This is a genomic window from Empedobacter brevis NBRC 14943 = ATCC 43319 (assembly GCF_000382425.1).
In the GTDB taxonomy this organism is placed as follows: Bacteria; Bacteroidota; Bacteroidia; order Flavobacteriales; family Weeksellaceae; genus Empedobacter; species Empedobacter brevis.
Map to the genome: position 1 here is coordinate 230,687 of NZ_KB908292.1, position 57,671 is coordinate 288,357.

The window sequence follows — 57,671 nt, forward strand, 5'->3', positions numbered from 1 at the left end:
AAAAGATTAGATTCAGTGGTTGCAAATGCTGATATCGTTATCACAACTACCGGTAACTTCGGAATTGTACGTGCAGAGCATTTTGAGAAAATGAAAGACAAAGTAGTCGTGTGTAACATTGGGCACTTCGATAATGAAATCGATATGGCTTGGTTAAACTCAACTTACGGTTCAACTAAAACTGAAATCAAACCACAAGTTGATATGTACAATATCAATGGAAATGATATCATCATTTTAGCTGAAGGACGTTTAGTAAACTTAGGTTGTGCAACAGGACACCCTTCTTTCGTCATGTCAAATTCTTTCTCTAACCAAACTTTGGCTCAAATTGAATTATGGACGAATTCATCTGCTTACGAAAACAAAGTATATACTTTACCTAAGCATTTAGATGAAAAAGTAGCAGAATTACATTTGGCTAAATTAGGAGTAGAATTAGAAGTTTTATCTCAAGAACAAGCAGAATACATTGGTGTAACGGTTGAAGGACCTTTTAAACCAGAATATTATAGATATTAATTAATTTTAATTCAGAATTTTATTTGAAGAAATAACACACTTAACTATATGCCCTCGCCCTGAACAAGCGGGGGCTTTTTATTTTCATCATTTTAATGTTTTCTATATTATCATCTAAAATAACCTATCTTTAAAAGATTATAGAATAATATTAATTACGGATTATGATTAAAAAATGTCTACAAATCGGATTCCTTCTAATTGCATCCCCTCTTCTTTTGGCACAAGTAGAAAAACCATCTGAAATTTTTTGGAAAAACCTGGAAAAACATTGTGGCAAAGCGTACGAAGGAAAACTAGCCGAACATATTACAAGAGACGACTTTACGGGTAAAAAATTAACCATGCATGTAAAAAGCTGTTCTTCAAATGAAATCAAAATTCCATTTAATGTCGGAGACAATTATTCACGTACATGGATTTTGACCAAAAAAGATGGAATTATCACCTTAAAACATGATCACAGACACGAAAACGGAACTTCAGAAACGATTACTTTTTATGGCGGAACAAATACCAATTTCGGTTTTAAAGATTTTCAAATGTTTCCTGCTGATCAGGAAACAGCAAATTTAATCGATTATGCTTCAACTAATATTTGGTGGATTACATTAGACGATACAACTTTTAGTTATAATTTACAAAAGGCAGGCTCGAAAACACCATTCCATGTCTATTTTGATCTAACAAAAGAAATCACAATTCCACCTGCTCCATGGGGTTGGGGAACACCGCGATAAAAAGAGCTGAGCTCTTTTTATCTTTTGATTAGAATATCTACATTGATTGCCGGCGTAGCACCAAGTGGTGTTTTTTGCCATTGTGCCGATTTTTCTCTTCTGTATAAACATTTTGCCAACAAAGAACTGCTAAAATAAACTGGTCTTTCGATTTCTTCATAAAAATAAACAATAAAAAAATAAAACTTTGATTTTCAGCAATAAAACAGAAATGTTAAGGTGATGTAAAGGTCAAAAATTCGGGTAAAAAGAAAAATAAAGTGACATTTGTTTATCATCAAAATAACACAATATGAAACGATTTTATTTTCTCAACTATTGTTTACTTTTTCTATTTTTTGGGTTAAGTAAACTCTCGGCGCAATGTCCGGAAGGTCAGGCAGGTTTAGTACAATTAAAAAATCAGGAAGAGCTCGATGCTTTTCTCACAAATTACCCCAACTGTACAGAACTTAATCGAGACCTCAGAATTGGAAATGTCCAAAGCGGATCTAATATTACCGATGTATCCGGTTTAAAAAACTTGAAAAAAGTTCAACGTCTACATATCGAATATAATCAAAACTTACAAACACTTGCAGGTTTAGAACAATTGCAAACAGCGCAAAGAGTTACTATCCAGCTTAACAACAACCTGACCAGTATAGAAGGTTTAAGTGGCTTAACAAACGTTGAAGAAAGTCTGTCTATCTCGAATAATGAAAACTTACAACATTTGAAAGGTCTCGAGAAAATCAAGAATATTGGCGGATTGATTCTTATCAATAATCCAATACAAAATCTAGAAGGTCTTAATCAGTTAGAAAGTCTTAAAGATGGTTTGAGTATTTTAAACAATCCATTGCTTAGCGACCTCTCTGCACTATCAAAATTAACAAAAGCTGGTGGACTTTATATCAGAAACAACCGTGCTCTTCCCAGTTTGTCAGGACTCGAACAGTTAAGTGAAATTACTCTTGATGTTTTACAAATTAGCAATAATTACAATTTAAAAAATATTGATGCTCTAAGCGGTTTAAAATCGGTTAAAAACATACAGATTGAAAAAAATGCGCAATTAAGTAATTTACTCGGATTGAATAATTTAAACATTACTCAATTAGAAGATTTGAAAATTACGTACAATCCTCTTTTAACCTATTGTAATTCTACAAGTATTTGTACTTATATTTCCCAAGGAGGTTTCAGTGAAATCAAAGAAAATAGCATTGGTTGTTCCTCTACACAGGAAATCAGTTCTTTTTGTAGTACCGATAACAATTGCCCGGAAGCAGGAGACATTCAATTAAAAACACAGGCTGAAGTTGATGCTTTTCTAATGCAATACCCAAACTGCGCTATTTTGCATGGCAACCTAAAAATAGGAACTTTAAATGAAAATTCTGACATTCACGACCTTTCTAAATTTCAAAATTTAAGTGCCATTGTAGGAGGTTTATCCATTTATAATAGCCAATTGGAAAATTTAAAGGGGTTTCATACATTGACACAAATTGCCGGAGATTTGATTATTGAAAACAATAGTAAATTAACTGATCTCTCTGCCTTTTATAATCTGTTCTCCATTAATTCGTCACAACTTATTATCCGAAATAACGACATGCTGGAAGCGCTTTGGGGATTAGATAATCTAAATCCCAAGAAAATCTCTAACCTGATTGTAAGTTCTTCCCAAAATCTATCCATGTGCAATGTACCAAGTATCTGCAAATATGTTTCTGCCTTCGGAAGTCAATATGAGCTTTCGGGAAATGCCACAGGATGTAATTCTTTTGATGAAGAAATGTTTGCCTGTAGAGACTGGGGAATGTTACCGGAATGTCCGGAACCGATAGAAGATCTTACCACCGGTAAATATAGTGTAAATTTCAACTCGCAGGAAGAAATTAATCATTTTAAAATTCAATTCCCGGATTGTACCCAAATCAATGATCTTGTCCGAATAGAAGGAATTAACTCTAATATTACCGATCTTACGTCATTTGAGAAAATAACCGCATTAAAAGGATTAAAGATTTCGAATACCAATATCAGCTCCTTATATGGTTTTCATCATTTACAAAGCGCCACGGATTATTTAGATATCGGTGGAAATAAAAGTTTAGTTAATTTGAATGAACTTTCCCAACTAAAAAAAGCATTCTTTGTAGACATTACGCGAAACGATTTGTTGGAAAACCTTAACGGATTGAATCAACTCTCATTTGTTAATAAGCTTAATATAGCAAATAATCTAAAACTTAAAAATTTAAACGGTTTAGACCAGTTAACCGCTTTATCAGATGGTTTTGACGATCCTCAATTCGCACAGTCTGATTTGTCAATTGGTTACAATGCTCAACTCATTAATTTAGAAGGTTTGAAACTGAAAAAAGTCAACGGAAGCATAAGCATAATGAATAATGAAAGTTTGCAGAACCTTAATGGATTGCAATCTTTGACTCAGTTCAATGGGGATCTTCGCATCCAAGAAAACCCGAAGTTGACAAGCATTGAAGCACTTGGTAATGTGACCAGCGCTATAGATGAAGAGCATTATTCGTTAAGTTTTGGTGGTTTACAAATTGCAAGCAATCCTTTACTAGCGAATCTGAACGGTCTTCACAATATAAAAGCAACAGGATGGGTCAGTATTTCAGGAAACCATTCTTTAACCGACCTGAAAGGTTTGGGTAATATCACAAAACTATCGGAGTTAAGCATTTACAGTAATGATAAAATAGAAAACTTAAACGGACTATCGCCCAACCTATCTACTTTAGGAGTTTTAAACATCTTTAACAATCCTCAACTTGTAACGCTTGATGGTTTAAATAATTTAGCCGCACTTAGCCGTTTCGGATATATTCATCTAGAGAATAACCCTCTACTAAATGATTTGACTGCATTGAGCAACCTAAGAAAAATGGCGGATGATATGAGCTATCTCAAGTTAAGAAATAACCAATCTCTTACTAGTCTTAAAGGATTAGAAAACATTGATGCAAAAACCTTATATAGTATTGAGCTGACCAATTCCCCCAATCTCTCACAATGTAATGTAAAAAGCATTTGCGACTTTTTGACCAACAGCGGAGAAAATCTTATTTTCAATAATGCTACAGGATGTAATTCTCCTCAGGAAATTTTAACCGCCTGTAATCTTTCGATAGATGATGTAAAATTTTCGGATGATTTGATTATTTATCCCAATCCTGTTAAAACTCAATTCAACATTCAACTTAAAACGAATGAAAAAATCAGGCAACTTAAAATTTACAACATGGCCGGACAAGAGGTTTACGATAATCGTTTTCATCAACAAAATCATAATATCTCCCATCTATCAAAAGGTCTCTACATCGTTATTATAAAAACAGATACCAAGAGTTATCAGCAAAAATTAATTAAAGAATAATTTTTTTCATAAATTTAATAGCGTGAAGAATAACAGTCTCCTTCATTTAAGGAGACTGTTATTTTTTCTTTCAACCTTATTATAATGAACTCAAAAATATTGTTTTATTATATTGTCATAAGTGTTTTTACAGCTACTCTCTCTCTGTTTGCACAAACACAAAATTCCGAGCTTCCGGAATACAAAAGTCATATTAAAAATCTTCTGGCAAAAGACAGTATACAGGCAGCAAACACGCTCATTAATAAAAATATTTCTTTAGATCCTGCTTTCTCTTATGAAAGTTTGACCAACAATCTTACGAAAGCTAAATCCAAACAAGATGCTTCACTCCTAGCCAATACCTATTTTACTTTGGGGAATTTTTGGCACACAATGGGGAACAAATCAAAAGCTTTTGAAAACTACCTGGAAGCTGAAAATTATAGCAAAAAAAGTCATCATCTCCGCCTATTAGGAAGTGCCTTACGCAACAGAGCAACATTGACGGCAAATCTGGACGAAAGAATAAAATTACTGGAGGAAAGTATTAAAATTTTCGATCAGACAAAAGATAAACTCAATTCCAGTATTTCTCACATGGCGATGGGACTTGCCTACAGTTCAAAGCTCGACTGGAATACCCCAAGCAAAGAAAGAGATCCGAAACAAGTAAAATATTATAAGGAAAAGGCATTTGAACACTACAAAATTGTTGAAAAAAATAATCAAGAAATGAACGATCCGGAGATTTATGCCTCTTTACAGACCTCTTATGGTGAGTGGTTTTTGTACGAAGGCGAATTAAATCAGGCAGAAGCTTCTTTCACCAATGTTGTTCGTCATATTCCTCGTTCATTAATAAAAGGAAAAGTAAATGCCTTGATCCAGTTATCTTACATTCATCAGGAAAAAAACGAAATTCAATATGCGTTAAATAATCTAAAAGAAGCTGATAGTATTTCAGCCCAAAATGGTTTCAACGACCATTTAGCGACTATTTATGAACAATATGCTTCTCTTTATGAACAAAACGGAGACCTAAAAAATACACTTTTATATACCAAAAAATACACTCAGAAACTGATCGAACTCAATACGACCAACAACGAAGACAAAATACATATCGTAGAACTTGAGCATCATTTATCTGAAAATGAACTGAAAATAGAGCGTTATAAAACGCAAAGCAAATACAACAAAATCTTAATGATTCTAGCATTGATCTGTTTGATTTCTTTGCTTGTTTTTGCGTATTTAATGGTAAAAAATCATCGTCGAAAAATAGAAAGCCTGGAAAAATCAAATATTATTAAAGAAATCCAGATGAAGAATCAACAACTGGAAGACGACTTGCTAAAAGAGAAAGTGAGCTATGTTCAAAATCATTTGAGCACAGTTGCCAACCTATCGAATAAAATTCTTCATTTTCTGGATGAGCTTAAAACCCAAGTAAAGGAGTTAAGTCATAACTCTGCTTATCTTAAAAATATCAACGATTTAAAGGTTGCATTTTCAAATATTCTAAACGACAAAAGCTACTTAACAGAACTTAATGCAATTTCATCTGAGCTCAACCAGGATTTTTTTGTTTATCTCCGAAAAAACTATCCTTCGGTCACAAAAAAAGACGAACAGTTATTCGCATTCATTATTCTTAAAATGAGCTCTAAAGAAATTGGAGAAGTATTAAATATATCAACAGAAAGTGTTTACATCAAACGGCATCGGTTAAGAAAGAAGTTGAACTTAGATATAAATGATTCCATGATTCAATTTTACGAAAAAATCATTGCGCAACTTTAAAATCAATCGATTTTACATCATTCATTTCAATTTGTTTAACCTCTTTTCTTCCTATCTCTCAATAATTTATTCAGCTATTTAATTTCGAATTGTTTTTTTACTTAAATTTAATAGAGATAACAAATTGAATGAAAATTAAGCTTTGCATCTCATTGGTTTTATTTCTAACTTTTTTACAAATTCACGCTCAGAAAACAGGGCTTATATTAGCTGAAAATGTAAATAAAGAGACTATTTCATTTGAATTTATCAAGAATTTAGTCGTCATCCCCCTAACATTGAATGGCCATCAAATGAATTTCATTATCGATTCAGGTTTAAAAGAAACGATTTTATTCAGTCAATTTGATCAAACAATTAACAAAGAAAATCTGCGTCAAGTAACTTTAAGAGGTTTAGGAAAAGATGTCGCAAATACAAAAGGTTATTATTCTTCTGACAATGTAATGATTATCGGGAAGAATTATGCTTCTAAAAATATGAAGATTGTAGTCATTCAGGACGAAAACTTTAATCTTTTTTCCCGGTTAGGAATTGATGTTCATGGCATTATTGGCGCTGAATTTTTCAAAAATTATCCTATACGTATTGATTATTTCAAGCATAAAATAACCATTTACAACTCTATTCATTCTGTCAAAAAATTAGCAAAATACCACGTCAATGAATTAGAAATCAACTCAGAAAATAAACCTTTTACCATCATAGACTTCACTCATGATAAAACCTACGCTCATCAAAAAATGTTAATTGACATCGGAAATAGTGATGGTTTGTGGTTGTTTAAAAATCAAATTGGAAATTTACCTGCTTTACAGCATTCTTTTTCTGACGAATTAGGAAAAGGATTTAATGGCACTATAAACGGAGAACGCGGAACAATTTTTTCTGTTAATCTGGGAAAATATACGTTTCAACAACCTTTGATTGCCATTCCAAATTTTGAATCAATTCAGTTCATTAATGTCAAAAATGATCGGAAAGGTTCTTTAGGAAATGAAATTTTGAGACGTTTTACCATTGTATTGGATTATCCGAATAATAAATTTTATTACAAACCCAATCGAAATTTTAAAGATGCTTTCCATTACAATCGAAGCGGACTTACAATCATTCATGATCAGTTTGAATGGAAAAAAGAAGGAGTTGGTTTGGCATTTGACCGCAAGGAACTGAATGAATACAATACAGCACCTTCTAAAAAGATAAATTACCAATATGTCTTGAAACCCGTTTATAAAATAGAAACTGTACGAAAAAAATCAAATGCTGAAATCGCAGGTGTAAAACCAAATGACAGATTACTAAAATTGAATGGTAAACAAGTGGATAAAATGAGTTTAAATGAGATTGAAATTTTTATGCGCAACAACGAATTTCAGCAAATTTCGATAAAAGTCTTACGAAACAATCAGGAGCTTGAATTCAAGTTCATATTAGATATTCCGTATAAAGATTAGTCTTCTAATTGATCCAGTATTTGTTTTATTTGTTTCAATTTCGACCCATAGTATTTGACATACATATAATAAAGGATCACTCCTATTATTACAATAGTACCAATTACCAAAGCAATCATCCAAAGTATAAAATTTGGATTTGTTTTGATTGTTTCAGATATATGAATGATCTGATTAAAAAATTTCTCTGAGTTTCCAAAAGAGAATAAGATAAAGTATAATCCGATTCCACTTGGTGTTGCGACGATTGTTGTCACAAGATAAGTATCCAAAGCATATTTTAATTCATAATATACTTTTAATAACATTTCTTTACTAGAGTTTAACTCGAAATCTTTAGATATTTTATAAAAATGATAAAACCTCACATAATTAATAATCGAACCTAATACAAGGTAAAAACTAAAAAAATAATAGAAAAAAACACTGATTCCGTTTATTTTATACAAACTAATGTATGGCATTACGAGAATAAAAATTATCGAAAAAACAACCACCCATAATTCAACTTTTATCTTTTTACGTAAATCTTCGAGAATATTACTCGCAGATTTTAATTGATCAAAATCTTTTTTGATTTTCACTCCTTCCGAAGATTGATTGTCCCATTGTTTTTGTAATTCATCAAAATTCATAACCGTATTTTTTTATGATGTTTTGGATTTTCTCTTTTGTTCTATTCAATTTCACACGTGCATTCACTTCTGTTATTCCCAAATTAGAAGCTATTTCCTTATGGCTTTGCCCTTCCAGAAATAAAAAAATCAATGCTTTTTCTACTTTGTTCAGTTCATGAACCGCTTTATAAAACAATTCCAGTTGGTTTTCTTTTTCTCCTGAATCTACTTCATCCACCTGATCAAGATTCTCAATAAACGTATGACGCTCTTCTTTTTTCTTTTCTTTTTTAAAATAAGTCAAAGCCGTGTTTAACGAAACACGATACATCCAGGTCGAAAATTGAGAATTTCCTTCAAAACGTTCAAAAGATTTCCACAATTGCAAAACAATCTCCTGTATCAAATCATTTTGATTTTCAGAATTGTCCATATACATCCTGGCGACTTTATGTAAAATCCCCTTATGCTGGTTAATTCGTTCTAAAAATTCTTGTTGATTTTTCACGTTTAGAAAAGGTTAATCTAAAACAGGTGTCACTTTATAACCTTTTGATTTCAATAAATTAATCAAACCTTTTTCTCCTGCTAAATGCGCCGATCCTACAGCAAGTAGAGTCGGTTTGTTTCGAATAATTTCCGGAATAGATGCACTCCATTTTTCGTTACGCTCCACCATCAGAACATCATATAACCCCGGAGTAGAAGCCGAATATTCTTTCATTATTTTATCCAATTGATCGATATCTTCCTTTTGATAAGCAGCAAACATTGTATCAAAAATCTCTTTTGTTTTTTCAGAATCCATTTCTCTCAACACCTTTACCATTTCCTTTGAATCAATAAAACGATCCAAGTAATCATATTGATCTTTTACCGTCGATAATCCGCCCATAGGTTTGTTTAATGTTTTATATGAAGCAATAATTTCTTCTTCAAAGCTTGTGACCTGACATGGAAAAGAGCTTTGCATCAGCATTGCCATAATCATCATTGGTTTTATTTTATCAAAAACTGCTAAATTGGCACCAAACTTTGTTTTTAATTGATTGTCTAAATAAACTGAATCATCTTTCGAAAGTTGAGAACTTATTGTTTTATCTCCCATCATATTTGCCTGCATTTGCGACATAAAATTAGGATTGCCCATATCAATCTCAAAAACAGCCTGACTAGTCTGCTCCATTGCTTTTGTTAACTTCGGTTTCATTGCAAACTTATCCTTACAAATCATATGTACCGTTCCAAATAAATACGACGGTTGCTTCAAATCTTTCCCTTCTATTTTCCATAAAAGCGAATTTTGACCAAAAGTAAAAGTGATGGCAAATATAAATGTAAAGGTGATTATTTTCCTCATGGTGTTAATTTTTTAAAGTTAGTCTCGTACATGACGATTCGCTACACATTATTTTACTTTTTTCAATGCGACCTGTTCATCATTGATGAAAAGAATACAATCCAATCTAAAAAATTCCTGTAAAATATTTACTTTGATTAGGAGTTTCTCATTTTTCGAATTATTCAAATGCCCTGTCAAAATTGGTGCAGAGAAATAGTTAATCTGATAATCTTGTAATTTATCATTAACAAATAATCGTTCTCCCGAAAACCAATTATTTTCAATTCGAATGACATTATTCTCAAAAGTTGCTTCCCAAATAGATTTCATCGTTCAATTATTTTAGTGTTTACTAGTTAGTAGACATAAAATAAAAACGTTACAAAAGTTGTCAAAAAAATCGAATCAGTGTATTAAAGCAAGTAAAATAGCAGATATATACAAGCCAAAGCCAAAAATAATATGTGTGAGCAAACTTCTTAAACGCAATACATTCGGATTAGGAAGTTTTGAAGAAGCAAAGCCAAAACCAAAAGCAGGCTGCATTATGAAAAAAGGCGCAATCGTTGTAAGAATCCCAATGATGAATGCAGGTAAGAGCGTCGGATGATTTAACCATTGTACGCCAAAAATCAAGACCAATAAAAATGAAAATACAATTCCAATTGAATAATGAGCAACCCAGCCTAAAAGTACTTCATTTTTTACAGGTTTCGAATCAACTATTTTATCATGAGAAAATTTTCCTTTAAAAAAATAACCAATCCATCTTCCTACAAATCTATAATCTAACGATTTTATGTGAAAACATCTCAACATAAATGCCCAAATATCCATCATTAGCGTAGCTCCTATTCCAACTAAAACAGTTTTAATGATTATTTCCATATTCTCTTTTTTTATAAAGATAAATCATTTTTCTTCTAATGCGATAAAGTCGCATTAAATTAATAAAAAAATCACCGAATATTTCTATTGTTCTAAAAACAATATCCTTGAATTAAAAATCCATTTCCAGCCAGATAGGCAAACTAAATTCTTCTAATAAATGTGCCAATTGATATTTCTGATAATCGTCTTTAGTTATCCATACCATTTCTTCTATCTCAGAAGCAATTCTAAGGGTTTTATAAGCCTTTAATTTTACATGAAAGACATTTGCATGTACTTTAGTATTTTTTTCGTTCACAGCAACAGAAGTATGTTGTCCTAAAAACGAAACGTCATGCAATAAAATATCAATATTAATTTCTTCTAAAAATTCGCGTCGAAGTGTTGTTAACAATTCTTCATCTTGCTCTCGTTTTCCACCAACCATCTGAAAAAACTTCGAATTCTTTTTTCGAACAGCTAACATTCTACCTGTTTCGTCTGTCACCAAAGCATTGACAAGAAAAATTTGATCCATTATTATCATTTTATTATGCACTATACAAATTTAAAATGAGAAAAGTTTAGCGCAAAAAAAAGCTTCACATAAAATGTGAAGCTACATAAGTTGGCGATCCGGACGGGACTCGAACCCGCGACCACTTGCGTGACAGGCAAGTATTCTAACCAACTGAACTACCGGATCAGAAAATTATAAATTAAATATATTTTTTACGATTTTATAAAAAATTGCGATCCGGACGGGACTCGAACCCGCGACCACTTGCGTGACAGGCAAGTATTCTAACCAACTGAACTACCGGATCAAAATCTGTATCGATTTCGGATTGCAAATATAGGTGGATTTCTGATAAATCCTAAACTTTTTGCAAAAAAAATCTCGGAAATTTTCCTTCCGAGATTCTTTTATTTCAAAATCAACGATTTAATTTATTATAAAATCGCGTTTAATTTTTCTACTAATTGTTCTTTTGGAACAACTCCAACAACTTTATCTACAACTTCTCCGTCTTTGAAAAACAAAATTGTAGGAATATTACGAATCCCATATTTTGCCGCTATTTCCTGGTTGGTATCTACGTCAACTTTACCAATAACTGCTTTTCCTTGGTATTCTGTAGCAAGCTCTTCCACAACTGGACCAACCATTCTACAAGGACCACACCAAACTGCCCAAAAATCAACCATTGCAGGTTTTCCTGACTCTATAATATCCGATGCAAATGATGCGTCTGTTACTTCTAATGCCATAATCTTATTTTTTTTATCTAATCTTAAGTTTACAAATCTACATAAAATTTTATTGCTGAAAAATTTCGATCATATTATCTCTCAATTATAAGATAGATGAAACGCATAATTAATTCAGTTTGAAAGAGATTTCTTGTAATTCATCCAATTCTTTTAACAAATCTCGGCAAATATTAATTTTGATTTTATTGGCCGGTAAATCCAAATTATTCAAATAATCTTTTGAATCAATCAATTGTATTTTCAACTGTTTATCGCCTTGATATTTGAACATAATATCGGACAATTTACTCAATGTTTCTTCCGAAAATTTTGGTACTTCAATTTTTACCGTCATTTTTTCGGCTTGCTTTTCAACAATTTCATTTAACAGTAAAATATTTGTAATATTCTTGTATACACGCCCTTGCGTAACATTTCCTTCTTTGTCTTTGAACTCCTTTTTCGAGATATTCAATTTCAGATTCAAGAACATGTTTTCCTGCATATAATGTCTATATTTCAAATAATCCCCTCCAAAAACCATGATATCCATCGAATCTGTGTAATCGCTAAATGTAAAAATACCAAACTCATTTCCATTTTTTGCAATCCGGTGTTGAATATTTGACATCATTCCGCAAATCGACACTTCTTTGTTTACAAAGTTATCTTCGTTCACATTAATATCTGAAATACTACAATTTGAAGCCATTTTCATCTCATGTTTAAAATCATCTAACGGATGCGAAGAAATATAAATTCCAACGACTTCTTTCTCCTTCGAAAGACGTTGCAACATATTCCATTTTTCACAATCCGGCAGCATCGGAACTACATCTTCTACAACAGAATCCCCTCCAAAATCTCCAAATAAAGAAGTCTGAGATGAATTTTTCTGCTCTTGGTAACTTGCTCCGTATTTGATTAACTTCTCTAAATTAGTTGTTGTATTTTCGATGAAAAAATAACGTCCTCGATGGAATTCAAATGAATCAAAACCTCCCGCCAGAACTAAATTTTCAATCGTTTTCTTGTTCACGGTTCTTAGTTCAACACGTTTCACAAAATCATAAATATCTTTGAACGGACCATTTTCTTCTCGTTCCGTAATGATTGAATTTACAGCTGCCTGTCCAACTCCTTTCACCGCTCCCATTCCAAAACGAATTTCATAATTTTCATTTACGTTAAATTTTGTAATCGATTCGTTGATATCTGGTCCAAGAACGGCTAACCCCATTCGTTTACATTCTTCCATAAAGAATGTCACTTGCTTGATGTCGTTCATATTATTCGACAGCACTGCTGCCATATATTCAGCTGGATAATGCGCTTTTAAATATGCTGTTTGATAAGCTACCCATGCATAACACGTCGAGTGAGATTTATTGAAGGCATACGAAGCAAACGCCTCCCAGTCTGTCCAAATTTTTTCTAAAACTTTTGGATCATGTCCTTTTTCTGCCGCTTGTTCTACAAATTTTGGTTTCATTTTATCCAAAACCGCTTTTTGCTTTTTCCCCATCGCTTTACGCAAAACGTCGGCATCACCTTTTGAAAAACCTGCCAATTTTTGGGAAAGTAGCATTACTTGCTCCTGATAAACCGTAATTCCATAGGTTTCTGACAAATATTCTTCCATTGCCTCCAAATCGTATGTAATAGGTTCCTCTCCATTTTTACGACGGACGAAAGACGGAATATATTCAATTGGTCCCGGGCGGTAAAGTGCATTCATCGCAATTAAATCGGCAAAAACTGTCGGGCGTAAATCCTTCATGTATTTTTGCATTCCAGGTGATTCGTATTGAAAAACCCCAACCGTCTCCCCTCTCTGGAAAAGCTCGTACGTTTTTTCGTCATCTATCGGAATTTCGTCCGGATCAATCACAATTCCTGTTCTTGCTTTTACCAATTTGATAGTATCTTTAATCAAAGTTAACGTCTTCAATCCCAAGAAATCCATCTTCAATAATCCGGCGCTCTCAGCAACCGAGTTATCAAACTGTGTTACATATAAATCTGAATCTTTTGCCGTTGTGACAGGTACGAAATTGGTGATATCATCTGGTGTGATAATTACTCCACAGGCATGAATCCCTGTATTCCGAACTGAGCCTTCTAATATTTTTGCCTGCTGAATTGTTTCCGCTGCCAAATCATCTCCATTTGATAGACGTTTCAACTCATTAACTGCTTCTAATTCTTCAGGTCTTAAAGCACCTTTTAAAGCACTGTCATCTAAATTAAAGATTTTAGACAACTTCATATTTGGAATCAACCCTGCAACACGATTGGCATCAAATAAAGGCAAATCTAACACACGAGCAGTATCTTTTATTGAAGATTTCGCCGCCATCGTACCATAAGTAATGATTTGTGCTACCTGATTTGCGCCATATTTATCAATCACATAATCCATAACCAACGAACGTCCTTCATCATCAAAATCAATATCAATATCGGGCATGGAAACACGGTCCGGATTTAGAAAACGCTCAAAAAGTAAATCGTATTGAATAGGATCTAAATTGGTAATCCATAAACAATAAGCTACAGCAGAACCAGCTGCTGATCCACGGCCAGGACCTACAGAAACACCCATATTACGGGCTGCAGCAATGAAATCTTGTACAATCAGGAAGTAACCGGGGTAGCCTGTTTTTTCGATGGTTGCCAATTCAAAATCGATGCGCTCTTTAATTTCATCCGTTAATTCAACATACCGTTTTTTAGCACCTTCATAAGTTAAATGTTTCAAGTAAGCATTTTCACCTCTTTTTCCTCCATCAATATCATCTTCAGCGTGATGAAATTCTTCCGGAATATCAAATTTTGGAAGTAATACATCTCGATAAAGCGTATATTCATCAATCTTGTCTATAATTTCTTGAATATTAATAATTGCTTCCGGAACATCTTGAAACAATTGTTTCATTTCCGCTTCAGACTTAAAATAATATTCCTGATTTGGTAAACCGAATCGGAATCCGCGACCACGACCTATTGGAGTCGATTGTTTTTCTGCATCACGGACACACAACAAAATATCGTGCGCATTCGAATCGTCTTGATTGATGTAATACGTATTATTTGTCGCTACAACTTTTACATTGTGTTTCTTCGCAAAAGCCAATAAAGTTTGATTAACGCGATCTTCATCTTCTTGGCCATGTCGCATTAATTCAATGTAAAAATCATCGCCGAACTGCTCTTTCCACCAAAGCAGAGCTTCTTCAGCTTGTTTTTCACCAAGATTTAAAATCTTATTTGGAACTTCACCTTGTAAATTTCCTGATAAGACAATTAAATCGTCTTTATATTTTTCGATAATCGTTTTATCAATTCGAGGGACATAGTAAAAACCATCTGTATAAGCCTTCGATGCCATTTTCGCTAAATGATGATAACCATTTTTATTCTTTGCCAAAATGACAATTTGATACCCATTGTCTTTTTTCGATTTATCTAAATGATTTTCGCAGACAAAGAATTCAGAACCAATAATCGGCTTAATTTCAATTTCTGTTGGTTCTTTTCCTTCAGCAATTAATTCTTCATTTTTTGCTTTTGCCGCGTTATTATGATTCTGTACTTCTGCATTAAAATGAAATGCACACATCATATTTCCATGATCTGTAATGGCTACAGCAGGCATTTTATTTTTAGAGGCAGCTGAAACCAAATCTCTTACAGAAATGGTTGATTGTAAAATAGAAAACTGTGTATGATTGTGTAAATGTGCAAATTTTGCTTTTTCAAATTGTTCTAAAACTTCTTCCGAAATTTCAATCACCTCATCATTTCCTTCTTCTTTCGCTTTTGCCTTTGCTATAGCCTCAGAAGCTTTTTTTAGATTAATGTGGTTAAGTCCAACCGGCTGAATATTGGTTTGATTGATTTCATTGAATCGAACAAAATAATCATCTTCCACTTCTAATTCAGCTTTTGTAAAAATTCCTTTCCGAATCAATTCGAAAAAACAACGTGTCGTTGCTTCCACGTCGGCTGTCGCATTATGCGCTTCACCAAACGGAACACCAAATAAATACTGATGCAACTCTGTTAAAGTAGGCAATTTGTAACGACCACCACGACCACCGGGTAGTTTTAACAATTCTGCCGTCACTTCGGTGCAGGTATCCAAAACAGGTTTTTCTGCCAAATTATTCGTATAATTCATTCGATAAAATTCGGCTCCCATAATGTTGATATCGAAACCTAAATTTTGTCCAACAATAAATTTAGCTTTTCCTAAAACTTCATTGAATTTATCTAAAACTTCTTTCAGCGGAACACCTTTTTCGGTTGCTAAATCTGTCGAAATTCCATGAATACGTTCAGAATCGTATGGAATATCAAAACCATCGGGACGAACCAAATAATCCTGATGTTCAACAATTTGCCCCATTTCATCGTGTAATTGCCAAGCAATTTGTATACATCGCGGCCAATTGTCGGAATCAGAAATAGGCGCGTTCCAATCTTTCGGAAGACCAGTTGTCTCTGTATCGTATATTAAGTACATTGAGTTTTCGTTTGAAGCTGTAAATTTACAAAATCTTAACTGAAGATTTTCTTAAGATACGTTAAGAAGTTTTTTAATATATTTGAGTAAATCTAAGTAAATATCTATGCGTAACTATATACTAATTTTTCTTTTTCACTTATCTTTTTACTCTTTTTCACAAAATTATATATATAAAGGTCAAGAAAGATATTTAGCAACCCCTAGTTGGACTTATTCTGTTAATAATGAGTTTAGAAGTTATATAGATCTTCAAGTTGCAAAAAAAAATCATGGAGGCTATTTGATGATATCTTATTACGAAAGTAATTTCTATGGATTCCCTAATTTTGATATTTATTTATATTTAGAAGATGGTTCTGTAATTAAATGCCTTAATAGAAATATTAATGATTATGTCGATAAAAAAATTTTTAAGATGTTTCAATTGACATCTACTGAAATCGATAAATTAAAAATATCCAGAATTAAAACAGTAAGATTTGGAAACAAAACAGCTGAAAATTACGATTATGTTAAATCTCTAATTTCTAATACAAATTATTCAGAAACAGAAAAAGATATATATAAACTTTTCGAAAACTAAAAAAGATGAACTTAATTCAGTTCATCTTTTTCTAAAATTTCTTCTGTTTCAAAACTCATTTTAAGTTTGATGAGTTCATCTTTTATGTTTTCTAACCGCTTTACAACATCTATTTCATCTGTTGTATTAGCGATTCCTTTTTTACCTATCGCCTGCTTAGCTCCCTCTAATGTATATCCTTTTATTTTGACCAAATAGTAGATGTTCTTAAAACAATCTATATCATTTTTGGTAAATAATCGATTTCCTTTTTTATTCTTTTTGGGTTGAATAATTTCAAATTCTTTTTCCCAAAAACGAATCAATGATGCATTTACATCAAAAGCTTTGGCGACTTCGCCAATCGAGTAATATAGTTTATCAGGAAGGTCTGCGTTCATTATCAGCGTTTAATCCAAAGATAATGACAATTTTTTAGAATTTTGATAGATTTTAATGAAATCGTCCGGATCGACATCATCATAGAAATACATAATCGGATCTACCGGTTCTCCGTTCTTATGAATTTCATAATGTAAATGCGCTCCTGTTGATAATCCTGTTGATCCGACATACCCGATTACATCTCCTCTTTTTACTTTTTGTCCATTGCGAACTTTGGCACGGGACATATGTGCATATAAGCTTTCGTATCCATTTCCGTGTTTTAAAACCACCATATTTCCATAACCGGAATTAAATTCTGACACTTTAACTGTTCCGTCTCCGGTTGCATAAATAGGCGTTCCTGTACTTGCTGCAAAATCCAATCCTTTGTGCATTTTGTTTACCTTCAGAATTGGATGAAAACGAGAACCATAACCGGATGCTAATCGACTTACATATTTATCAGCAACAGGTTTTAAAACCGGCATTGATGATAAATGAGCATCTTTAACTCCTGCAGAACGAAAGACTTCGTCTAAAGACTTTGATTCAGTTTCAATTTTAGCAATTAACTTTTCAATATCTTCTGCCGTATAATTGTCAATCTCCTGGTTGACAGAATCAATATTTTCGTTTACGCGCATATCATAAATTGTACGGTAAATATTGCGGTCTTTCTCTTCAATTTCTGTTAAAGCATCTTCAACTTCTTTGAATTTTTTATGTAACTCTTGGTTCTCATTCTCCATTCTTTCCAACTCTGCTAATAATTTGCTTTCGTTGTTTTTGAATTTTCCTGCTTTTGAAGCATACTCAGAATCATTGAAATGATATCCAATCATTCCTGCTGAGATTGTCGATAAACATAAAAATAATAAAACATACAATGCTGTTTTAGGTGTTTTCTGGACTCTTTTCTTCATCCAACTCATCAAAAATTTTGCAGAATTATACTTATAGTTTTTATTTTCCATTACTTAACCAACCTTTTATTATCTTTGTAAAACGTTTGCAAAGTAACAAATATTGTATGAGCAAACATGTTAATCAAATGATAAAAATAATTTAATTAAATGAAATCCAAAGATATAAGAAAAGAATTTCTGCATTTTTTTGAAACAAAAGGACACTTAATTGTAGACTCAGCACCTATTGTTTTAAAAGATGACCCGACATTAATGTTCAATAATTCGGGGATGGCACAATTCAAAGAATTCTTTTTAGGAAATGGTACTCCAAAAAGTAATCGTATCGCGGATACACAAAAATGTCTTCGTGTTTCTGGTAAGCATAATGATTTGGATGATGTAGGAAAAGATACTTACCACCACACGATGTTCGAAATGTTAGGAAACTGGTCTTTTGGCGATTATTTCAAAAAAGAAGCAATTGCCTGGGCGTGGGAACTACTAACAGAAAAATACGGAATCTCTAAAGATCAAATTTATGTAACGGTTTTTGAAGGTGATAAAGGTGACGGAACATCATTAGATGAAGAAGCGTTAGAACTTTGGAAACAACATATTGCAGAAGACAGAATTCTTTACGGAAATAAAAAAGATAATTTCTGGGAAATGGGTGATATAGGACCATGTGGACCATGTTCTGAAATTCACGTAGATATTCGTCCGGAGGCCGATCGTTTAGCTGTTGATGGTAAAACATTGGTTAATATGGATCATCCACAAGTTATCGAAATTTGGAACTTGGTATTTATGCAATACCAACGTAAAGCTGATGGTTCTTTAGAATCTCTACCAGCTCGCCACATCGATACAGGAATGGGATTTGAGCGTTTAGCAATGGTTTTACAAGGAAAATCATCTAATTATGATACAGATGTTTTTCAACCAACAATTCAAAAATTAGAAGAAATTTCTGGTGTAAAATATGGCGCAGCAGAAAAAACAGATATCGCGATTCGTGTTGTAGTTGACCATTTACGTGCAGTTTCTTTTGCAATTGCAGACGGACAATTACCATCAAACACAGGAGCAGGATATGTAATTCGTCGTATTTTACGTCGCGCAATTTCTTACGGATATCGTTTCTTAGGTCTTAAAGAACCTTTTATCTATAAATTATATCCAATCTTAAAAGCTGAAATGGGCGATTTCTTCCCGGAATTAGTGAAACAAGAAACAATTGTAACTGGCGTTATTCGTGAAGAAGAAGCTTCTTTCTTACGTACAATTGAACAAGGATTAAATCGATTAAATCAAATCATCGAGCAGTTAGGAGATTCTAAAATGGTTCCCGGTGATGTTGTATTCGAACTGTACGATACTTTCGGGTTCCCGGCAGATTTATCTCGCATCGTTGCAGAAGATCACGGTTTCACAATTGATGAAGCTGGTTTTGAAGCTGAAATGGCGAAACAAAAAGAACGTTCGAAAAAAGCAACTGCTTTGGTAACGGATGACTGGGTTATTTTAGATGACAAAGGAAACGAAACGTCTATCGCTTATGATCACACAGAAGCTGAAGTTAACATTACGCGTTACAGAAAAGTAAAAAATAAAAAAGGAGAATTTTTCCAATTAGTATTCAACCAAACCCCATTCTATGCAGAATCTGGAGGACAAATTGGTGATACAGGATCTATTTCTACTTTGAATGAAACAATAGAAGTTGTTGATACGAAAAAAGAAAACAACTTAGTAATTCATTTTGTTGAAACTTTACCAGAAAATGTAAACGCTATATTCAATGCTAAAGTTGATACAGAAAAACGTAACGAGACAACGAAAAATCACTCTGCAACACACTTAATGCACGAAGCTTTACGCGAAGTTTTAGGACCTCACGTAGAACAAAAAGGTTCGTATGTTGGGGATGATTATTTACGTTTTGACTTTTCTCATTTCTCTAAAATGACAGATGAAGAATTGGCAATTGTTGAGCAAAAAGTAAATGATAAAATTGCCGAAGCTTTACCTTTAATCGAAAAAAGAGATTGTGAGATGAACGAAGCTATAGCTGAAGGTGCAATGGCACTTTTCGGTGAAAAATATGGTGACAAAGTTCGTGTCATTCGTTTTGGATCTTCTGTTGAATTATGTGGTGGTACACATGTAAAAAATACAGCTGATATTCGTTTATTCAGAATTTTATCTGAATCTTCTACTGCTGCAGGAATCCGCCGTATCGAAGCAATTACTTCAAACAAAGCGATTGAAGCCTATAAAGATGCAGAGAAAAACTACAATGACGTTTTAGCTGCTCTTAAAACGAAAAATGATGCGGTAAAAGCTGTTCAACATTTATTGGATGAAAATGCTGAATTGAAGAAACAATTAGAATCATTCGTTGCTCAACAGGCTGCTGCAGAAAAAGCAACATGGAAAGCAGCAATCAAAGAAGTTAACGGGATTAATTTCTTAGCTGTAAAAACGAATTTAGATACCAATGCCGCAAAACAAAATGCAATCGATTTGACAAAAGAAATCGAGAATGCGTTTATCGTTGTAGGAACAAATGATGCTGTAAAACCATCGATTACAATTTCTATCGCGAAAAACTTAGTGGATGAAAAAGGTTACAACGCCGGGCAGATTGTGAAAGAGATCGCCAAACATATCAACGGTGGCGGAGGAGGGCAACCTTTCTTAGCTACTGCAGGTGGTAAAGAGGTTTCCGGATTAGACACAGCGCTTAAACAAGCAGAAGATTTTGTAAAATAATCTTTTCAGAAAATAAACTCAAAAAGCGTCTTGAATTCAAGGCGCTTTTTTTATTTTTATCTCACTGTATTGAATTAACACATTAACTAGATTTAATTTTGAAAGACATCAAATTATTGATTGCCATAAGTATCGTTGCCATTGTTTGGGGAACGACTTTTCTTGGAATTCGAGTAGCTGTCGAAACAATTCCGGGATGGTTTGTCGCAGGAATTCGCCAATTTATTGCTGGCATTATCATGTTTATTTTACTTCTTTATAAAAAAGAATTAAAATGGATCGGCTGGAAAAATTTGTCTTATCAGCTTATTTTTTCTTCTTTAATGCTAATTGCCGCAAACGGTTTAACAACAGTTGCTGAAGAAAATTTATCAAGTAGTCTGGCTGCCTTAATTAGCGCTACTTCTCCTATTCTCGTTTTTTTAGGAAGTATTTTTATTGGTCTTCAAAAATTTAGTTTCAAAGGGTTAATTGGTGTCTTGATGTGTTTTTGTGGAGTTTTATTTATTTTTTGGGATGGATTACAAGAATTAGCAAATCCCGAATTTAGAACAGGAATTCTTCTTCTTTTTTGCGCCATAACAGGTTGGGCTACCGGAACAATTTTTACTAAAAAAATGAATATTCAATCCAAAAATATTTCTCTCAATCTTTTTTATCAATTTATATTCGCCGGAATTATTCAAATTATTTTTGCTTTCATCTTTAGTGACAATTATAACTTTGGAAATTGGAGTACAAAAAGTATTTCAGCGATGCTTTATTTAGCTGTTTTTGGTTCTGTTATTACCTTTTTCTCCTTTCATTATGCTTTAACCAAGATCTCTCCGATACAAGTTTCAATTTTATCCTATTTCAATACAATTATCGCGATTGTCTTAGGTTGGTTAATATTAGATGAAGAAATTTCGAAAAAATTCATAGTAGCAACCATTCTTATTATTTGTGGCGTTTTTATTACAAATTATAAACCGGAAATATTTAAGAAAAAGTAAACTTATCCGTTGTATGAAACTTAATGGTTATTCTTAATAATTATTTTTATTATCATACTCTTTTAAAATATCATAAAAGTCCTCCTTCGAAATTCCATTCTTAGAGTTTAATTTTATATCGATTATAAAATCCATCTTATTTCTCTTCTGATTTGATATTGTATCAGCTATATGATTGATAGAAAATTGTGACACCTGTATTTTATAAATTTTACTACCAACAGAATCAACAAAAAAATTTTGATTATCTAAATTATTGTAGTCATAATATTCTATGGTTACATCATAATTATTGGTAGTTTTTACATACGGCTTTTCAAAATAACTAATACAAAAGGGAATTATAGTTGCTAATATATTCCAAATTATATGTGAAAAAATAGCAGAAATAAAATTGAATTTAACTCTTAAGAAAGTATACAGATACCCCCCTATAATTTGGCTTCCTACCAAAATAGGAGATAATAATATTAATTTTAAATCAATATTTCCGTAATTCGAAAGGTGTACTATTCCAAAAATAAAAGGAATTAGATAAACTATATATGGAAATATTTTATTCCAAATAGATCTTTTAATAAAAAGGGAATAAAACGTATTAAATCTTAATGGCAACCTAAAAATTAATTCCTCAATAACAGGTATTATAAAAGCCGTTATTATTATTGTATGAATAAAGGTATTATCTTTGTATTCAATTTTTGAAAAATCTTCTGGTAAAAATTTTTGCTCACTTATATAATATAAAAATGGAAATATTATTATAAAAATTACTAACTCTAACACTATCGTTAGTCCAATAAATTTAGTATTTTTTAACAATGTCCCTCCTAAATATTTACTATCCTTTGGTGTTTTGTAGAAATAAAATAATTCTCTTATATATTCTTTCATCTATCACTTGTATAAACTTCTATCATTTTTAATTTTAGAAGGTTTTTAATTTTAAGATTCGCTAATTCTGTTATATTCGCAATGTTATCGTATCTCGATTTATTCAAGTCGTATAAATTTATCACTCCTGATTGGTATGCAATGAAAGACATATCATAGACTTCTTTAGAATTAAGCACTTTTTCTTCAGAAATTTTCATTAATTCTATACCATTATTATACATAAGTATTTCATTCATGATTAACTTATAAAGATTATTTTCTTCATTTAGTAATACATTTTTTTGTTTTTCTTCATTTAAATTGGCTTGTAGTATAGAAGATTTCATTGAATACTCATTCAAAATAGGGATAGATATTCCAATTCCAATTCTATTCGTAAAATTATTTTTCCATTGGGTCAATAATGGGTCGTTTTTTATTAAAGTCTCTAAAGATCCTATATAATTACTTCCTATAGAATAAAACCCAAAAATTTTAGGTTTAAGCCTATTCTTAAGAAGTTTTGTTTCATACTGTATAGAAAAAAGATTATTTTTTTCAGCTAATAATGAGGGATAATCTGAGATCGTTTCTTTTATAGTTTCTTCTGTATATAAAATGTTACCAAACATAACATTTGATAAATCTTCTGAAAGTTCTATATTATGTATTTTGTAATCTTTCTGCAAAAAATTGATCAAATTAAAAATTGATAATTCTAAATTCATTCTTTTTTCGGCCAAATCAAAAATAGCTGAATTATATTCTTGTTTTACTTGATTTAATTCAAATTTCGTTATTACTCCTACCTTATACTTTTTTTGTGTTATATTAAATAAATCAATAATATTTTTAACATTATTATCTGAAATTTTCAGAATTTCATTATTTAACAAAGCTTCAAAATATAATTCGTTCAAACTAATAATAATCTTATTCTCTATATCTAATGATTTATAAATAGATGCATTATTGTCAAGTCTACTTTTCTCTTTTTTTATTTTAAGAGAATTATAATTATAAAGCAATACATTTGTCTCTAAACCAAACTCATTTTTATATTCAGAATACAATCTATTAAAATGTTCCTTGTGATTGTGATTCTCTGTGCCTGCTTCGTGAGAATTAACATCTGAATGGAAATATATTTCATCTAAATCATGATTATGTGAATATAAATTGTAATAATTATTAAAATAAGCATTTATATTTGGTATCCAATTTTTTTCAGCTTCTCTAATTTTTTCTTCTGACACTTTTATATCTATTCTAGAGTTTTTAATAATATAATTGTCGTTTTTTACTATATCAATACAATCTTGTAATGAAAGCCTAATTTTATTCTCTTGAGCACTTACATCAATTATTAATAGTAAAAAAAAAGAAAGTACTAATTTAAAATTTGTTTTTGCCACAATGAATAATATTTACCTTTAGCTTCAATTAGTTTATTATGATCCCCCTCTTCCATTAAACTCCCTTTTTCAATAACAATTATTTTATCAGAGTTCATAACTGTACTTAGTCTATGTGCAATTACTATTAAAGTTTTATTCTTATTTTTAAAATTTTGTAATGCTTTTTGTATAAAAATTTCTGATTCAGAATCTAATGAAGATGTGGCTTCATCTAATATTAAAACTTCTGGATCTTTATACAGAGCTCTTGCTATAGCAATTCTCTGTTTTTGTCCTCCTGATAAAAGAGCTCCATCCTCTCCTAAGTGTGTCTGAAACCCATTAGGTAGCTCCTCTATAAAATTTAATATACCAATGGATTTACTTATAGAAATAATTTTTTCCATATCAGGAAAATCTTCCCCTAATGCTATATTTTCAATTACGTTTCCTGAAAATAGGTTGATTTTTTGAGGAACAGTAGCAACAATTTTTCTTAAAGAATAATTTGAGATATAATTCAGATCATAATCTCCTATTAAAATTTTCCCCCCTTTTAATGGATATAAGTTTTGCAACAAATTAGAAATGGTACTTTTCCCTGATCCACTTTCTCCTACAATAGCAGTAATCTTACCTTTTTCAAAAGAGCATGAGAAATTTTCAAAAATTTCTTTTCTTGTTCCATACGAAAAGAAAATATTATCAATTTTTATATTTCCTATCCTATCAACAGTAATATCAAATTTTTCTGTTGCCTCTTCTCTTTCCAAATCCATAATCTCAAATAATCTATCAGAAGCTATTAATGCACTCTGAATTATTTTATTTGAATTAACTACTGAACTCATTGGTCCTGTCAAGAAGCCTATTAGAGTATAAAAAGACAACAACTCTCCTGCTGTAATTTCATTATTTATAACAAAAAAAGAACCAGACCATATAATTATTATAGTGAAAAATTTAGATACAAAATCTGTTGAATTGGTACTAAACAACGAATTTTTAACAGATTTATAAATAGTTGAAAGTAAATTAGAAAAAAGATTATCTGTTTTATTTTTTTGATAATTTTCTATGCCAAATTGTTTGATAGTTTTTATTGAATTTAAAGATTCTACCAACTGACTTTGTAAATCAGCTGCATTTTCCATCAACTCTCTTTCAACTTTTTTATTTAATTTATTCATTACTAAATAAATTATAAAATATAGTGGCAAAGTAATTAACATTATTAAGGCTAATTTCCAATGATAAGTAAACATCAAAGCAAAAGAAAATATAATAGTAAAAAAATTCACAAACAATTCAATAGATACGTCATTTATAAACGTTCTTATCTTTACTGCATCATTAATTCTTGATGTTATTTCTCCTATTTTCATTGTGTCAAAGAAACGCTGTGGTAGATCTAATAAATGTTTATAATAACCGAGTATTAAATGCTTATCAATCTTTTGCCCTGTTTCAAATATGTATATATCTTGTAAATACCCCATTAATATTTGAAAAAATAAAACGATTAGCATTCCTACTGATAATAGGTTTAATAATCTAGTATTCCCATCTATAAGTACATAATCTGTTATTTTTTGTATATATATAGAAGTTGATAAACCTAAGATAGTTATAACTATTGCTCCTAATAAACATTGAGTTAATATAGATTTATGTGGTTTTATTAAATTCCAAAACCTACTATAATTACTTTTCTTTTCATTTCTTTCTTCAAAATATTCATTCTTTTCCAATAAAATTAAAACTCCAGTCCATATTTTATTAAAATCTGAAAAGCTATCTTGAACTATTTCTCCATATTCAGGGTCCATGTAGATAACTTTATTTTTTTTTATTTCATATATGACTACATAATGGTGTAATACTTCATCCTTTATTACATGTGCTATTGCTGGTAATGGCACATGTAGTAAATTCTTTTCTTCAGTTTTTACTCCTTTTGCCTTAAACCCCATTTTTTCTAAACCTACAACTAGCCCTAAAGCATTTGTTCCTCTAGTATCAGTGTGGCATAGCTGTCTAATTTTAGCTATTGGTAAAAAAAGATTATAATATGCTCCTATTGAAGCTAAACACGCAGCACCACAATCTTTGAAATCATGCTGTTGTATTAAAATTTCTTTCTTCATTTTCCTAAATTCGGATTGAACCAGTCATCTACATTATCAAATAACAGTTGCCAAATAGTTCTATCTAACAAATAAAAACGAACATTTACAGTCATTCCCTTTTCAATATTAGCTTTATATCCATTCTTTAACTTTAAGAATTTTTTATCCATAGAGCAAAATACTATAAAGTATGGCTCATTAGTTTTTTCATCATACGTTATATTTTTTTGAATCTCTATTACTTTGCCTGATAACAATCCCCATTGATTATAATTATATGTGTCTACTTGTACTTTTATAGACTGTCCTTTCTTTATAAACCCTATATCTTTAGGAGAAACTCGCGCTTCTATTACCAAAGTACTTTCAGGAGATATAATTCCTACCTGTGTTCCTGTTGTAATATAATTTCCTACCTGTATTCCCGAATAGTTTATTAATCTACCATCATCAGGACTTTTAATGATGTAATTGTCAAGTTTTTTATTTGTTGTATTTACTTCTTTTCTATTCTCTCTAATTATTCTTTCTAACTCCCTTTTTTCAATTTGCCATGTAGCAATCTGCTCTTGTTTTATATTTCCTATTTGTCTCTTTAAGTTTTCAACTTTAAATGAATTTTTATCATATTCTGCTTGAGTATAAATACCAGCATCAAATAACTTTTTAACTCTTTCAAAATCTCTTGTTGCTAAATTAAGTTCCGATTCTATTTGTGCAATCTTCTCTCTATAAGCGCTAACTTGTTTTTGATAAACACCTGTATTCAAATCATTTAACACACCTTTAGATAAACTTATTAAATCCTTCAACTGAGAACTAAAGTCTGTATATTGAGTATTTTGAAATTGATTATATTCTTCTAATTGATCTGTATTAATTTCAATTATTGTATCACCTTTTTTAAAAAATTGATTATTTCTAATAACATTAGATTTAATTATTTTCCCTTCAACCATAGAAATAATAGGATTATTATTTTTTAAATCATTTACTATCCCATAAGATGTTGCAGATATGGGGACCTTAATAAACGGTAATGAACAAAAAACCAAAAGAAATAATACAACTATAGACGTATAAACATGTAAACCTCTCATTCTATTTTTTTCTTCTCTTTTCTTACTAGTAATAATATACCTATAAGTAACAGCGATAATAGTAAACGCGGTATAGATATAGGGAACTCAAATGAAAAAACTCTTAATGGCTCATAATTTTCTCCTAAATAAAAAAAAATATGAGGTAATATTAATACTAGTATTATATATATGTGTGTTTGTCTCATTTTAAAAAATAAAAGTAGGATAGAATCCTACTTTATTATAAATAGCTATATTATAAGGTTTTTAATCCCATAATTCATTCCAAGCATCTGTAATTTCATCAATTAGTAATGCATCTTTAATAGCTTTTCCTATTTTCTTACCAGTAGCTTTACATTTAGCACAACCTCCATCTATGTTTTGTAACTCCAATAATGTTAAATTTTTCATAGTTTGTCTATTTTTATTAATTACTAACCAAAAAGTCCATCATAAAGACCTTCCGCAAAATCTTTTACGTGATTCCAAGCTTTTTTCACTGCTTTTCCTGCACTTTTACAAGTTGCACAACCTCCGTTTACTTCTTGTAACTCTAATAATGTTAAATTTTTCATAGTTTTAATTCTTAATTATCCTTCATTCCACCCATCAATAAAATCATCAACATGAGATTTGGCTGCTCTCCATAGTTTTTTAGCTCCTTTAACTATTGCTCCTATTCTACCTCCTCCTTCAATCTCTCTTAACTCACTAATGTTAAGCTCTTTAAAATTTTCTAAATTCATAGTAATTATTTTTGATTTTTATTACGGTTACTAAATAACTGTTTTTTTCAATGAATAAATATTCCATTTCGAATAAAATATTTCTTAACGAAGAATAACACTATTATAGTTTATTGCATTGTAAATATTTTTATACTTTTGTGAAAAAACTACCTAAATTTTATGAATACAAATGATTTTGGCTTAAAAATAAAAGCCTTAAGAGACTCTACTAATACTTCTCAAGAAGATTTAGCATACGCTTTAAATATTTCGCAAAGTAAATTGTCTAAAATTGAAAGTGGAAAAGTAAAAAAAATAGATTTTATTTTAATGAATGAAATATGCAACTACTTTTCTGTTAACATTGAAGATATGATTTATAAAAGACCAAAAGAAATTATTTGGAATATAAGTAAATACATTAGTATAATATCATATTTTGATTATATCAATATTCTTTAAACTTAATTCCTATTAAAAAATAATCTCTAAAGAAATTCTTGTTTAGAGTATTACAGTGTATTTTGTTTTCAGGACACCCTGGAAAAATATTTGTTGTCTTGGAACTTAATACAATTATCGCGATTGTCTTAGGTTGGTTAATATTAGATGAAGAAATTTCGAAAAAATTCATAGTAGCAACCATTCTTATTATTTGTGGCGTTTTTATTACAAATTATAAACCGGAAATGTTTAAGAAAAGAATTATCTAAAATTTTTATAACGCACAAATTTTCATATTTTTAACAAAATTTAACAAACCTAAAATTATGATTGACTGGTATAAAAAAGCAGTTTTTAAAAACTATGCAAACTTTTCAGGAAGAGCAAGAAGAAGCGAATTTTGGTATTTCATTTTATGTAATTTTACAATTACTTTTTTATTATATGCTCTATTATTTGCACTTTTAGCAATTTCGGGAAATATTGAAGAAGAAAGAAATAGAAGTATAATGGCTTTATTTAGTGTATTAGCTTGGGGAATTATTCCTCTTTATTCTTTAGCCGTTTTTATACCTAATTTAGCCGTTTTTGTTAGACGTTTACACGATACAGGTAAAAGTGGTTGGACTTTGTTAGTTTATTTTATTCCTCTTGTCGGACTAATACTTCTTATTGTTTGGTTAGCTTCTGATAGTCAACCTGGCTCAAATAACTGGGGACCAAATCCAAAAGATTTAAATGATTCAATCAACCAAATTGGCTCAACAAACATTTAAAATAGATTTTAATCAATTGTCTATAAAAACAAAAAACTCGCAAATTGCGAGTTTTTTGTTAATCTTTTATTCCGTTAAAAATATACTGTAAAATTGGATTAATTTCCGGATTTTCAAGGTGTTTCTTGAAAATTTTCGTGTAATATTTTGGTTTATTAATCATTTTACGTTCCACCAATTCGTCTATTGTATCAATGTATTCAACAGATGTTTTTCCAATCAATAAATTATCTAATGATCTCCCTTGATCAACATAATTTAAAATTGTTTTCAACCCTTTTAAATAAAGTGCATCTTTTGTAAAACCTCCTCCGCGGTAGACACGAGTTGTTAGATAAAAAGCGTCTTCAGGTTGCATTTTATATTCTTCCATTAAAATCATAAATGTTTCGTTGAATGATTTTCCGCTCGTTAACATATGTACAGCTATTACGCGCAATCCAAGCTCTCTTAATCGGCTATGATTAATAGAATCTGAATAATATTCACTTAAAATTGCCAGACCTTCCTGTGTTAACGTATTAACAGGTAAACCAATGCTAAATATTTTCAATGGTTGATCCAACGAGTTCATTGTTGTCACCATGTGTACACCAATTTCGTGCTCAATTAAACCAGTTGTAAAGCGTTTATCAAATTTAACACCTCGTTTAATCACTACTTTTTTCTTACTGTTGATTACAAGTGCTTTTGAAGCAATATCATCAGAAACTTCTATATCAAATTTAAACCCGTAATCACTTGTTGCATTTCTAAAAAGATTCACGACTTCTTCTTCTGTATAATTTCCTTGTTTATCCATTCTAAACTCTGGGCAATACAAAATGAAATTTGCATTTTCGATGTCTTTTTTCGAAGGTTCCCCAAAGTAACGCAACGAATTGTATAAAAATTTATCGGTACCAAGATTGGCTAACAAATCTACTTTGTCAAAATATGAATTTATCGTATCGACATACATATTTTGAATACTGATATCGTTTATCTTTTCAACCTTAATATTGGACAATTTTCTTTTAAACTCGAATGGATCAATGTTCAAAGGATTGTATTTAAATTGAGGTTCATAAGTATATTTAGAAGCTAGGAATTTTTTCTTCTCAAATTCTAAATTAATAGGATTGATAACACTTAACAACTCAAAGTTTTGAACCAATTGATACAATTGTTTATCAATTTTCACCAAATCTGACTCCAACTCATTGTGCAGAATGTTTACCTGTTTAGATCCAACTTTATAAGTCGTTTCCGTTTTTACAAATTCAAAAGCATGATTAAGAATCGCAGATTTAAACCCTTCTTTTATTTGGTTGATAATTTCAGGAAAAGATTCTCCTGTTAGCTCATCACAATATATTTTAGAGACTTCAGTTGCCAGAACCAATGTATTCTTAAAATTAGTCGTCACAAATTCTAACAAATATCCACGACCATAGAATACATCGTTTATCGCTGAATAATTGTGAATGTTTTCCAGCTCAATATTTGCTAATTCATCGCGCCAGCTTTCTACATATTTCCCGTAACGTTCATTGTCCACACGCTCAGAACCGATATTAAAAACAGGAACAGGTCTATCCCAACGTTTCCAATTGTACGAGTGTATATCATAAACCAAACATGATTTAAATTTCGATTCAAGTTTCTTAATCAAGGCTTCAAAAACTTCATAAAAAGCATGATGTTTCGCGATACTTTTTTGTTTTTGAGAAGTTGATAAAGGTTCTTTCCATACTTGTTTTCCCCAAGCTTCTTCGTATACAGCAGTTTCAGGACCTCGGTTTAAATCATATTCAAAACGAGAATCACATCCTTGAATAAGAACAGGAAAAGTTTCGATAAACTCAGCAGTATGCGGATCTTCTTCATACCATCGCTCGTAATTACTCAACAAACATTTTTCGCGAATATCTTCACGCATCTGCCCGCCATCATGAATTGCAGCGCAAACATAAGGAATGTATTCGTCAATTTTTATTTTGAATGATTCGTCTTCTGCATATGCTTCAAATACAATTTCGCTCTCAATGTTATCTAAAATTTGCTGTATACTTAAGGTTTTCATGCTTTAAATTCTTTATATCTCTCCAATAACATCGAAACAATTTGTTTTTGTATCTCCGTGTTATTGTTTACATTATTGTGAGGAACAATTCCTCCGGGACTTACGACATTCAATTCAACCATTTTACCGTTAATCAAATCAATTCCGCAAAAATAGATTCCATCTTCATTTAACTGTTTTCCTATTTTACGGCACAATTCTAATTCATGTTCATTCATATCATGTCGGATTGCAGAACCACCGGCTGAAATATTAGAACGATGATCACCTTCTGCAGGAACACGCATTATAGCACCAATTGGTTCTCCATTAATGACAATCGCACGAACATCTCCTTTTTCTGCTCCCTCTATATAATTTTGGCAAATAATAGGTTGGGCATTTCCTGTATGGTTGATATAAAAATCGCAAATCGAGCTTAAGTTACCAATATTTTTTCGTTCAAAGAGTATAACACCTTTTCCTCCCATGCCATCTAAAGGTTTGATGATAAATTTTTCAAACTTATTTTCTTCTACAAATGACCTGATTAAATCAATATCCTTTGTAATAAGTGTCTGAGGAACAATCGTTTCTTCACCATCATCAAAAGATGCTGCATAGATTTTATTGTTTGCTTTACGTAAACCCGAAATTTTATTTACGAAGAATACTTTCTCTTCTATCAATTCCAACATGTTTAGTAAAAGCGGATCAATAGGAGGATCTGCCCTCATAAAAATCATGTCAAACTCGGTCAAATCTTTTATACTACTTTCAAATTTCATGGTATGATAAAATTCAACACAATCTTCCGTTTCTGAAGTGATCATCTTTTTGCAGTTCCCTACAACTTTACCTTTGGCAATAGAGATATCTTTTTTTGTCAAATAGGATACTTCAAAACCACGGTCTACGCATTCTTTGATAATTCGCATTGTGGTATCTTTACCTGGTTCAACCTTGTCCCAAGGATACATTACGAAGCATATTTTCATATAAATAAAAAGGGTATTAAAATCAATGCAATAATAACTAAAAGTTTAATACAAAAAATACTCTACAAAAAAATATATAATATTTGTTTCGATTCTACGAAAACAACTGATTACTAACAAGTAATCAAACAAAAGGGTGATTGATTTTTTAATTTCAATCACCCTCAGGTTGGTAAACTATAAACTATTTATTTCTTAAACGATCAATTGTTTCTTGAACTTTCGGATCATCTGCTTTTACGCTGTAGTAATCTGCAATTTTTCCATTTTGATCAAGAACCATATACCGAGGTATCCAATTTAAATCAATACCTGTGCCAAAATTACCTTTCCAATTATTTCCCATGTAAAAGTGCTGACCTTCAATTTGATATTTTTCAATCCCTTTTTTCCATGCTTCCTCCGTTTTGTCCATTGAAAGGTAAACAAATGTTACATCAGGATTTTTTTCGTGTAAGGCTTTCAATGCAGGCATGTTTTTGATACAATCTCCACACCATGTTGCCCACAAGTCCAACAAGACAATTTGTCCTTTATAATTTGAAAAAGCTTTTTCGATGGTTACCGAATCTCCTTCAGAAGTTACCACTATATCCTGTAAGGCTGCCTCCGGAAATTCAGTTTTCATCACCGTCGGAATTTTCTGCGAAAAAGCAGTAATTCCTACAAATAATATTAAAACGCTAATTATTCTTTTCATGATAATTTTTTATCGATTTCATGTATTTTCAAAATCTATACCAATTTAGTAGATTTATAAGCGAAGTTAAATATTTATTTCGAATCATAGCAAAAAGATGTAATTTTGTTTCATGCAAAAATATCTGATTATTGGGTTGGGAAATATTGGAGCTCAATACGAAAACACTCGTCATAACATTGGTTTCAAAGTCGTTGAAGAAGTTGCTAAAAGAGCGGATGCGAAATTCTCGCCTTCTAATTTTGGTGATATCGCCCAATTTAAATATAAGGCACGTCCGGTGACATTATTAAAACCAAACACTTACATGAATTTGAGTGGGGATGCAGTTCGTTTTTGGATGAAAAAGGAAAATATTTCACTCGAAAATATATTTGTCATCACAGATGATTTAAATCTGCCTTTTGGAACAATTCGTATACGTGGTAAAGGAAGTGATGGCGGACATAATGGATTGAAAGATATTCAAAATAAAATAGGTGGGCAAAGTTATGCTCGATTACGCTTTGGTGTAGGAAACGAATTTTCTGACGGAAAACAAGTTGATTACGTTTTAGGAGAATGGTCTGCAGAAGAAAACGAAAAAATGAATGAGCGATTAAATTTATCTGCAGATGCTATTTTATCGTTTATTTTTCAAGGATTAAGTAATACAATGAATCAATACAATGGGAAATAAAATTTTAGGAATCGCCCTGCTTACAGGTATACTATTTTTAAGCTCTTGTGCAAACCAATCACCAAATATTGAAGGAAAACAGGCTAAGCAAGAAGAAATCTTGTCAACATTGGACAACGCATCGGAAGTTAATCTGAAAAATAAAAAGAATATTTTATTGGATGTTCGTACACCGGAGGAATTCGCTGAAGGGCATGTTCCCGGAGCAATTAACATTGATGTAAAAAATTCGAGCTTTGAAAAAGAAATTCAGAAATTAGACCCAAAGAAAAATTATTACATCTACTGTAAATCTGGCGTTCGAGCGAAATTAGCAACTGAAAAAATGCAAGAAAAAGGGTTCAAGAATGCGAAGAATTTCAAAGATGGAATGTCTACTTACCAAGGAACTATAGCTAAATAATGGAAGGATTTCGTCCCGAAATATTAAAAGAAATTGTCACAACAAAAATGCCCTTCGGTAAATATGAAGGGCGTTTATTATGCGACCTCCCTGTATCTTACCTCGAATGGTTTGTTGGTAAAGGTGGTTTTCCAAAGGGTAAACTGGGCATTTTATTATCGACCGTTTACGAAATAAAATTGAACGGATTAGAAGAGATTATCTATGAATTGAAACGTCAATTTGGCTCAACTTCCAACTGATAGATTCTCGATTCTTCTTCCCAAGGATGATACCCTTGCCCAATATACTTGAAACCAAATTTCTCATAATACCCCACATGATCTGTACAAAGATTCAGGTGTCTAAAGCCAAATTTCTTTGTATCTTTTTTAGCTTGATCAATTAAAAGTGAAGCATAATTATTCCCTCTTTCTTCCTCCGTAATATAAATGGCACAAATCCAAGGATAAAGATCCATTCTGCTAATAAAATCATTGGTAATCAAACCAGCACAACCAATAATTTTATCGTCCTTTTCTAATAAATACCATTGAGGAAGCGGATTTTCTGAATTGATCGAATTTACGATACAATCTTCATAAATAATCGGAGCAACCTCGCTCCAACTTTCTTGTATATATTGAATTCCCTTGTTCAGATATTCTTTATTTTCTCTTAATGTAATAATCTTCATCATTTAATTAATTTATTTGGTTTCCCATTCATAGAAATTTGCATCATTGCGCAATTGAAATCCTGCACTTGTATACAACGAATTCCCGATCTCATTTGTAACACTTGTCTCCAATAACATGGCACAAGCATCTGTTTTGCGACACAAATTCTTTGCTTTTTCAATCAATTCTCTCGAAAAACCTTGACCACGAAATTCTGGCGAAACAAACAAATCATTCAATATCCAGAAACGTTTCATTCGAGTGGATGAAAATAAAGGATACAATTGAATAAAACCTACCGCATTTTCTTTCTCATCAAAAACCAAATAAATAACAGATTCATTATTTACAATTCGTGCTTTCAAAAATTCTTCAGCAGCTTTTACATCCGATTTTTTATCATAAAATTGACGATACGCATCAAATAAAGGAACTAATTCGTCTAAATTATTGATTGTAGCTTGTGTTGTCATGATTTTTTAATTTTCGATAAATTATTATTACATATAAGATTAGAAATGCTAAAAAAGCTATAATGATAAAATAATTTCTTTTATTATGAATAGATTTTGAAATTAAAATTTGATTGCCTTTTTCTAACTGAATGATAGAAATTGTATTTTGATTTTTATCAATTCCTTCATTATAAATTTTTACAAAGTCACCAATTTTTAAATCATGTATTATTGATTGATAATTATTTGAAAATCTTTCAAAATAAGAATATTTATTGTTATCATTTTTAATTTTCATGTAGAATACATCAGTTTTTGTTGTAATGCTTCTATGAGAAGTTCCTTTACTAATTCTTTCTGTTATTCCTATTTCAGAAATTATACCTTGATTTAATTTAAAATCATTTTCAGATTTGGTAATGTCTTTTATTAAACCGAAAATAATGAATACAAATACAATTGGTAAAAAAACAATACCTAACCATTTTATTAAATTAGAAATTCTCACATTTTCAAATTAAATTCATCCATACAAATTACTTCCATCAAGATATTCCCAAACTTTTGGAGGTAACATTGGTTTGATATTTTTTCCATCTTTGATTGCATTTCGGATAAATGTAGAAGAAATTTCCATCAAAGGTGCTTCGACCATTTCTACATTATCCAAATTTTCTTCTTGCGAATAACCGGGACGCGGATAAACATACAATTGATAATCGCGCATTAAAATCTCAGCATTTTTCCATTTTGAAATTCCATCTAAATTATCAGAACCCATAATCAACGCAAAATCATGTTCAGGATATTTCTCGTTGAGATGAATTAACGTATCAATTGTGTACGAAGGTTTCGGTAAAGTGAATTCGATGTTCGACGCACGAAGATTAGGATAATCTTTAATCGCTAATTCAACCATTTCTAATCGGTCGTATTCATTTGCCAAAGAACTTTTTTTCTTCAACGGATTTTGAGGCGAAACCACAAACCAAACCTGATCCAAATCGGTAAATTGCTGAAAATGATTCGCAATAATTAAATGTCCAACATGAATAGGATTGAATGATCCAAAATATAAACCGACCTTCATAGAATTGTTTTTTTATAAAAAACAAAAATACAATAAATCCACTATTAAAAAATCCAGCCGGAGCTGGATTCTATAATCTAAAATTTCATCAATTCTTTATATAGCTTATGTGTGGGAAGCCCCATCACATTAAAATAACTCCCGTTCATATTGTCTACTCCAATATAACCTATCCATTCTTGGACACCGTATGCCCCGGCTTTATCAAAAGGTTTGTAATGATCAATATAAAAATAAATTTCTTCATCAGATAATTCAGTAAAAGTCACTTGTGTTTCATCCGAAAAAGTCACTTCTTTTTCAATGGAACGAATCGTAACAGAAGTATAAACAGAATGTGTTTTTCCACTCAATTTTTTTATCATTTCATAAGCTTCTTCACGATTTGAAGCTTTCTCTAACGATTCATCATCTAGCCAAACAGTTGTATCAGATGTAATGATTAAATCATTGGGCTGAATAGCTGAGTAGGCCTTTGCTTTCTTTGCAGAAAGATATGCTGTGATTTGTTCTTTTTTGAATTGATCCCGGTCAAAAGACTCATCAATATCAAGTGAAACTGTCGAAAATTGTAATCCTAACCCCGCTAAAAGTTCTTTTCGTCTTGGCGATTGAGATGCCAAAATAATGTTGGCCTCCTTAAATTTTTCTGTTAATAACATTTTAAATTCTCTTATACCGAAGCGACACCTTCGGCATTATACCATTTGTCCTGAACTTTTAAGATTTGCTCTAATAGATCACGAACGCATCCTTTCCCTCCATTCTCTGGTGAAATATATTCTGACGCTTTACGCACATCCATACACGCATCATTCGGACAACATGCCAAGCCTACTAGACTCATCACAGCTAAGTCTGGATAATCGTCGCCCATATAAGCTACTTCATCAGGATTCAAACCATACGAAAAAAGTAAATCTTCGAAAGCTTCCACTTTGTCGCGTTTATTCACATAAATATCTGTTAAGCCTAAATATTTTAGGCGATTTATTACCGCTTCGTCTTTTCCTCCTGTAATTACGGCAACTCTGATTCCTTGTTTGATGGCTAATTGCATCGCATAACCATCGCGTGTATTCATTGTTCTCACCATTTCGCCAGTTGGTAATAAAATTAAATTTCCATCTGTCAAAACTCCATCTACATCTAAAATAACCGTTTTAATGTTATTTAATTTCTCTTTGTAACTTATCATTTTTCGTAAACTCGCTTTATTGAATCTGTCAATAGTTGGTAAATCTGTAATAATCTCGAATCATTTTGTAAAGCCTCTAAATGACGATCTATAATCATCTGATCTCCACGTTTTGCAGGACCTGTTTGAGCATCTTTCGGATTCATTTCAATTACTTTATTTGCTGTTTCCTGAATCAGGGGTAATAATACATCAAACGGAACATTATTTTGTTCACAAATATTACCCGCTATATAATACAAGTGATTGACAAAGTTATTTGCCCAAACACCTGTCATGTGAACTTGCATTCGGCTTGCAAAATTTAGTTCATGTACTTCACTTGAAATACGGCTCCCTAATTCATTTAACTTTTTTAAATCGTCCGGATTTTCAGCTTCAATAAAAAATGGAATATTATCATAGCGCATTGTTCTTTCTTTTGAGAAAGTTTGCAAAGGATAAAAAACGCCTTTGCGGTAATCTCCTTTCAAAACTGACAGAGGAGATGAACCGGAAGTATGAACGACCAAAACGTCGTCGTATGGAATATAATGCGAAAATTCTTCGATTCCAGAATCTGCACTCGCGATAATATAAATGTCTGCTTTTTCTATTTCAGATATTCTATCTGTATAAGAAATTCTATTGGCTTCACCGATTTCTTTAGCGTGCTCTAATGTTCTATTGAATATTTGTCGAACATTGCAAGTGTTTTCGATTAATGCACGAGTTAAATGAAATGCAACATTTCCCGCACCTAATATGACAATTGAACTCAATGTTTTAGCATTTTTCTTGTTAATATTAAACGAATGATAAAAGTAGCTTTTTCATTCGAGGAAATAAAATTTTAAAAAAAAATTAAAATTGCTGTAACATTTTTGACTCCTTTGCGTCTTATAGGGAAAAGTTGCTCTAATCAACTTTTTGTATTATGTAAAACATAGTACTTAAAAAAAATAAAAAATTTTGTAACAAAACGTTTTTTAAAACGTCTAATTAGATAAAAATTGTGACAACTGTGATAATGTATTATGTAAAACATAGTACTTGTTAAAAAATATTAACTATGAGATTAAACAAAATTACTTTAGCTATTCTTTTCTCCGTTTGCTCTATTTACGGATTTGCACAGGAACACTATCCTGTGAAAGGAAAGATTGAAAACGCAAAAAATGAAGCTGTCGGTATGGCGGCAATTCAAATTTATAAAGCAGATTCAAAAGAATTGTTCGACGAAGTCTATGCCAATGAAGATGGAACATTCGAAATTCCAGATTTAGAAGATGGCAACTACCGTTTAATCATTACAGAATTTGGTTATCAACAATCTGTGACAACTGCAGAGGTAAAAGGAGGCGAACTAAATTTAGGTAACATTGTTTTACAAAATTCAAAAACTGAAACCGTAGAGTTGAAAGGTGCTTTTGTTCGTGCAGAAGTTTCTCAATACCGCAACGAAATTGATAAACGTGTGGTAGAAGTCGGGAATGATTTAATCAGTTCCGGAGCAGATGCTGCCGCAGTTTTGAATAATATACCTTCTGTTAATGTTGATCAGCAAACTGGAGAATTATCGTTAAGAGGTAATGAAAACGTGAAAATTTACATCGACGGAAAACCTTCTTCTTTGTCTGCATCACAAGTATTAAAACAGATTCCTTCCAACCAAATTCAACGTGTTGAAATTATCACGAATCCATCTGCAAAATACGAAGCAGACGGTAAATCCGGAATTATTAATATTGTAATGGTTAAAGGTCAAAAGAAAGGGTATAATATCGCTTTAAATACAGGTTATGAACAAGGAAAAAGAAGTCGTTTTAATAATTCATTAACTGCAAATGTAAACACTGGATCTTTCAATTTTTTCGGAAATTATAGTTACAATAAACGTCCAAGTGAATTTCATGGTTATTTGAATAATTATGACACTAATCTTAGAAGTGCAATTGATATTTTAAATAATGATGAAAGTCAAGCTGGAAAAATTGGTTTTGACTGGTTTATTGATGACAAAACAGCTTTAACAGTTTATACCAATCAATGGTTTGGAAAAGGAACGGGAGAAATTGGTTCGGATATGATTAATACATCTAATCAAAATTTTTATCCTAACAATTCAAATTATGATGGAGACTGGAGAAGCCAAGATTATAGTTTGAACTTTAAACGAGATTTTGATAAAGAAGATCATAACATTGTATTAGACGCATTCTTCTCGAAAGCAAAAAATACAGATTTACGAAATATGTATAATTACTATCCGGAAGAAGAAAAATATTATGAAGATCGTGATGATAGAACGGATAACATTCGTGTCAATTTAGATTATACAAACCAAATAAAAGACGGTGGTAAAATAGAAGCCGGGGTACAATTTAGAAGAGAACAAAACGATAATAGTTTGTTAACAGATAGACGTATTCTAGTAAAAGGACAAATTTATGACCCAAGTACTGATTTTAATTTTACGAGAGATTTTTTCTCTGCATATGTTAATTATGGTCAAAAATTTGGGAAATTTGGAATGCAGTTAGGCCTACGTGCAGAACAATTTAAAGATAAAGGAGATTATTTGGTAAATGTTATTGAAGAAGGAAAAATTGATCAAGATAAATTAGACTTCTTTCCATCTGCTTTCTTAACGTACGATGTAACTGAAAAAGGACAAGTCTCTTTAAACTATAGCCGCCGTATTGATCGTCCAAGAATTGGACAACTATCTCCGGTTCCGGAATGGTCAACGCCAATGATGTCAAGTATCGGAAACCCTTTATTAAGACCAGAGTACACAAATAGTTTAGAGGTTGGTTATTTACAACGTTTTGGCAAAAACTCCATTTCTGCCAATGTTTTCTATAGACATATCAAAGATAATATCTTCAGAAATGTTTTACGAAACGAAGAAGTTGCCGGAGCATATATTCAGAATTATGAAAACTATGACAAGGTAAGTGCCTATGGTTTTGAACTAAGTTTTAATCTTGCCCCAACAAAATGGTGGTCGTCTAACATTAGTGGAGATTATACACACAATACAATGGTTGTTCAACAAAACGATGAATTAGTAGAAATGGATGCAAACCGCTTAACAGCCCGTATGAACAACACCTTCAAACTTACAAAAGCAATTAGTTTACAGCATTTCTTTATGTACCAAGGAAAATTCAGGTTTATTCAAGGAGAAATGCAGGACATGTGGCGTATGGATTTAGGCGCTCGTTATACATTTATGGGTGGAAAAGCATCATTAAGTGCTCGTGTCAGTGATATTTTCAGAACATTCTACGGACGTTTAGAAATGTATTCACCAGATAGAGGGTCAGGAAATTTCCGTTGGGAAGCACATACAATGAACATTGGGTTCACCTACAATTTTGGAGGAAAAGTACGTAATCGTGCAGAAGCTCAACAAAATAAATCAGATAACCAAGGTGGTGGAGTTGGTTTCTAATAAATTACATTCTTCATTTATATAATATTTTTAAAACTAAAAAGAGTTCCAAAATAATTTGGAACTCTTTTTTATTGAGTAATATATTATTTTTATTGAATTTCTTTTTTGAATAATTTGTTCAAGGTCACAGTAATTGCACCATCGCCGGTAACATTTCCCGCCGTTCCAAAACTATCCATCGCTATATAAAGCGCAATCATCAATGCTTGATTTTCGGCACTGAATCCCAGCATCGAAGCAATAATTCCGATTGCAGCCATAATTGCACCTCCGGGAACTCCTGGTGCCGCAACCATTGCAATTCCAAGCATCATGATAAATCCTAAAAATTGTACAAAATCAATTTGCATTCCTTGTATCAACATCAAAGCCAAACAGCAACAGACAATTTTTAACATCGATCCTGATAAATGGATTGTTGCACACAAAGGCACAGAAAAGTTAGCAATTTCTTCGCGAACACCAATTCTCTTTACTTGTTCTATTGTAACAGGAATTGTTGCTGCAGAAGACTGTGTTCCTAAAGCTGTAAAATAAGCAGGTAACATTAATTTGAGCATTTTGAATGGATTTTTCTTTGCAACAATTCCTGCTATTGTAAATTGAATAATCAATAAAATAACATGAAGCACGAAAATAACCCCAATAATTTTTAAGAAAACATTCATAATGGTCACTACTTGTCCTGAATAAGACATATTTAAGAAAATTCCAAAAATAAAGATGGGCAATAATGGAATGATTAAATGTTGAATCAAGTACGTGATGATTTCTTCAAAATCGGCTGCAAATTTACCAAAAGTTGAGTCTTTTAATCGCGATAATCCTATTCCGAAAAGAAAGGAAAATACCAAAGCCGGCATCACCTCAAATAACGGAGGGAATTCTATTGAAAAATAAGGTGTAAATTCTTTTGCTTTCTCAACCAGATTCAATTGTCCAGTTTGATGTTCTAATAAACTCGGAAATACAGACATACTCACAGAATAACCTAATAAACCTGAAAAAATCGTTGAACCATAAGCTATTAAAACTGTTGTTAATAAGAGTTTCCCTGCAGTTTGTCCTAACCTTCCAATGGACGGAACGATTAACCCAACGATAATTAAAGGAATAAGAAAGTTAAGTAATTCGCTAAAAAAATCGTTGAATGTCATAAATATACGACCAATAGCTTCCGGAATAATTCCGCCTAATGCAATTCCAAGTACAATGGCAAGAATTACTTTTACAAGTAAGTTGTCTTTAAGTTTGTGCATTTTCAAATTTAAAAAAAATCCACCCATTTCATGATTTTTATTCCAATTGTTGAAAAAAGAAAAAGCGATACTTATACTTAAGTATCGCTTTTTATATGAAAATAAAATATAAAATTATTTTTTAGGTAAACGTACAATTCGGCTCGCATCGTTTGTGTAAGCTTTGTTTCCACTTAATTTTTTGTATGCAAATTTAGAAGCCAAACGCGTATTTTCAGAACTAATATTGTTTGTCACATCTCCTTTATTATTCATTCGATCAACAATATCATAGGTTACATCATACCCCAACTGTTCGTAACGCGTAGGAAATTCACAATACACTTCTTTAAAATCTTTAATGACACTTTGTACCTCTGTATCTCTTGTATTGATTAAACGTGCCGTACTGAATACAAACCCAAATTCACGGAAAGCATCAATATTTTTTGCATTTTCGGAACTATAAACATCATACACCGAAACAGATTTTATTCCGTAGGCTTTGATATTATCCTTGTTAAATGTTTTTAATTTTTCTAAATACTGTCTACCCAAAGTATCATCATCACCAACTAAAACCGTAATAATTGGTGTATAATAATCTTCGTTATTTACTTTATCGTGAGGTTGCACAATTTTCGTAGCACTATCAACAATCACAACATTCGCTTTCAACTGTTTTTCAAGTTGTTTCTTGGTATAATTTGCTAATTCCTGGTCGTCTCGATTTGTCAACAAATAAACTTGTTCCCCGGCAAAGTTTTTTCCAATTTCTTCAATAATTTGATCAGCAATTACTTCATCTTTTGGATTAGAAATCAATAAATCATTAAAAGAATTTAATGAGTCATCATTTGCATAAGGAGAAATTACAGGGATACCTGAATTACTAAAGAAATTCGCCACTTCGGTAACATCGGAAGTATTCAATGGTCCGATAACGGCATCTGTTTTGCTAAAATCTGTTGTCGATAAAATATCATGTAAAGAGCCATTTTTAGTATCAATAACTTTAACATTCACACTTTTTCCTTTTTTTGCCAAACGAGTCAAAGCTAACTTTGTACCTGTGAAAAATTGCATGGCTTGCGAATTTTTCAATTGTGGATTATTCGCGACATCAAAAGGGAGCATAATGGCAATATTAATTTCATTGTCACTTGCACGTTTCAACTTACCTGCTGTTCCGTATTTAATAATTTTTGCTCCTTTTTGCAATGGAATTCTCAATGTCATTCCAGCTTTTAAACCATTAATTAAATCAGGATTTAAACGCAGCAATTCATCTAAATTCGTATTGTATTTCTCTAAAATACCATAAGCAGAATCTCCGTTTTGAACCACATAATTTATCGTATTTTCTTCTATAACGGCAGAACCTGATTTCTTTGGAATAGTAATTACCATTCCTTCTTTCTCTCCTGTCTGCAGAGCTGGATTTTCAGCATAAAAATCATCCACGCTCACATTATACTGTTTAGCTAACGTATACAAGGTTTCTCCTTTTTTGATTAAATGAGTTCCTTTTGGAACAGAGAATACTTTGTTATTTACAGTTTTCGGAATCTTAATCACGTCTCCGATTTCTAATCCTCTTTCTTTTAGCTGAGGATTTAGAGAATTTAATGTTTCTTCCGAAATTTTATATTTTTTTGTCAAATTGTAAACCGTTTCTTTCGGTTCAATTGTAATGTACAAATAATTATCGTCCGAAGTCGTTTCATTCGAAACTGTACTTTTAGGTGTATTATCTTCAGTTGGTTTGGTTGTCGTAGCTCCTTTACCCGGAATCACGATCAAATCACCTGGATGAATTCCATTTTTTTCAATCTTAGGATTGGCTTTATACAATTCTTCCTGCGAAACACCGTACTGTTTCGAAATTCCGTAAACGGTTTCTTTCGCTTGAACTGTATGCGTTTTTTGCTGTGCATAAAGTGATGATGCTCCGACAAATAACAATAAAGCTAATATTTTTTTCATTTAGATGAATTTTCGTGGTCAAATATACAAATTATGTTTTGTTTAAAGTTCTTCATTCAATGTATTTATGATAAACTCAAACGCAAAAGGCTGGAGACTATCTTCAATAAAATCAATGAAATACTGGATGTCAATGTAATCAAAATCAGCAAAATTTTTCACACGTTCCTGCAGTCCATTTTGTTGAGAAAGTTCATTCAATAATTGTTCAATTCTTTTCAGTAAATCTTCATTCTTCTTGACTTCTGCATGCACCAAACGTTTTTTGATTTTCTCAAAACCTTTCAATTGTTTTGTACGTTGCGCTTGTATCATATCAGCAAAAGAAGACTCTGTTAACGAACTCAAATGTTCCAAACGATTAAAAATACTCTTTAATTCTTCTTCCAATTCAGGAAGTTTTGGAGCAATCTCTGAAGAAGCCATCGATTGGCTTTTCGTAATAGCCAAACTACTTGAAAATAAATCTTCATTTGACACTTTCAGTTTTTGTTGTTTTTCGTATTGTTTACCAGTTCTGATTAACAATGAATTTCTCAAAACCAAAAGTGGAAAATCAACCTTAAACTGATTGAACATTTCTTTCAATTGCAACCAATAAGCTATTTCACCTCCTCCACCAACATAAGCAACATTTGGTAAAATTGTTTCCTGATACAACGGTCTCAAAATCACATTTGGACTAAATTTATCTGGATTTTGGTACAAATCAGCTAGTATTTCTTCTTTCGAAAATTTGACTGAAGTGTTATTGACAAAATACGTTCCGTTTTGTTCCACAATACGTTCACGCGAATTATTTTCTTTGATGTAAAATAAGTTTATTTCACGTGGGTTTACCTGAATCGAATAACCTAATTGTTCTAATTTTTTATTTTGAGGAATCACTTTTTTAAAAGCGATTGAATTGACTAATTCCTCTTCAAAAGCTGGAACCATCACTCTTTTTAACTCTTTATCATCTCCATCAATCATCAACAATCCTTCATCTTTGAAAAGCAAATGCACCAATTTCCGTGTAGCATCAGTTAATTTTTCGTTCGATAAATAAGATTGTTCAATTAAATTTTGAAGTTCTGTTTTCTTCTTTCCATTCGGTAAAAGTGTCAAAAAAGAGTTGAAAACTTCTTTCAATCCTTCTGTCGATAAACGTCCAACGGGTCCTCCAAAATCTTTTTCCCAATGAATAATTCGATCTCTAAATTTGAAATGATTGATTTCCTCAAAATCATGGTCTTCTGTTGCCATCCAAAACATTGGAACAAAATTAATTTCATCTTGTTCTTGGTTCAATTCTTTGCACGCTTTAACCACTTGCAAAATCTTATAAAAAAAGAAAATAGGTCCTGTAAATAAATTTAACTGATGTCCTGTTGTAATGGTAACAGTATTGTTTTCCGCTAATTTTTTGAGATTTTTCTGTTGTTTCTTCGACAATTCCAAATGACTCAATTGCTTCGAAATTTGTTCAACAAGAATTCCTCTGTTTTTATAATGTTCAAGCTTGTTTTTTGCTTGTTCGATATAGTTTTTTTTTGTTGGATATAAATGATAGAATTCTTTTAAGTTATCATCTTGATTGATATAGTTTAACATCAATTTTGAGAAATAGTTTGAATCCTTAAGTGATATTGTCTCCATTTAATTCTTATTAATTGTTTGATGGACATCCAACGCTCTGTCTGTAGCAAAAATGTCCACGCCGTCTTTTTCTAAATCGCGATAAAGTTGTCCATTTCTTGTCGAAGCACTTTTATCCAAGTTGCCTAATGTTCCAAAAATAACCAAAATATCTTTGTCATGAATTTTATCTAAAAATGACTTTTCGTTGCGACGAGTTCCCGTAAAGGCAACCATCTTGTCAGTCGGGATTCCACTATTAATCATTTCATTCAATTCACGTTCGTTTCGCATGGAAACAGACAATAACATATTTGGTGCAAGTTGATGCAACTTTCTTGCCTGGCCAACTGTATACGTTACCAATACAACCTTCTTTTGCATATTCGTTTGTTCTATTGTCGAAACAATATCGCGATAATCAACACCTTTTTTAATGTCAACCATAAAATAAATTGGTTTACTTTTCCCCCAATTTAATGCTTCTGCAAATGTCGGTACTCTATAAGAGGTTTGTTGTCCGAAATCATCTACCAAAAAGTATTCCTTAATCATTTTCAGATCAACTTGATTGACATCTTGTCGTCCTGTAGTTGTCCGCTGCAACGAATTGTCATGCATTAAAATCAATTGATTGTCTTTTGTTTCTGCAACATCTATCTCAAAGATTTGGATCCCTTTTTGAGCTAAATAGTCAAACGTTTCGATGCAATTTTCCGGAAAACCTTTTATGCCGCTTCCTCCACGATGAGCGCTGACAAAATTTTTGTTTTTGGTCGAATATTTGAAGGAGATCACATCAGAAGATGTGTGTTGATTTTGTTCGGCTTGACTTTTATTTGGATTACAACTGAAAACAGCAAGTAAACTTAAAATGAAAATTCCGAAACAAAACCGTTGAAAATATTTGAAATTCATATTTTTAAATAAAAATTTAATTTAATTCATCCTAGTATAGTGAATGATGCAGTAAATTTAAAGTGAAAATAATCAACAAAATAAATTATTATGGGACTTAGAACTTTTTTGAAACGAATTTTAGGAAAAACTGAAACAGCAATAGATGTTGCAGGAGATAAATTTGATGATGTATCTGCAACTGTCAAAAAAACAGGATCATCCATTGCAGATGATGCGTCAGATTTTGCTCGGAAAACAATTAATAATCTCAAAGACGCATCCGGAGAACTGAAAGAACAATCAAAAGAAGCAGCGAAAGACTTTAAAGAAAGATCAAAAAAAGACTATGAAGATGTAAAAGATATTGCGGAAAAGCAAATGAAAGAAACAAGTGCTTTTGTAAAAGAAAAAATTTCTGACTTAAAAGACTCTGTAAAAGAAGAAAAAACTGAACTGGAAATAAAAGCGGAAGAATTGAAAACGGAAGCAGAAAATAAATTGGATGAAATTTCAGGAGATATAAAAAAAGAAAGCAATTAATTTAGTGTTATTTGATTTTTGATTTATTTTTACCAACATTTCCGAATGTTAAATTTCTAAAGAATTTTTAAAAGCTATGAGAATGGTTTAATTTTTGTAGCTTGTATTATTCCTCGAATTAATGAATAATGACTGAATATAAAGATCTCGAGCCCTCTACTAATCCTAAGCATAAAAACGAATTCGTCAAGAATATCATCATTGCCGTTTTGGCTGTAGCCTTATTGTTGGCTATTGGCTATATTGTTTATTCTAAAGAAGCTAATGCAAAGAATTCAATAGAAATGCAAAGTGATATCAATGATTTGGAGCGTTCCAGAGAAATTTTAAAACAAGAATTACGTATCGTCAGAGCTGATTTTGATGATGCAAAAACTCGTGTTGTAAAAAAAGATTCATCATTAAGCTATCAAGACCGATTAATTTTAGAAAAGCAAAAGGAAATCCAAGCGATTCTTAATAAAGAAGACATTACCGGCGACGAATTAAATCGTGCAAAACGCTTGATTACGTCTTTACAAGCTGATATTAAAGTGTACAAAGAAGAAATTGTTCGTTTGAAAGATGAAAACAAAAAATTAACGAATAAAAACACTGAATTAACTTCTCAAAACTCAAATTTAACAGATCAAAAACAAGCTGTTGAAACGCATTTGAATGAAGAGAAAGAAAGTCATCAAAACTTAATCAAAGAAACTAATTCTACTTTGTCAATTTCCAACTATACCATCACAGGTTTACGCGTAAAGTCTAGTGGAAAAGAAATTGAAACAACAAGAGCACGAAGAATTGATAAAGTTCGAGTATCTTTTGATTTAGATAAAAACCTAAATGCAACTTCTGAAATCAAAGAGTTATACGTCACAGTTTATAAACCAAATGGAGAAATAGGAAAGTTTAAAGGTGCAAACTCCGGAGAAACAACTTTACGTTCAGGAAGTTCTATTGACTATTCGGACCGCGTTAAAGTAGATTACAATAATATGTCAGGGTCTAGGGTAACTTTTGATTGGGTCGATTATGATTTTCCAAAAGGAGAATACAAAATTGACATTTACCAAAACGGTTATAAAGTTGGTCAGAATGTCATTACATTGAAATAAAAGAAGCAAATAAAAAAGAGCGACTCATAATTATGAGTCGCTCTTTTTTATTTAACAATATTTTTCTCCATTTTTCTGCAACTTCAAATCACTTACATATGTTTTGATGTACTGTACATTGCTTCGCGGACAAATCAATAAACCTTTCTCTGAATTAATAACAATATAACCATCCAATCCATCTACAATAATAGCTTTATCTTCTGTTGAATAAATGAAATTATTCTGAGCATTGTAGCCCGAAAAATGTTTACACAATAATGTATTCTGATTATCATCTTGGTCTTCGCCTGTGTATTTATACTTTTCGTTGATTGCAGACCAGGTTCCTATATCACTCCAACCAAAAGTTGTAGGAATGACATACACATTGTCTGCTTGCTCTAAAATACCTTTGTTGATTGAAGTGACGTCCAACGTCGTGTAAATTGGTTTTAGGGTTTCTGTATTTTGCAAAGATTGATCAAGATCAAAATACTTTTTCAATGTTTCCTGCGTCGAAGGTAAATATAATTTAAATGCCTTTATAATACTATCCACCGACCAGATAAGAATCCCTGTGTTCCAAATAAATTCCCCACTTTTGATAAAAGATTCTGCAAATTCAAGATCAGGTTTATCGATGTAAGATTTTACTTTTTTAATAGGAGTTGGATGTTCTATAAACTGGATATAACTGTAATTAACATCCGGCCTCGTAGGTGCAACGCCCAAAGAAATTAATCGGTCGTTATCAGCATCTTCAAATGCTATTTTCACTTTTTCAGCAAATTCTTCTTCATCAAAAATGAAATGGTCTGAAGGAGAAATAATCAGTTTTGCATTTGGATTAATCTGTTGAATTGTCATCGCAGCCAGTAAATTACACGCTGCCGTGTTCATTACCCTTGGTTCTATGATAAAATTATTTTCATCAAATTCAGGAAGTTGCTCTTTTACAATTTCTTTATAATCGTGAATTGTCACAACAAATATATTTTCTTTTGGAACAACTTTTTTTAATCGATTATATGTTAATTGAATAAATGTTTTTCCGATTCCTAGTAAATCATGAAATTGTTTCGGTTTTTTTATTGTACTCAAAGGCCATAATCTCACTCCAGTACCGCTAGCAAGGATAATAGCATAATTATCTTTATTATTCATGATTGTTTTTTAAAGTTTATTTACAGTTGCAGTCGCGTTGATCAAATATTTTTTCTTGGTTTTCAACTCTAAACAAAGATACCTTAATTTCCGTTTGGATTCTTTTTTAAAGACTCTTTTTCCTATTGAAAATATTGTGCCATCCTCTAAATCTTCTAAATAAGTTTGAGCAGGATTTTTATCATCAATGATATATTTTGAGATATTAATATCAGCTCCTAAACTCGCTTTTGGATGTTTTGCGTGATGAAGAATATAAGGTTGTAATTCTTTTGGATAGATATGGAGCGATTCTAATAACAAATGTCCAAAAATAGTCTTCCATTCCTTTCCGTGAGGATTTATTTTCCGGGAATCAAACTGGACGAATGTTTTGAGATGAGCTACTTCATGTGTAAATACAAAAAAGAAAGCATAAGGATTAAGATCGCCATTTACCGTTATTTGATGACGATTATTTTCGATCAATTTGCGATAATCTCCTAACTTAGTTTCTCTTCTTTTTGTAATCTTAAGTGTGATATAATGATTTTCCAACCATTTTTTCACATACAAGTCTGCATGAGTAGGGAGATAAGAAATTAAATGTTCTAAATTCACATTGTGCAAGATAAATAAAAAGCCTTTCCAATAAAAATATTAATTTTGTCGTAATGAAATTAATTGCAAACATAGGGTCGTACTTTATGCTTATGGGTAAAGTATTTAGTAAACCTCAAAAAATAGGAGTTTTCTGGAAACTGACTGTTAGGGAAATATATGATTTAGGTGTCAATTCCTTAGGAATTGTGACCTTTATTTCAACATTTATGGGAGCTGTAGTTGCGATACAAATGGCACAAAACTTCCAAGGAGCTGCTATTCCTGTGCCAGATTCCTATATCGGTTATGCTACAAAAGTAGTTTTAGTCTTAGAATTTGCACCTACCATTATGTCGCTGATTTTAGTTGGTAAAGTAGGTTCTTACATCGCTTCGAGTATCGGGACTATGCGTGTTACAGAACAAATTGATGCACTCGATGTAATGGGAATTAATTCAGCTAACTTTTTAATTTTACCAAAAATTATAGCATGTGTATTCTTTAACCCATTATTAGTCATGATTTCCATTGGATTTGGGCTATTAGGGGGGTATTACATTGGCGTTTTTACAAAAATGTGGTCTGCAGCCGATTTTATTACCGGTTTACAAATGAATATGGCAACAAAATTGTTTGTTTATACATTTGTTAAAACAATGGTTTTCGCTTTTGTTATTGCAACAATTCCAGCTTATTACGGTTATAAAGTAAAAGGTGGATCCTTAGAAGTTGGTCGCTCTGCAACAACAGCAGTCGTTTGGACATCTGTAGCGATTATTGTAATCAATTTAATTTTAACACAAACAATTTTAAGCTAATGATTGAAGTAAAAGAAATCAGAAAATCATTTGATGCAGTTGAAGTACTGAAAGGTTTTTCTGTGACTTTCGAGAAAGGAAAAGTTAGTTTGATTATTGGTCAAAGTGGTTCCGGAAAAACTGTTTTTCTTAAAAACTTGATTGGATTATTAACTCCAACCTCTGGACAAATTTTGTACGAAGGTGATAACATGATTGAATTTGATTACAAAGAAAAACAACGCTTGCGTTCAGAAATCGGAGTTGTTTTTCAGGGATCAGCTTTATATGACACGATGAATATTGTAGAAAATGTAAAATTCCCTTTGGAAATGTTTTCAACTATGTCAAATGCAGATGCGGAAAAACGTGCGAGAGAAGTATTAGACCGTGTAGAAATTGCCCGTACAGCACTTAAAAAATATCCGTCAGAAATATCTGGAGGAATGCAAAAACGTGTAGCTATTGCGCGTGCGATTGTAAATAATCCTAAATATTTATTTGCTGATGAACCAAACTCTGGTTTAGACCCTAAAACTGCATTAGTTATCGACCAGTTAATCTATGACATTACAAAAGAATATAATACCACGACGGTTGTGAATACACATGACATGAACTCGGTGATGGAAATCGGTGACCATATCGTATTTCTTAAAAACGGTTTCTTAGAATGGGAAGGGACGAAAGAAGAGATTTTAGTGGCTGATAATCCGAATGTAATTGATTTTGTATATTCGTCAAATCTTTTCAAGAAATTGAGAGAAGCTCTATTAAAAGAAAAACAATAAAAATCAATAAAAATAAAAATTCTATGAAAAAATTAATTTTAGCTGCATTTATCGGCTTAACTGCAAATTTTGCAATGGCTCAAAATATCAATTTTGGACTTAAAGGAGGAGCTGTCTTCAACACCGACAAAGGAGAAGTGTGGAACGACGCAACAAGAAATATTTTCAAAGGTAAAGCTGCAGCTGGTTTTCAGGCGGGTGCTTTAGCAAGAATTTCTTTAGCCGGAATTTATATTCAACCAGAATTACTGTATACGCAATTCAAAAATGAATACAATATTGAAGGAGAAAGTTTTGATGTTACTAAAAAACGTATGGATATTCCTGTAAATGTTGGGAAAAGGTTTTTAGGAATTGCGCACATTCAAGCAGGTCCTGTTTTCTCTTATTATTTTGACGATAAACTTTCTGTGAAAGAGTTTACTAAAGCAAAACAAGATGAATTTAATGTCGGAATGCAAATTGGCGGAGGCGTACAGGTTTCTAAATTATTGTTCGATTTACGTTACGAATTTGGTCTAGGAAAAATCGGTTCTGAAATTGTTAACTCTGATGGCAGACAATTTCAAACAGAAAATCGTCCACAAATGTTAAACTTATCTGTGGCATATTTATTCTAAAAGGTTGTTTGTAAATAAATTTATTGGATATATTTGTTCCAAATTGTATTTTTGCAACCTCGTAAATTATTAAAATGGCAAAAAATAATAAAAAAGAAGAATTTGCTACAGAGCAATTCGTAGAAAAATTAGATAGAACAGCTTTCAACGTCGAATATTTTGTTGAAAAATATGCTAAAGCAATTGGTATTGGTTTAGGCGTAATTATTGTAGCTGTTTTAGGTTATTTTGCTTACTTAAAATTAGTCGTTGAACCTAAGTCAGAAGACGCGTTCAAAGAAATGGTTCAAGCAGAACGTCTTTTCGACCAAGATTCTATCAATGTAGCGCTTAATGGAAGTGCAGGAAGTTTTCAGGGTTTACAACAAATTGTAGATGAATATGGAAATACTGACGCTGGTAATTTAGCACGCTTCAAAGCAGCTAGTTCATATTATAAATTAGGCGATTATGCATCTGCTGTAAAATTATTAGAAGATTTTGATACAGATGATAAGGTAATGCTTGCTCAAAAATACGGGATGCTAGGAAATGCTTTAGTCGCTTCTAACAAAATGGAAGAAGGACTGCCTTACTACGTAAAAGCAGCTGAAGCAACAGAAGTTGAAACTTTACAATCAACTTACTACACAAAAGCAGGTCAAATTGCAATGGAATTAGGTAAAAATGCAGATGCATTAAACTATTTCCAAGCTTTAGAGGCTAAATATCCAAATGCAAACAATGGTGAAACTGCAAAATTTATTGAGCGTTTAAAATACGCTGCAGAAACTGCAAAATAATTCACTTCAAATAATCGTTACAAGCCGAACAAATTGTTCGGCTTTTTTTATTGATTCAAATCAAAGCTTATCCAGAATCATTTTTGTAATTTTACCAATCAATTTATATACAAAATGGCAACAGAAAATAAAAATTTATCTCAATATACCAAAGCTGAATTACCAAATGTCGCAGGTTCAAAATTTGCAATCATCACTTCTGAATGGAACAATCATATCACCTTCAATTTGAGAGATGGTGCAAAAGATACCCTTATCGATTTAGGAGCATCCCCGGAAGATGTAACCTTGTATCAAGTTCCTGGTAGTTTTGAATTGATTTACGGAGCTGACAAAGTTGCACAAACTCATCCTGATTTGGACGGAATAATCGTTGTAGGATGTGTGATTCGTGGAGCTACTGCACATTTTGATTATGTTTGTCAAGGTGTAACACAAGGAATAAAAGAACTGAATATCAAACATGATATGCCAATTATTTTTTGTGTTTTAACAGATGAAAACGAACAACAATCAATTGATCGTTCTGGAGGAAAACACGGAAACAAAGGTGTAGAAGCTGGTGTTGCTGCTGTAATGATGGCTGATATGAAAAAGAAATTATTTTCCTAATTCCTTTTATTTAAAAAACTCATCACTTAAGATTTTTTCAATGCCAATAGCAGAAGATTTTCAATCAATTTATGCTAAGAATTGGGAAATTTATTTCTCACAATGCGATCCGACCGGAAAAATGAAATTGACAGAAATGGCCAATCTTTTTCAATTAACCGCTTCTGAACATGCGATAAAAGGAGGCCTTGGTTTTTTTGATTTGCAAAAATCAAATCAGTCCTGGGTAATGAATCGTCTTAGAATAGAAATCGATGAACTACCTTCCTGGACAGATTTTGTTGAAGTCAAAACATGGATTGAAGTTTTGAAAGGAGCTAAATCAATCCGTGATTTTACAATTGAGAGAAATGGAAAAAAACTGATTGGTGCTTCAAGTTTGTGGGCGGTTTTCAATACCGAAAAACGTCGTCCGGATATTCTACAACTAGATTCATCCCATATTCAACGATTTCCTGATTTGAAACCAACAAAAGTTGAAAATTCTATCCTGAATACAGCTTTTGAACCGACAGAAATTATACATTATAAAATACAGTTTTCGGATTTAGATATTGTGAGACATGCGAATAATACCAAATATTTAGAATGGTGCTTGAATACTATTGATCCCGAAATTATATTGGAACATCGTGTTAAAGCTATTGATATGAACTTCCTGAAAGAATTAAGTTTACATGATGAAATCGAAATTCAGAAATCAGAAAGTGAAAAACTCATTCAGTTTAAAATTGTAAAAGACCAACAAATAAATTTTGTGTGTCGATTAGAATTAAAATAAGATCGAACTGGAAATAAATTCATTCTGAACTTGTTTCAAAAGCACGCTTTATAGAATAATGAGAAACATTCAGCTTGACAATAAAAAAAGGCTTCAATATGAAACCTTTTTTTATTATTTTAATTCTTTTCTTAGCTCAAATTTGGTAGAATCTGCTGTTTCTATTTTCTTTTGGTCTTTATCCAATTGGCTAATTTTCCCTTCTTCCACTAAAAAAGCATTCGGCACATTCGCAATTTCCGGAAAAACAATTGTATTTCCATCTTCTTCAAAATGAAATGTACCGGTCGTCATCATTGCATCTTTATCAAGTCCTAAACGTTTTGTCGAATAAACATATCCTTTATTCGGTAACAATCTGATTTCCATTTCAACCTCTTTACAATCTTTCTCGAAACAAGGTAAAATTCCTTTGTAGGTTCCTTCGAACTGAATAGAACTCTCGGCCGTCTTCGTTTCAACTTTCAAAGAATCTGTCGTATTCTCAACTTCATTTTTCACTGACTCTGTCTCGCTTTTACAACTTGACACAACAAATGCTGCGATTGTAAATGTGGCTAAAATTATTTTTTTCATTTTTTAGAATTTGATTTAAAGGTAAGTAAATTTTAAGCCAAAAAAAATCCTTCCGAAGAATTTCGGAAGGATTTATGATATGTTTGATCTACTTATTTTGATTAGAAAATCTCTTTCGCAGCAAAGTGGAAAGCAGCTTCAATTGCAGCATTTTCATCAGAATCAGAACCGTGAACAGCATTCGCATCGATAGATTCTGCATATTTAGCACGAATTGTACCTTCAGCAGCTTCAGCTGGATTAGTCGCACCAATTAACGTACGGAAATCAGCAACTGCATTATCTTTTTCTAAAACTGCAGCAACGATTGGTCCAGAAGTCATGAACTCAACTAAATCGTTGAAAAAAGGACGCTCTTTGTGGATAGCGTAAAATGCTTCTGCATCTTGTTTCGCTAATTGAGTCATTTTAGCCGCTTTGATTTTGAAACCAGCGTCAGTAATGTCTTTTAAAATATCTCCGATGTGTCCTTTTGCAACCGCATCAGGCTTAATCATTGTAAATGTAATGTTTGCCATTTTATTGATTTGTATTTAATTCTTAGTTTTTGAGTAGGCAAAATTACAAAAATCATTCAAACTCTTTCTATTTTAAGAAAAAATTTCTTTTATTAGAAAATATAATAAATAATTATCCATTTCAGACAACTTAAAAGAGACAATCTAAAAACTAATGGGAAAAAATTAATCTCGCTTTTGTCATTCTATATCTTTCGAATCAATGCGTTTATCAACATAAAACAAAATAATTCCTAATGCGATAATTCCTAAACCAAATAGACTTTCCTTTGGCTTTTGCATCAAAACAAAATAACAGATGTATAAGCTAAACATTAGAAAAACAGCAGGTAATACATAAAAAAACCTACTTTTAATGATGGTTAATTCATCCCGTTTAATAAAAAAAGCTGTACATATCGCTAAGGTTGCTAAAATCTGCAGCACAAAAGAGGTGTATGTGAAGATCACTTCAAAATCACCTGAAAAAATCAGAAAAATACTTATTGTGGTATGAACCCAAATTGCCCGAACAGGAATTCTGTTTTTATTTTCTTTGGCCATGAAATTCCACAATTTATTTTCTCTGGCTGTTGCCTGTGTTAGCCGGGAACCAATCCATAAATACCCACTAATTGTCGCTATTAGCTGCAACGCAATAAAACAGCTCACCCATTTAACATGATTGCCTAATAAATTCCCAAATGAAATATTTGCGATATTTTCTTGTCCTTCTAAAGCAGCAGAAGATGCATGTTTTAGAAATACAAAATTCAGTAAAACATAAGAAATTGTCACAAAAATAACTCCTACAAATAACGCTTTCGGCAAATTTCGTTTTGGGCGATCGATCTCTTCAATAATATAAGAAGCTGAATTCCAGCCGGTATATGCAAATGTTACATAAACCAAAGAAGTTGCAAATGCAGGAAGCAACAATTCATTTTTCCAAGTTGAATCAAAAAGTACTGCATTGGGTTCTACTGCCGGGGCAAAATAAAAGCCTAAAGCAATTAAAATAATAATAAATCCGACTTTTAAGACCGTAAATATATTCTGAAATTTACTGCTTAAATTTAAGCTAAATGATTGAAAAACTGCTACAATCACAATCATTGCAATCGCAAACTCTTTTCCTAATTCGAGTCCAAACACATTGAGGTATTTTCCCATTGCCAATGCCGCTAATGAAATCGGCGCCGAAAAACCTACGAACAAGGAAATCCAACTTGACAAATAACCAAAAAGCGGATGAAATGTTCGTGACAAGTAAATATAATCTCCTCCGGATTGTTTAAATTTTGATGCCAACTCCGAATAGATAAACGCCCCTATCAACGCCAACACCCCTCCTATTGACCAAAGCAATAAGATGGAAGTCGTATTTTTAAGATCCGATATTTGATAACCTAAACTGGTAAATACCCCAGTTCCTATCATATTCGAAATGACTAATGCTGCTGCGGTCTTCCAACCAATTTTAGAATGTGCCATACACAAAAAAGTGTCAATTGAAATGTTTAATTTACATTAAAATTGACACTTGCTGATTATTATTTTTATTAGAATTTAAAACTTGCTCGAGCAAAATAATATGCTCCTGTCATCCCCATTTGAACCGGCGCATACGGAAACACTCCGTAATATGAATTTTCGTACACCTGTTTATCCGGGAACACGTCAAAAAGATTATTTGCTCCTATTGTGAAATTAAAATTCTTTGTGATATCATATCCAATCGAAGCATCCGTCACCACTTTTCCTGTATGCTCTTGTATACTTCCCCAAGGGTAACCATCTTTTACAACTTTTCCGAAATACGTGTTACGCACCATAAAATGGAATCCTGAAA

The 57,671-nt window shown here is 31.8% G+C and carries 60 protein-coding genes and 2 tRNA genes (2 of these 62 running past the window's edge); 23 read left to right on the forward strand and 39 right to left on the reverse strand.

The genetic code is table 11. From position 1 onward, the window contains the following. The 5 genes from ahcY to H277_RS0104335 all read left to right on the forward strand — a co-directional run. Positions 1–522: the final stretch of an adenosylhomocysteinase gene (ahcY, locus tag H277_RS0104315; RefSeq protein ID WP_019974351.1), read on the forward strand. It extends 792 nt beyond the left edge of the window; only the last 522 of its 1,314 coding nucleotides appear in the window; the start codon falls outside the window, past its left edge; its stop codon occupies positions 520–522. Between the two features lie 164 nt (positions 523–686). Then, a complete protein-coding gene (locus H277_RS0104320) occupies positions 687–1,262 on the forward strand; it encodes a hypothetical protein (RefSeq protein WP_019974352.1) in 576 nt (191 codons plus the stop codon). 292 nt (positions 1,263–1,554) lie between these two features. After that, the gene (locus tag H277_RS0104325) at positions 1,555–4,659 is read left to right on the forward strand and encodes a T9SS type A sorting domain-containing protein (RefSeq protein ID WP_019974353.1); all 3,105 of its coding nucleotides are present in this window, start codon (positions 1,555–1,557) and stop codon (positions 4,657–4,659) included. 84 nt (positions 4,660–4,743) lie between these two features. Then, positions 4,744–6,444 (forward strand): tetratricopeptide repeat protein, encoded by a 1,701-nt coding sequence (locus tag H277_RS0104330; protein ID WP_019974354.1) that lies wholly within the window; start codon positions 4,744–4,746, stop codon positions 6,442–6,444. A 128-nt stretch (positions 6,445–6,572) separates the two neighbouring features. Further along, a complete protein-coding gene (locus H277_RS0104335) occupies positions 6,573–7,904 on the forward strand; it encodes a PDZ domain-containing protein (protein ID WP_019974355.1) in 1,332 nt (443 codons plus the stop codon). Here H277_RS0104335 and H277_RS0104340 read toward each other — a convergent pair. From H277_RS0104340 to dnaE, 10 genes are all read right to left on the reverse strand, one after another. Beyond that, a complete protein-coding gene (locus tag H277_RS0104340) occupies positions 7,901–8,539 on the reverse strand; it encodes a hypothetical protein (protein ID WP_019974356.1) in 639 nt (212 codons plus the stop codon). The genes H277_RS0104335 and H277_RS0104340 overlap by 4 nt on opposite strands. Further along, positions 8,529–8,960, reverse strand: a complete 432-nt coding sequence (locus H277_RS0104345) for an RNA polymerase sigma factor (protein ID WP_081623192.1) — start codon at positions 8,958–8,960, stop codon at positions 8,529–8,531. Before H277_RS0104345 ends, H277_RS0104340 begins: the two co-directional genes overlap by 11 nt. Before the next feature lie 81 nt (positions 8,961–9,041). Next, positions 9,042–9,881, reverse strand: a complete 840-nt coding sequence (locus tag H277_RS18605; protein WP_019974358.1) for a TraB/GumN family protein — start codon at positions 9,879–9,881, stop codon at positions 9,042–9,044. A gap of 48 nt (positions 9,882–9,929) precedes the next feature. Then, entirely contained in the window at positions 9,930–10,193 is a 264-nt protein-coding gene (locus tag H277_RS0104355) for a hypothetical protein (RefSeq protein ID WP_019974359.1), read from the reverse strand. A gap of 75 nt (positions 10,194–10,268) precedes the next feature. Then, positions 10,269–10,751: a DUF2938 domain-containing protein gene (locus tag H277_RS0104360; RefSeq protein ID WP_019974360.1), complete on the reverse strand. Its 483-nt coding sequence runs from the start codon at positions 10,749–10,751 to the stop codon at positions 10,269–10,271. A 112-nt stretch (positions 10,752–10,863) separates the two neighbouring features. Further along, positions 10,864–11,271, reverse strand: coding sequence for an NUDIX hydrolase (locus H277_RS0104365; protein WP_019974361.1), 408 nt, complete (start codon positions 11,269–11,271; stop codon positions 10,864–10,866). A gap of 91 nt (positions 11,272–11,362) precedes the next feature. After that, positions 11,363–11,439, reverse strand: a tRNA-Asp gene (locus tag H277_RS0104370). 47 nt (positions 11,440–11,486) lie between these two features. Next, positions 11,487–11,560, reverse strand: a tRNA-Asp gene (locus H277_RS0104375). A gap of 127 nt (positions 11,561–11,687) precedes the next feature. After that, complete coding sequence (gene trxA / locus H277_RS0104380; protein ID WP_019974362.1) at positions 11,688–12,005, reverse strand: thioredoxin; 318 nt, start codon at positions 12,003–12,005, stop codon at positions 11,688–11,690. Positions 12,006–12,114: 109 nt separating this feature from the next. Continuing rightward, positions 12,115–16,515, reverse strand: coding sequence for a DNA polymerase III subunit alpha (dnaE, locus tag H277_RS0104385; protein ID WP_019974363.1), 4,401 nt, complete (start codon positions 16,513–16,515; stop codon positions 12,115–12,117). 106 nt (positions 16,516–16,621) lie between these two features. On the opposite strand from dnaE, the gene H277_RS0104390 reads away from it, so the two are divergent. Further along, positions 16,622–17,101, forward strand: a complete 480-nt coding sequence (locus H277_RS0104390) for a hypothetical protein (RefSeq protein WP_019974364.1) — start codon at positions 16,622–16,624, stop codon at positions 17,099–17,101. Between the two features lie 11 nt (positions 17,102–17,112). On the opposite strand, the gene H277_RS0104395 is transcribed toward H277_RS0104390, so the two are convergent. Next, positions 17,113–17,481 (reverse strand): MerR family transcriptional regulator, encoded by a 369-nt coding sequence (locus H277_RS0104395; RefSeq protein ID WP_019974365.1) that lies wholly within the window; start codon positions 17,479–17,481, stop codon positions 17,113–17,115. 9 nt (positions 17,482–17,490) lie between these two features. Next, complete coding sequence (locus H277_RS0104400; protein WP_019974366.1) at positions 17,491–18,441, reverse strand: M23 family metallopeptidase; 951 nt, start codon at positions 18,439–18,441, stop codon at positions 17,491–17,493. Between the two features lie 99 nt (positions 18,442–18,540). Between H277_RS0104400 and alaS the strand changes: the two genes are divergently transcribed. Both alaS and H277_RS0104410 read left to right on the forward strand, forming a co-directional pair. Continuing rightward, on the forward strand, positions 18,541–21,150 hold the full coding sequence (alaS, locus tag H277_RS0104405; protein WP_019974367.1) for an alanine--tRNA ligase: 2,610 nt from the start codon (positions 18,541–18,543) through the stop codon (positions 21,148–21,150). Between the two features lie 98 nt (positions 21,151–21,248). After that, the gene (locus H277_RS0104410; RefSeq protein ID WP_019974368.1) at positions 21,249–22,145 is read left to right on the forward strand and encodes a DMT family transporter; all 897 of its coding nucleotides are present in this window, start codon (positions 21,249–21,251) and stop codon (positions 22,143–22,145) included. 33 nt (positions 22,146–22,178) lie between these two features. Here H277_RS0104410 and H277_RS0104415 read toward each other — a convergent pair whose 3' ends face one another. The 7 genes from H277_RS0104415 to H277_RS19940 form a co-directional block, all read right to left on the reverse strand. Further along, the gene (locus H277_RS0104415; protein WP_019974369.1) at positions 22,179–23,039 is read right to left on the reverse strand and encodes a CPBP family intramembrane glutamic endopeptidase; all 861 of its coding nucleotides are present in this window, start codon (positions 23,037–23,039) and stop codon (positions 22,179–22,181) included. Further along, positions 23,036–24,436, reverse strand: a complete 1,401-nt coding sequence (locus tag H277_RS0104420; protein ID WP_019974370.1) for a TolC family protein — start codon at positions 24,434–24,436, stop codon at positions 23,036–23,038. The genes H277_RS0104415 and H277_RS0104420 overlap by 4 nt, the downstream gene beginning before the upstream one ends. Next, positions 24,412–26,565: a peptidase domain-containing ABC transporter gene (locus H277_RS0104425; RefSeq protein WP_019974371.1), complete on the reverse strand. Its 2,154-nt coding sequence runs from the start codon at positions 26,563–26,565 to the stop codon at positions 24,412–24,414. Before H277_RS0104425 ends, H277_RS0104420 begins: the two co-directional genes overlap by 25 nt. Next, entirely contained in the window at positions 26,562–27,647 is a 1,086-nt protein-coding gene (locus H277_RS0104430) for an HlyD family secretion protein (RefSeq protein WP_019974372.1), read from the reverse strand. Before H277_RS0104430 ends, H277_RS0104425 begins: the two co-directional genes overlap by 4 nt. A 249-nt stretch (positions 27,648–27,896) precedes the next feature. Beyond that, entirely contained in the window at positions 27,897–28,043 is a 147-nt protein-coding gene (locus tag H277_RS20145; protein WP_019974374.1) for a hypothetical protein, read from the reverse strand. A gap of 23 nt (positions 28,044–28,066) precedes the next feature. Then, positions 28,067–28,207 (reverse strand): hypothetical protein, encoded by a 141-nt coding sequence (locus tag H277_RS20150; protein WP_019974375.1) that lies wholly within the window; start codon positions 28,205–28,207, stop codon positions 28,067–28,069. Positions 28,208–28,222: 15 nt separating this feature from the next. Then, a complete protein-coding gene (locus H277_RS19940) occupies positions 28,223–28,378 on the reverse strand; it encodes a bacteriocin (RefSeq protein WP_019974376.1) in 156 nt (51 codons plus the stop codon). Between the two features lie 162 nt (positions 28,379–28,540). Between H277_RS19940 and H277_RS18615 the strand changes: the two genes are divergently transcribed. From H277_RS18615 to H277_RS0104460, 3 genes are all read left to right on the forward strand, one after another. Beyond that, positions 28,541–28,822 carry a helix-turn-helix domain-containing protein gene (locus tag H277_RS18615; protein WP_019974377.1) on the forward strand — a complete coding sequence of 94 codons (282 nt, stop codon included), beginning with the start codon at positions 28,541–28,543 and terminating at the stop codon, positions 28,820–28,822. 62 nt (positions 28,823–28,884) lie between these two features. After that, positions 28,885–29,073 (forward strand): EamA family transporter, encoded by a 189-nt coding sequence (locus H277_RS19945; RefSeq protein ID WP_262487688.1) that lies wholly within the window; start codon positions 28,885–28,887, stop codon positions 29,071–29,073. Positions 29,074–29,130: 57 nt separating this feature from the next. Next, complete coding sequence (locus tag H277_RS0104460; protein ID WP_019974379.1) at positions 29,131–29,580, forward strand: DUF805 domain-containing protein; 450 nt, start codon at positions 29,131–29,133, stop codon at positions 29,578–29,580. 58 nt (positions 29,581–29,638) lie between these two features. Here H277_RS0104460 and H277_RS0104465 read toward each other — a convergent pair whose 3' ends face one another. The 3 genes from H277_RS0104465 to H277_RS0104475 form a co-directional block, all read right to left on the reverse strand. After that, positions 29,639–31,645 carry a flavohemoglobin expression-modulating QEGLA motif protein gene (locus H277_RS0104465; RefSeq protein ID WP_019974380.1) on the reverse strand — a complete coding sequence of 669 codons (2,007 nt, stop codon included), beginning with the start codon at positions 31,643–31,645 and terminating at the stop codon, positions 29,639–29,641. Continuing rightward, positions 31,642–32,622: a glutathione synthase gene (gshB, locus tag H277_RS0104470; protein ID WP_081623188.1), complete on the reverse strand. Its 981-nt coding sequence runs from the start codon at positions 32,620–32,622 to the stop codon at positions 31,642–31,644. The genes H277_RS0104465 and gshB overlap by 4 nt, the downstream gene beginning before the upstream one ends. 184 nt (positions 32,623–32,806) lie before the next feature. Continuing rightward, a complete protein-coding gene (locus tag H277_RS0104475; RefSeq protein ID WP_019974382.1) occupies positions 32,807–33,322 on the reverse strand; it encodes a TlpA family protein disulfide reductase in 516 nt (171 codons plus the stop codon). A 112-nt stretch (positions 33,323–33,434) separates the two neighbouring features. On the opposite strand from H277_RS0104475, the gene pth reads away from it, so the two are divergent. Genes pth through H277_RS0104490 form a run of 3 tightly spaced genes read left to right on the forward strand, consistent with a single transcriptional unit; the run spans position 33,435 to position 34,646 of the window. Then, positions 33,435–34,001, forward strand: a complete 567-nt coding sequence (gene pth, locus H277_RS0104480; RefSeq protein ID WP_019974383.1) for an aminoacyl-tRNA hydrolase — start codon at positions 33,435–33,437, stop codon at positions 33,999–34,001. Beyond that, a complete protein-coding gene (locus H277_RS0104485) occupies positions 33,991–34,404 on the forward strand; it encodes a rhodanese-like domain-containing protein (protein ID WP_019974384.1) in 414 nt (137 codons plus the stop codon). The genes pth and H277_RS0104485 overlap by 11 nt, the downstream gene beginning before the upstream one ends. Continuing rightward, the gene (locus H277_RS0104490; RefSeq protein WP_019974385.1) at positions 34,404–34,646 is read left to right on the forward strand and encodes a DUF3820 family protein; all 243 of its coding nucleotides are present in this window, start codon (positions 34,404–34,406) and stop codon (positions 34,644–34,646) included. The genes H277_RS0104485 and H277_RS0104490 overlap by 1 nt, the downstream gene beginning before the upstream one ends. On the opposite strand, the gene H277_RS0104495 is transcribed toward H277_RS0104490, so the two are convergent. From H277_RS0104495 to H277_RS0104525, 7 genes are all read right to left on the reverse strand, one after another. Then, the gene (locus H277_RS0104495) at positions 34,622–35,083 is read right to left on the reverse strand and encodes a GNAT family N-acetyltransferase (protein WP_019974386.1); all 462 of its coding nucleotides are present in this window, start codon (positions 35,081–35,083) and stop codon (positions 34,622–34,624) included. The genes H277_RS0104490 and H277_RS0104495 overlap by 25 nt on opposite strands. A 9-nt stretch (positions 35,084–35,092) precedes the next feature. Continuing rightward, positions 35,093–35,536 carry a GNAT family N-acetyltransferase gene (locus H277_RS0104500; protein WP_019974387.1) on the reverse strand — a complete coding sequence of 148 codons (444 nt, stop codon included), beginning with the start codon at positions 35,534–35,536 and terminating at the stop codon, positions 35,093–35,095. Next, on the reverse strand, positions 35,511–35,816 hold the full coding sequence (locus tag H277_RS20155; RefSeq protein WP_146810747.1) for a hypothetical protein: 306 nt from the start codon (positions 35,814–35,816) through the stop codon (positions 35,511–35,513). The genes H277_RS0104500 and H277_RS20155 overlap by 26 nt, the downstream gene beginning before the upstream one ends. Before the next feature lie 225 nt (positions 35,817–36,041). Continuing rightward, positions 36,042–36,608, reverse strand: coding sequence for a nicotinate (nicotinamide) nucleotide adenylyltransferase (gene nadD / locus H277_RS0104510; RefSeq protein WP_019974389.1), 567 nt, complete (start codon positions 36,606–36,608; stop codon positions 36,042–36,044). A 77-nt stretch (positions 36,609–36,685) separates the two neighbouring features. Continuing rightward, on the reverse strand, positions 36,686–37,270 hold the full coding sequence (locus tag H277_RS0104515; RefSeq protein WP_019974390.1) for a Maf family nucleotide pyrophosphatase: 585 nt from the start codon (positions 37,268–37,270) through the stop codon (positions 36,686–36,688). Positions 37,271–37,281: 11 nt separating this feature from the next. Further along, on the reverse strand, positions 37,282–37,806 hold the full coding sequence (locus tag H277_RS0104520) for a KdsC family phosphatase (protein WP_019974391.1): 525 nt from the start codon (positions 37,804–37,806) through the stop codon (positions 37,282–37,284). Then, positions 37,803–38,567: a Rossmann-like and DUF2520 domain-containing protein gene (locus H277_RS0104525; protein WP_019974392.1), complete on the reverse strand. Its 765-nt coding sequence runs from the start codon at positions 38,565–38,567 to the stop codon at positions 37,803–37,805. Before H277_RS0104525 ends, H277_RS0104520 begins: the two co-directional genes overlap by 4 nt. A gap of 290 nt (positions 38,568–38,857) precedes the next feature. Between H277_RS0104525 and H277_RS0104530 the strand changes: the two genes are divergently transcribed. Beyond that, positions 38,858–41,245 (forward strand): TonB-dependent receptor domain-containing protein, encoded by a 2,388-nt coding sequence (locus H277_RS0104530; RefSeq protein ID WP_019974393.1) that lies wholly within the window; start codon positions 38,858–38,860, stop codon positions 41,243–41,245. A gap of 92 nt (positions 41,246–41,337) precedes the next feature. Here the strand turns inward: H277_RS0104530 and H277_RS0104535 are convergent, their stop codons facing one another. The 4 genes from H277_RS0104535 to H277_RS0104550 all read right to left on the reverse strand — a co-directional run bounded on the left by H277_RS0104535 (position 41,338) and on the right by H277_RS0104550 (position 47,010). Next, on the reverse strand, positions 41,338–42,507 hold the full coding sequence (locus H277_RS0104535; protein ID WP_026357407.1) for a dicarboxylate/amino acid:cation symporter: 1,170 nt from the start codon (positions 42,505–42,507) through the stop codon (positions 41,338–41,340). Between the two features lie 114 nt (positions 42,508–42,621). Next, on the reverse strand, positions 42,622–44,472 hold the full coding sequence (locus H277_RS0104540; RefSeq protein WP_019974395.1) for a LysM peptidoglycan-binding domain-containing protein: 1,851 nt from the start codon (positions 44,470–44,472) through the stop codon (positions 42,622–42,624). 42 nt (positions 44,473–44,514) lie between these two features. Beyond that, positions 44,515–46,113, reverse strand: a complete 1,599-nt coding sequence (gene bshC / locus H277_RS0104545; protein ID WP_019974396.1) for a bacillithiol biosynthesis cysteine-adding enzyme BshC — start codon at positions 46,111–46,113, stop codon at positions 44,515–44,517. Then, entirely contained in the window at positions 46,114–47,010 is an 897-nt protein-coding gene (locus tag H277_RS0104550; RefSeq protein ID WP_019974397.1) for a glycerophosphodiester phosphodiesterase family protein, read from the reverse strand. A gap of 90 nt (positions 47,011–47,100) precedes the next feature. Here H277_RS0104550 and H277_RS0104555 point away from each other — a divergent pair, with 90 nt between their 5' ends. Together H277_RS0104555 and H277_RS0104560 are read left to right on the forward strand one after the other, a co-directional pair. Further along, the gene (locus H277_RS0104555; protein WP_019974398.1) at positions 47,101–47,532 is read left to right on the forward strand and encodes a hypothetical protein; all 432 of its coding nucleotides are present in this window, start codon (positions 47,101–47,103) and stop codon (positions 47,530–47,532) included. Positions 47,533–47,660: 128 nt separating this feature from the next. Next, entirely contained in the window at positions 47,661–48,635 is a 975-nt protein-coding gene (locus H277_RS0104560; protein WP_019974399.1) for a hypothetical protein, read from the forward strand. A gap of 51 nt (positions 48,636–48,686) precedes the next feature. Here the strand turns inward: H277_RS0104560 and H277_RS0104565 are convergent, their stop codons facing one another. Next, positions 48,687–49,781, reverse strand: coding sequence for a mannose-1-phosphate guanylyltransferase (locus tag H277_RS0104565; RefSeq protein ID WP_019974400.1), 1,095 nt, complete (start codon positions 49,779–49,781; stop codon positions 48,687–48,689). Between the two features lie 9 nt (positions 49,782–49,790). Then, positions 49,791–50,381 carry a SprT-like domain-containing protein gene (locus H277_RS0104570; RefSeq protein ID WP_019974401.1) on the reverse strand — a complete coding sequence of 197 codons (591 nt, stop codon included), beginning with the start codon at positions 50,379–50,381 and terminating at the stop codon, positions 49,791–49,793. 53 nt (positions 50,382–50,434) lie between these two features. Here H277_RS0104570 and H277_RS0104575 point away from each other — a divergent pair, with 53 nt between their 5' ends. From H277_RS0104575 to H277_RS0104600, 6 genes are all read left to right on the forward strand, one after another. Beyond that, the gene (locus H277_RS0104575; RefSeq protein WP_019974402.1) at positions 50,435–51,181 is read left to right on the forward strand and encodes an MlaE family ABC transporter permease; all 747 of its coding nucleotides are present in this window, start codon (positions 50,435–50,437) and stop codon (positions 51,179–51,181) included. Continuing rightward, on the forward strand, positions 51,181–51,951 hold the full coding sequence (locus H277_RS0104580; RefSeq protein WP_019974403.1) for an ABC transporter ATP-binding protein: 771 nt from the start codon (positions 51,181–51,183) through the stop codon (positions 51,949–51,951). The genes H277_RS0104575 and H277_RS0104580 overlap by 1 nt, the downstream gene beginning before the upstream one ends. Before the next feature lie 23 nt (positions 51,952–51,974). After that, positions 51,975–52,571, forward strand: a complete 597-nt coding sequence (locus H277_RS0104585; protein WP_019974404.1) for a porin family protein — start codon at positions 51,975–51,977, stop codon at positions 52,569–52,571. 74 nt (positions 52,572–52,645) lie between these two features. Beyond that, positions 52,646–53,353, forward strand: a complete 708-nt coding sequence (locus H277_RS0104590) for a tetratricopeptide repeat protein (protein ID WP_019974405.1) — start codon at positions 52,646–52,648, stop codon at positions 53,351–53,353. Between the two features lie 114 nt (positions 53,354–53,467). Continuing rightward, positions 53,468–53,965 (forward strand): 6,7-dimethyl-8-ribityllumazine synthase, encoded by a 498-nt coding sequence (gene ribH, locus H277_RS0104595; protein ID WP_019974406.1) that lies wholly within the window; start codon positions 53,468–53,470, stop codon positions 53,963–53,965. 40 nt (positions 53,966–54,005) lie between these two features. Beyond that, positions 54,006–54,746 carry an acyl-[acyl-carrier-protein] thioesterase gene (locus tag H277_RS0104600; RefSeq protein ID WP_019974407.1) on the forward strand — a complete coding sequence of 247 codons (741 nt, stop codon included), beginning with the start codon at positions 54,006–54,008 and terminating at the stop codon, positions 54,744–54,746. 114 nt (positions 54,747–54,860) lie between these two features. Here the strand turns inward: H277_RS0104600 and H277_RS0104605 are convergent, their stop codons facing one another. The 4 genes from H277_RS0104605 to H277_RS0104620 all read right to left on the reverse strand — a co-directional run. Further along, positions 54,861–55,322, reverse strand: coding sequence for a copper resistance protein NlpE N-terminal domain-containing protein (locus H277_RS0104605; protein ID WP_019974408.1), 462 nt, complete (start codon positions 55,320–55,322; stop codon positions 54,861–54,863). A gap of 101 nt (positions 55,323–55,423) precedes the next feature. Then, positions 55,424–55,840, reverse strand: a complete 417-nt coding sequence (locus H277_RS0104610) for a nucleoside-diphosphate kinase (RefSeq protein ID WP_026357408.1) — start codon at positions 55,838–55,840, stop codon at positions 55,424–55,426. Between the two features lie 180 nt (positions 55,841–56,020). Next, positions 56,021–57,313, reverse strand: coding sequence for an APC family permease (locus H277_RS0104615; protein WP_019974410.1), 1,293 nt, complete (start codon positions 57,311–57,313; stop codon positions 56,021–56,023). 68 nt (positions 57,314–57,381) lie between these two features. After that, positions 57,382–57,671, reverse strand: the final stretch of a protein-coding gene (locus H277_RS0104620) for a TonB-dependent receptor plug domain-containing protein (protein WP_019974411.1). It continues 2,098 nt past the right edge of the window; the window shows 290 of its 2,388 coding nt (coding positions 2,099–2,388); its start codon lies off the right edge, out of view; it ends in the stop codon at positions 57,382–57,384.

Bases quoted from the DNA above. Each gene is read 5' to 3' on its own strand.
- H277_RS0104320 (WP_019974352.1), top strand. From the start codon at position 687: ATGATTAAAAAATGTCTACAAATCGGATTCCTTCTAATTGCATCCCCT.
- H277_RS0104325 (WP_019974353.1), top strand. From the start codon at position 1,555: ATGAAACGATTTTATTTTCTCAACTATTGTTTACTTTTTCTATTTTTT.
- H277_RS0104330 (WP_019974354.1), top strand. From the start codon at position 4,744: ATGAACTCAAAAATATTGTTTTATTATATTGTCATAAGTGTTTTTACA.
- H277_RS0104335 (WP_019974355.1), top strand. From the start codon at position 6,573: ATGAAAATTAAGCTTTGCATCTCATTGGTTTTATTTCTAACTTTTTTA.
- H277_RS0104340 (WP_019974356.1), bottom strand. From the start codon at position 8,539: ATGAATTTTGATGAATTACAAAAACAATGGGACAATCAATCTTCGGAA.
- H277_RS0104345 (WP_081623192.1), bottom strand. From the start codon at position 8,960: ATGTATATGGACAATTCTGAAAATCAAAATGATTTGATACAGGAGATT.
- H277_RS18605 (WP_019974358.1), bottom strand. From the start codon at position 9,881: ATGAGGAAAATAATCACCTTTACATTTATATTTGCCATCACTTTTACT.
- H277_RS0104355 (WP_019974359.1), bottom strand. From the start codon at position 10,193: ATGAAATCTATTTGGGAAGCAACTTTTGAGAATAATGTCATTCGAATT.
- H277_RS0104360 (WP_019974360.1), bottom strand. From the start codon at position 10,751: ATGGAAATAATCATTAAAACTGTTTTAGTTGGAATAGGAGCTACGCTA.
- H277_RS0104365 (WP_019974361.1), bottom strand. From the start codon at position 11,271: ATGGATCAAATTTTTCTTGTCAATGCTTTGGTGACAGACGAAACAGGT.
- trxA (WP_019974362.1), bottom strand. From the start codon at position 12,005: ATGGCATTAGAAGTAACAGACGCATCATTTGCATCGGATATTATAGAG.
- dnaE (WP_019974363.1), bottom strand. From the start codon at position 16,515: ATGTACTTAATATACGATACAGAGACAACTGGTCTTCCGAAAGATTGG.
- H277_RS0104390 (WP_019974364.1), top strand. From the start codon at position 16,622: ATGCGTAACTATATACTAATTTTTCTTTTTCACTTATCTTTTTACTCT.
- H277_RS0104395 (WP_019974365.1), bottom strand. From the start codon at position 17,481: ATGAACGCAGACCTTCCTGATAAACTATATTACTCGATTGGCGAAGTC.
- H277_RS0104400 (WP_019974366.1), bottom strand. From the start codon at position 18,441: ATGGAAAATAAAAACTATAAGTATAATTCTGCAAAATTTTTGATGAGT.
- alaS (WP_019974367.1), top strand. From the start codon at position 18,541: ATGAAATCCAAAGATATAAGAAAAGAATTTCTGCATTTTTTTGAAACA.
- H277_RS0104415 (WP_019974369.1), bottom strand. From the start codon at position 23,039: ATGAAAGAATATATAAGAGAATTATTTTATTTCTACAAAACACCAAAG.
- H277_RS0104425 (WP_019974371.1), bottom strand. From the start codon at position 26,565: ATGAAGAAAGAAATTTTAATACAACAGCATGATTTCAAAGATTGTGGT.
- H277_RS0104430 (WP_019974372.1), bottom strand. From the start codon at position 27,647: ATGAGAGGTTTACATGTTTATACGTCTATAGTTGTATTATTTCTTTTG.
- H277_RS20145 (WP_019974374.1), bottom strand. From the start codon at position 28,043: ATGAAAAATTTAACATTATTGGAGTTACAAAACATAGATGGAGGTTGT.
- H277_RS20150 (WP_019974375.1), bottom strand. From the start codon at position 28,207: ATGAAAAATTTAACATTATTAGAGTTACAAGAAGTAAACGGAGGTTGT.
- H277_RS19940 (WP_019974376.1), bottom strand. From the start codon at position 28,378: ATGAATTTAGAAAATTTTAAAGAGCTTAACATTAGTGAGTTAAGAGAG.
- H277_RS18615 (WP_019974377.1), top strand. From the start codon at position 28,541: ATGAATACAAATGATTTTGGCTTAAAAATAAAAGCCTTAAGAGACTCT.
- H277_RS0104460 (WP_019974379.1), top strand. From the start codon at position 29,131: ATGATTGACTGGTATAAAAAAGCAGTTTTTAAAAACTATGCAAACTTT.
- H277_RS0104465 (WP_019974380.1), bottom strand. From the start codon at position 31,645: ATGAAAACCTTAAGTATACAGCAAATTTTAGATAACATTGAGAGCGAA.
- gshB (WP_081623188.1), bottom strand. From the start codon at position 32,622: ATGAAAATATGCTTCGTAATGTATCCTTGGGACAAGGTTGAACCAGGT.
- H277_RS0104475 (WP_019974382.1), bottom strand. From the start codon at position 33,322: ATGAAAAGAATAATTAGCGTTTTAATATTATTTGTAGGAATTACTGCT.
- pth (WP_019974383.1), top strand. From the start codon at position 33,435: ATGCAAAAATATCTGATTATTGGGTTGGGAAATATTGGAGCTCAATAC.
- H277_RS0104485 (WP_019974384.1), top strand. From the start codon at position 33,991: ATGGGAAATAAAATTTTAGGAATCGCCCTGCTTACAGGTATACTATTT.
- H277_RS0104490 (WP_019974385.1), top strand. From the start codon at position 34,404: ATGGAAGGATTTCGTCCCGAAATATTAAAAGAAATTGTCACAACAAAA.
- H277_RS0104495 (WP_019974386.1), bottom strand. From the start codon at position 35,083: ATGATGAAGATTATTACATTAAGAGAAAATAAAGAATATCTGAACAAG.
- H277_RS0104500 (WP_019974387.1), bottom strand. From the start codon at position 35,536: ATGACAACACAAGCTACAATCAATAATTTAGACGAATTAGTTCCTTTA.
- H277_RS20155 (WP_146810747.1), bottom strand. From the start codon at position 35,816: ATGAAAATTAAAAATGATAACAATAAATATTCTTATTTTGAAAGATTT.
- nadD (WP_019974389.1), bottom strand. From the start codon at position 36,608: ATGAAGGTCGGTTTATATTTTGGATCATTCAATCCTATTCATGTTGGA.
- H277_RS0104515 (WP_019974390.1), bottom strand. From the start codon at position 37,270: ATGTTATTAACAGAAAAATTTAAGGAGGCCAACATTATTTTGGCATCT.
- H277_RS0104520 (WP_019974391.1), bottom strand. From the start codon at position 37,806: ATGATAAGTTACAAAGAGAAATTAAATAACATTAAAACGGTTATTTTA.
- H277_RS0104530 (WP_019974393.1), top strand. From the start codon at position 38,858: ATGAGATTAAACAAAATTACTTTAGCTATTCTTTTCTCCGTTTGCTCT.
- H277_RS0104535 (WP_026357407.1), bottom strand. From the start codon at position 42,507: ATGCACAAACTTAAAGACAACTTACTTGTAAAAGTAATTCTTGCCATT.
- H277_RS0104540 (WP_019974395.1), bottom strand. From the start codon at position 44,472: ATGAAAAAAATATTAGCTTTATTGTTATTTGTCGGAGCATCATCACTT.
- bshC (WP_019974396.1), bottom strand. From the start codon at position 46,113: ATGGAGACAATATCACTTAAGGATTCAAACTATTTCTCAAAATTGATG.
- H277_RS0104550 (WP_019974397.1), bottom strand. From the start codon at position 47,010: ATGAATTTCAAATATTTTCAACGGTTTTGTTTCGGAATTTTCATTTTA.
- H277_RS0104555 (WP_019974398.1), top strand. From the start codon at position 47,101: ATGGGACTTAGAACTTTTTTGAAACGAATTTTAGGAAAAACTGAAACA.
- H277_RS0104560 (WP_019974399.1), top strand. From the start codon at position 47,661: ATGACTGAATATAAAGATCTCGAGCCCTCTACTAATCCTAAGCATAAA.
- H277_RS0104565 (WP_019974400.1), bottom strand. From the start codon at position 49,781: ATGAATAATAAAGATAATTATGCTATTATCCTTGCTAGCGGTACTGGA.
- H277_RS0104575 (WP_019974402.1), top strand. From the start codon at position 50,435: ATGAAATTAATTGCAAACATAGGGTCGTACTTTATGCTTATGGGTAAA.
- H277_RS0104580 (WP_019974403.1), top strand. From the start codon at position 51,181: ATGATTGAAGTAAAAGAAATCAGAAAATCATTTGATGCAGTTGAAGTA.
- H277_RS0104585 (WP_019974404.1), top strand. From the start codon at position 51,975: ATGAAAAAATTAATTTTAGCTGCATTTATCGGCTTAACTGCAAATTTT.
- H277_RS0104590 (WP_019974405.1), top strand. From the start codon at position 52,646: ATGGCAAAAAATAATAAAAAAGAAGAATTTGCTACAGAGCAATTCGTA.
- ribH (WP_019974406.1), top strand. From the start codon at position 53,468: ATGGCAACAGAAAATAAAAATTTATCTCAATATACCAAAGCTGAATTA.
- H277_RS0104600 (WP_019974407.1), top strand. From the start codon at position 54,006: ATGCCAATAGCAGAAGATTTTCAATCAATTTATGCTAAGAATTGGGAA.
- H277_RS0104605 (WP_019974408.1), bottom strand. From the start codon at position 55,322: ATGAAAAAAATAATTTTAGCCACATTTACAATCGCAGCATTTGTTGTG.
- H277_RS0104610 (WP_026357408.1), bottom strand. From the start codon at position 55,840: ATGGCAAACATTACATTTACAATGATTAAGCCTGATGCGGTTGCAAAA.
- H277_RS0104615 (WP_019974410.1), bottom strand. From the start codon at position 57,313: ATGGCACATTCTAAAATTGGTTGGAAGACCGCAGCAGCATTAGTCATT.